Genomic DNA, 45,666 nt, shown 5'->3' on the forward strand with positions numbered 1-45,666 from the left:
CACCCGATACGACCGGTGCCCGGAAACCTTCTTCTCAGCCATCATGCTCGCCGCAACGGTCTTCTTCTGGCTATGATCCAGAACGAGTCCTGAGCCTAGATACCCTCTTCGGCAACCTCCAGCCTCTGTAGCCATACCCGCAAGCCAGCTTCGATCCTTGCTTCGATATCAGCCGAGCGGAGATCATGCCGCAGCGCCAGCTGTCCGACCAGTTCCGTGAGCCGCGGGTTTGCAGGGCCATAGATTGCCCAGTCATCAAGCGCCTGACGGTCCGGATGGCTGGCCATGGCCCTATCTCCCTTGCGATACCCCGGATGCGACAAGGCTCGGGTTATCTTGCGCGACAAGGGCGATACCGCACCACCCCTGCCACCAGCTACACCTCCAGCACAAACGCCGGATCGAACCCCGCCTCTTCGCCCGGGTAGCCGCGCTGATTGGTGACGAAGCGGATCGGCCCGTGATCGCCCTGGCCGGTCCAGGCGTCGCCCTCGTGGCTGTGCCCCCAGATCCAGCTGTGTATGTCGTGGGCCTTGGTCTCGTCCCACAGGTTGTTGGCGAACCCGGCGCTGAGCGCGCGATCCTGGTCGCGGCCGATCTCGCGGGCGGGGTGAATGAGCTGCCGCACCGGCAGGTGGTGCGTCATGACGACGGTGGGGCCGGGATGTGGTTGCGCCAGGGCATCGAACACCGCAGCCTTCTGTTCCGCATGCAGCACCAGCATGTCGGCCTTGGTGAAAAGCCGGCCGGGTGCGGTGCGAATGGCATGGTAGTCGTTGAGCAAGCGCGGGACGACAGTCCGCGCCAGAGCTTCCAGCCCGGGATAGAGCTTGAAGTCGGTCCACAGCGTCGCGCCGACGATCCGCACCCCGGCGATCTGGGTCGAGGCCCCGTGCAGAACACGGATGTCGAGCCCTTCGGCATGCAGGGTGGCAATCTGCCGCGCTTCCTCGGCGAGAAGCTCCGACCAGATCGAGCCATAGGCCTCATGGTTGCCCCAGATGACCACAACCGGACAGCCGTACTTGCGCGCCGCCGCAGCCGGGATGTCCAGGTGACGACCGCGCGTGTGCGTGTCGCCTGCGATCAGAACCCCATCCACCGGCGCGGACAGATCCGGCAGGTCAAAGCCGTCCCAGAATTCATCGTGAAGATCGCTCCAGACCAGAAACCGCGCCATACCGCCCGTTCACACAGAAAGTCCCGGGGCGATACCGTAGTCCGCCAGCGCGGACAGCACCACATCGACCCGGGTGATCCCCAATTCCTCGGCCTTGCGCATGATCTCGACCTGCACGCTCATCGGGACATGCAGTTCCATCACCGACTCGAAGTCGCTGTCCGGATTTGCCCGCAGGAACTCCAGCCAAGTGGTCATGCTCTGGATCCGATCCGCCACCGCGCTCATAGCTTGATGTCCGAGGCCTGGGGCACGGTGTTCAGCTTCTCGTCGATTTGGCGCTTAAAGCTGTCTGTCTGCACCTGTGCCTGCAAGGCACAGATATTGTCGTGGTCGATGCCCATGACGACTTCCTTTCAATGTTACGGGCGGACTACGCCGTCGGCGCGCTTCGGGGGCAGCGGCGATATGGTCTATCGTGGCCAAGAAACATTCGTTCAGTCAGGATCGGCTGTAGCGTCCGGGCGATCAGTAGCCACATGGCGATGTCGCGAGGCAGAGCCTCGAACCCTTGGGATTTGCGCTCCCCGACGCTAGGGCAGATCGAGGTGGGCTTCGGGGCGCCGACCGATTTTTGCTTTGCGGTCCTCATCTATACCAACCTTCCGGCATGCGGGGGATCACGTAGCGCAAGAACAGACCGACACCACCTGAGAACAGCATGAAAGGCGAAAGGAGCAGAAAGCCGATCAGCCCGTCGAACCAGGTTGTCGAGTAGTCTGACGCCACCCATGTGCCAAAGACCATGCCTGCAACGATAAAAAATGCCGCCATTCCCAGCATGAAGGTCGACGCCCGCCGCCAGCTCTCGACCGAACGGCCCCACACGCCCCGGACCGCCCCGCAGGCAGGGCAGATAGAAGCCTCGGCGTGGATTTCTGTCATGCAATGCGGACATTGCGATGGCATGGCGGCCTCCTCGATGCCGAATGTATCTTAAAACAGGTAGAGTTAAAAGCGTCGGTGCACAATAGCATTGTGCATGAAGGCCACCCCCAGAAGCCCCCTGCGAGACATCGTGGCGCGGAACATGCGCAGGCTTCGGGCTGAGCGCGGCTGGTCGCAGGAGCATCTGGCGCACGAGTGTGGGTTAAACCGGACCTATCTCAGCGCAGTCGAAAGGTCGGAACAGAACATTTCCATCGACAACCTCTATCGGGTCGCGCAAGGGCTGGGTGTCGAGGGCTGGATGTTGCTCAAGGGGGACTGATCCCGGATGTCACGGGATGCTGCCGCCTCCGTTGAATCTTGTGGCGGCGACTGTTCGATCATCATGGCTTTAGGGTGCCGATCTTCTGCTGGCCCGACCAGTTCCCCATGCTCGTCCAAGATCACGAACACGGCTTTGGACGGGTCGAGGAATCTTCGCTGTTCGATTTTATCAAGTAGCCGCAGGGCAAGCGAGGGCGGCATATAGGCTTCAAACCGTAAGCGACCGCTTGTCCCCAGCAATCATGCCGACGAAGCGCGGCGCTGCGTCCGAGCAGTCGCTTTCGGTGACACCACATAGAAAGGGAAAATCCGAGCGGCGAGCACTGATCGCCTCATCGATCTGACCGGTTAAGGCGCTGATCAGCCTTCAAGTCTGGGAGTTCCGCACCAAGGCGATCCGTCCAGAAAACTCAGCCAGAAGAGCTCACGCCCCCGCCCGAGGAGCCGCCTTTTGGAACAAAAGGCAAGACTTTGTGAAACTTCACAGCGGGAAATTGGTCGGAGCGAGAGGATTCGAACCTCCGACCCCCTGCTCCCGAAGCAGGTGCGCTACCAGGCTGCGCTACGCTCCGACCGTGGGCGCGGGATTAGACGGTTGCCGCAGAAGATGCAAGGGGGAACGCAAGCGCGCGGGAGAAAGCTCTCCCGCGCGCGGCGAAATCAGAGGCTTGCGTCCAGGGCGGCGAGGATGGCGTCGCCCATCTGGCCGGTCGTGACCGGGGTGCCGCCCTCGGGGCCCATCAGATCGGCGGTGCGCACGCCGTCGGCCAGCACCTTCTCGACCGCTTTCTCGACACGTGTCGCCTCGTCGCCGAGGTCGAAGGAATAGCGCAGCGCCATCGCGAACGACAGGATGCAGGCGATCGGGTTGGCCTTGCCTTGCCCGGCGATGTCGGGGGCCGAGCCGTGAACGGGCTCATAGAGTGCCTTCGGACGGCCGTTCGCCATCGGCGCGCCGAGCGAGGCCGAGGGCAGCATGCCGAGCGAGCCGGTCAGCATCGCCGCCGCATCCGACAGCAGGTCGCCGAACAGGTTGTCGGTCACGATCACATCGAACTGTTTCGGCCAGCGGCAAAGCTGCATCGCGCCGGCGTCGGCATACATATGCGACAGCTGAACATCCGGGTAATCGCGGTCGTGAACTTCCTGCACCACCTCGCGCCAGAGGATGCCGGATTCCATCACATTGGCCTTCTCCATCGAGCAGACCTTGTTCGAGCGGCGCCGCGCCAGTTCAAACGCCGATTTCGCCACGCGGGCGATCTCGGATTCGGTGTAACGCTGGGTGTTGATGCCGACGCGCTCGTTGCCCTCTTTGAAGATGCCACGCGGCTCGCCGAAATAGACGCCGCTGGTCAGCTCACGCACGATCACGATATCCAGCCCGGCCACCACCTCGCGCTTGAGCGAGGAGAAATCCGCCAGCGCGTCGAAGCACTGCGCCGGGCGCAGGTTCGAGAACAGGTCCATCTCCTTGCGCAGGCGCAGCAGGCCGCGCTCGGGCTTCACGCTGAAATCCAGCTTGTCGTATTTCGGGCCGCCGACCGCGCCGAGCAGAACGGCGTCCACCGCCTGCGCCTTCGCCATGGTGGCGTCGGTCAGCGGTGTGCCGTGGGCGTCATAAGCGCAGCCGCCGACCAGATCCTCGGAGACATCGAAGGCAATGCCGCGCTTGTCGCCCATCCAGGCGATGACTTTCCTGACCTCGGCCATGACTTCGGGGCCGATGCCGTCGCCGGCGAGGATCAGAATGGAGGGGTTGGCCATCGGGGCGCTCCGTTTCAGGGGGATCGCGCGCGGGCTAGCCCAAGGCCGCCCCGCGGTCAAGCGGCGGACCTATTCCGCCGCCAGTTTCCCGGCCTGAACCGGAATGTAATTGAGGACCGGCGCCAGCCAGCGCTCGGCCTCTTCCACCGGCATCGCCTTGCGCTGCGCGTAATCCTCGACCTGATCGCGCTCGACCCGGGCCACGCCGAAATAATAGCTGGCGGGATGGCCGATATAGATGCCCGAGACCGAAGAGCCCGGCCACATCGCCATGCTTTCCGTCAGTTGCACCCCGGCGGCTTTTTCGGCGTCGAGCAAGCGGAAGAGGGTGATCTTCTCGGTATGGTCGGGCTGGGCCGGATAGCCCGGGGCCGGGCGGATGCCGGAGTAGGGCTCGCCGATCAGTTCCTGCGGGGTGAAAGTCTCATCCGGCGCATAGCCCCAGAACTCGCGGCGCACCCGCATATGCAGCATCTCGGCCATGGCCTCGGCGTAGCGGTCGGCAAGCGCCTTCACCATGATCGCGCCGTAATCATCGTTCGCGCGCTCAAAACGGGCGGCGATCTCGCTTTCCTCGGGCCCGGCGGTGACGACGAAACCGCCGACATAATCCGGAATGCCCTCGGGCGCGACGAAATCCGACAGCGCCACGTTCGGGCGGCCGTCGCGCTTGGTGGTCTGCTGGCGGAGCGTGTGCAGCATGGCCAGCGACTCAGCGCGATTTTCGCCGGTATAGAGACGGATATCGTCACCCACCGCATTGGCCGGCCAGAAGCCGAGCACGGCGCGCGGGCGGAACCAGTTCTCGGAGATGATGCGCGAGAGCATCTCCTGCGCGTCGGCGTAAAGCTGGCGCGCGGCCTCGCCCTGCTTTTCGTCCTCCAGGATGCGGGGGTAGACGCCTTTCAACTCCCAGGTCTGGAAGAAGGGGGTCCAGTCGATGAAACCGGCGATTTCCGCCAGATCCCAGTCCCCGATCACCTTGGCGCCGGTGAACCGCGGGGCGGGGACGCTGTAGCCCGCCCAGTCGATCTTCATCGCATTGGCGCGGGCGGCGGCCAGCGGCAGCCGCTTTTTCGCCAGTTCGGCGCGTTCGTGACGCTCGGACACTTCGACATATTCGGCGCGGATGCCGTCGATGTAGCCGTCTTTCTGCGTCGGGCTGAGCAACTGGCTGACCACGCCCACCGCGCGGCTGGCGTCCAGCACATAGACCGCCTGGCCGCGCAGATAGCGCGGCGCGATCTTCACCGCGGTATGCACTTTCGAGGTGGTCGCCCCGCCGATCAGGAGCGGAATGTCGAACCCCTCGCGCTCCATCTCGGACGCCAGATGGACCATCTCGTCGAGGCTGGGCGTGATCAGACCGGAGAGGCCGATCACATCCACCTGCTCTTCGCGCGCGACATCAAGGATCTTCTGCGGCGGCACCATGACACCCAGGTCGATGATCTCGTAATTGTTGCAAGCCAGCACGACGCCGACGATGTTCTTGCCGATGTCGTGCACGTCGCCCTTCACCGTGGCCATCAGCACCTTGCCCGCGGTTTCGCGACCAGTGCCGCCGCCAGCGGCCTTTTCGGCCTCCATATGCGGCAGCAGCACCGCGACCGCCTGTTTCATCACCCGCGCCGATTTCACCACCTGCGGCAGGAACATCTTGCCGGCGCCGAACAGGTCGCCAACCACGTTCATCCCGGCCATCAGCGGGCCCTCGATCACATGCAGCGGGCGTTCCGCGGCCAGCCGCGCGGCCTCGGTATCCTCCTCGATGAATTCGGTGATGCCGTTCACCAGCGCATGTTCGAGCCGCTTTTCCACCGGCCAGTCGCGCCAGGCAAGGTCACGGACCTTTTCCTCTTTCGGCCCGCCGCGGAACTTTTCGGCAATCTCCAGCATCCGCTCGGTCGCGTCGGGGCGGCGGTTGAGGACCACATCCTCGCAGCGCTCGCGCAGGTCCGGGTCGATCTGGTCATAGACCACAAGCTGCCCGGCGTTGACGATGCCCATATCCATCCCGGCCTGGATGGCATGGTAGAGAAAGACCGCGTGCATCGCCTCGCGCACCGGCTCGTTGCCGCGGAAGGAAAACGACAGGTTCGAGACCCCGCCCGAGATATGGCAATGCGGCAGGTTCTGGCGGATCCAGCGGGTGGCCTCGATGAAATCGACGCCGTAGTTGTTGTGTTCCTCGATCCCCGTCGCCACCGCGAAGATGTTCGGATCGAAAATGATGTCCTCGGGCGGGAAACCGATTTCCTCGGTCAGGATGCGGTAGGCGCGGGAGCAGATCCCGGTCTTGCGCTGAAAGGTGTCGGCCTGGCCGGTCTCGTCGAAGGCCATGACCACGACGGCCGCACCATAGGCGAGGCAGAGGCCGGCATGGTGGCGGAACTGCTCCTCGCCTTCCTTCAGGCTGATCGAGTTGACGATCGGTTTGCCCTGGACGCATTGCAGCCCGGCCTCGATCACCTCCCATTTGGAACTGTCGATCATCACCGGCACCCGGGCGATGTCGGGCTCGGAAGCGACCAGGTTCAGGAACTCGACCATAGCGGCTTTCGAGTCGATCAGCCCCTCGTCCATGTTGATGTCGATGACCTGGGCGCCGTTTTCCACCTGGTCGCGCGCCACGTCCAGCGCGGCGGCATAGTCGCGGTTGGTGATCAGCTTGCGGAATTTCGCGCTGCCGGTGACGTTGGTCCGCTCGCCCACGTTGACGAAGGGAATGTCGGGGGTCAGTACAAAGGGCTCCAGCCCAGAAAGGCGCAGGTATCGGCTCATTTCCGAACCTCGCGCGGCTTGTGACGGGTGACGGATTCAGCGATGGCGCGGATATGGTCGGGCGTGGTGCCGCAGCAGCCGCCGACCACATTGACCAGCCCGTCGCGGGCGAAATCCTCCACCTGACGGGCGGTGTCCTCCGGCCCTTCGTCATACTGGCCGAAAGCGTTCGGCAGGCCCGCGTTCGGATAGGCGCAGGTGAAGGTCTCGGCCACAGCGGAAAGTTCGGCGATATGCGGGCGCATCGCGCTGGCGCCGAGCGCGCAGTTCAATCCGACGGTGAAGGGGCGGCAATGGCGCACCGAATGCCAGAAGGCAGTCGGCGTCTGACCCGAGAGCGTGCGGCCCGAGGCGTCGGTGATCGTGCCCGAGATCATGACCGGCAGGCGCTGGCCGCGTTCGGCGAAGGCTTCAAAACAGGCGAAGATTGCCGCCTTGGCGTTCAGCGTGTCGAAAATCGTCTCGATCAGGATGATGTCGGCGCCGCCCTCGATCAGCCCGCGCACCTGCTGACCATAGGCGCGGCGCAGATCCTCAAAGCTGACGGCACGGTAGCCGGGATTGTTCACATCCGGGCTGAGGCTGGCTGTGCGGTTGGTCGGCCCCACCGCGCCCGCCACATAGCGCGGCCTGCCGTCGATCGCGGTTGCCCGGTCCAGCGCGCGGCGCACGATCCGCGCGCCCTCGGCGTTCAGATCATGAACCGCCGCCTCCAGCCCGTAATCGGCCTGAGCGATGGTGGTGGCCGAAAAGGTGTTGGTCTCGACGATATCCGCCCCGGCCATCGCATAGTTGAAATGGATGTCTTCGATGGCCTGGGGCTGGGTCAGGATCAGAAGATCGTTGTTGCCCTTTTGCGGATGATCGGAGTGGTGACGGCAGACATGGCCGGAGCCCTGGCCCCGGTAATCCTCCTCGCCAAGGCCAAGCTGCTGAATTTGCGTACCCATCGCGCCGTCGAGGATCAGGATTCGCTCTCGCGCAGCCTGTTCAAGTCGGGCGAGGGCCGGTGAGGCCGGGAGAGTGAAAATCTGCATGGTTCCGCCGAAGTCTGAATGCGCGGACCCTATGGCGGATTTTACCTGGTGTGAAATTCATAATTCTGGAGAGGATTATGAATTTTATAGAATATCATTGGATCACGAATTCCGCGTGCAGCGCCCCGGCGGCGTGGATGCTTTTCAGGATGTCGATCATGTCATGCGGCTGCACGCCAAGCGCGTTCAGCCCCGCCACCACCTCGGACAGATTTGTGCCGCCCGCCACCTCGGCAAGGCCACTGCCTTCGGTCGCGATCTCGGCCGAGCTGCGCGGCACGACGACGGTTTCGCCCTCGGAAAACGGGTTGGGCTGCACCACGACGGGACGCTCCTCGACCCTGAGCGTCAGATTGCCCTGGGCCACCGCCACGCGGCTGATGCGGACATCGGCGCCGATCACGATGGTGCCCGAACGCTGATCCACCACCACCCGGGCGCGGGTTTCCGGATCGACCCGCAGGGATTCGATCCTGGCGATAGCATGGGCGGGAGAGCCGCCGCCGATCCGGCTCAGGTCCAGCGCGATTGTGCCACCGTCCAGCATCGCGGCCGACCTTCCGCCGAATTCCCGGTTGATCGCCTGTTCGATCCGCGCCGCCGTGGTGAAATCCGCCGTTTTCAACGCCAGCCGCAGCACCGACACCTGGGTGAAATCAAAGGTGACCTCACGCTCTACCCGCGCGCCCGAGGGAATGGTGCCCGCTGTCGGCACGCCCTGGACCACCCGTGCGGCCTTGCCCTCGGCCGAGATGCCGCCAGCGATGATCGTTCCCTGCGCAACCGCATAGATCTGCCCGTCGGCGCCGTTCAGGGGCGTCATCACCAGCGTGCCGCCGAGCAAGCTTTTGGCATCGCCGATGGCCGAGACGGTGACATCGATCCGCGCGCCCGCACGGGCGAAGGGAGGCAGCGTCGCAGTGACGAAAACCGCGGCCACGTTTTTCGGCCTGTAATCCTCGCCCGCGACGTTGACACCCAGCCGTTCCAGCAGGTTGGCCATGATCTCTTCGGTGAAAGGCGAATTGCGAATCCCGTCGCCGGTGCCGTTCAGCCCCACCACAAGGCCATAGCCGACCAGGTCATTGCCACGCACGCCGTCGATTTCGACAAGATCCTTGATGCGCACCGGCTCGGCCCCGACCGGAGGACCGGCAAGCCAGAGGAAGGCCAGCGCCAGAAAAAGGCGGATCACCGCAGATACTCCGTCAGGCTGAGGCGCGAGAGCCGTGCGGTTATGGTGTAGAAAGCATCCAGCCGGCTTTCCAGATCCTCAAGCCGCACGGTGGCCTCGTAGGGATCGGCCTCGATCAGCGCGGTTCGCGCAAGCGTAAGCGCAGACTTCTCAGCCGAATTACGGGCCTGGGCGCGGGAAAGCTGCTCTTCGGTGGTGCCGATGCGGCCGGCAAGAACCGCCCGCGCATCCGAGGACGACTGAAGATCGACCCCCGCGCCCAAGGCAAAGGCCGCCCGTGCCGCGTGATCGCCTGCAAGCAACCCGCGGTCGAGCAGCGCCACTTTGGCAAAACCGGCGAGGGTTTCCCGGATCGCGGGATCAAGCGCGGTGAAGGGCAGGGATGCCGTCTCGCCTGCCGCGACCGCGATCCCCCCCACGGGCGCACCGCCCGTATAAAGCGCCTCATAGCCGGCGCCAGCGAACCAGGAATCGACGGCCGCGGAAATATCTTCGGGCGTCGCTACTCCGGCGATTGCGGTTTCCAGCGCGCCGAGAATGCTTTGCGCATCGGGCAGCGGTGCAACGGCGGAATTTACCCCGCCGAAGACCGGACGTTCAGAAACCCGGGTGTTGAGCGCCGCGATGACGGTCTCGAAATCCCGCATCCCGCTGGATGTCACCGCAGCCAGTTGCGGGGCGCTGAGACCGCTGGCCGTGCTCAGAAGATTGCTCCCAAGCTGCTCTGCCGCCTGCGAGATCATCGCCAGTGCGCTTTGCATCGCGCTGGCGGTCAGCGTCAGTTCGCTGGTCGCGGCCGTATAGCCGGAGATCCGGGCCAGCGCATGATCGGTCGCGGCCAGCCGGCCGAAATCGCCCCGCAGCGTGGCGCCGGTATCGGCCTGTTTGCCGGTAGCCATCTCCTGCGTGGTCGCCTGAAGTTTCGCCCGCAGATCGGCGCCCTGACGCACCAGCGCCGGGGTCAGGAACGGGTTCGAGCTGATACGGTCCATCTTACAATCCCAGCAATGTCCTGATCATTTCATCCACGGCCTGAATGACTTTCGCATTGGCCGCAAAATTCTTCTCGATTACCAGAAGCGCCTGCATTTCCTCATCGATATTCACGCCCGCAGCGGATTCCAGATCGCCGAGCGCGGCATAACGGGCTGAGGTGAACGACTGTTCTGTATCCGCAGAAATCCGGTGCGAGGACACACGCGAAAGGATATCCGCAGCCAGCCCGGGCAGAGTGCGGCTGCCCGGCATCAGTGCCGAGCCGGTGGAGCGCGACTGGTTCAGCGCGCCGGACAATGCGGTCAGAAGCGTATTGTTGCCCGCAGGACCTGGCCCCGTCGCACCGATGCCGTCGCGCAGCCTGGAGAGGTCGCCCCCCTGCAACGGGTCGGGTGCAGCATTCAGCCGGATGCGCGAGGCAAGGCCGGTTTCCAGCGCCGGATCGAAGGCAAGCCCGCCATCGGTAAACAGGCCGGGTTCGCCGGTCGCAAGGCTCGGGTCCACAGCCGGATCACCGAACCGCTCGATCAGATCGCGCGCCATGGTGTCGAGCAGCGCCTGGCCCTCGACCGCCAGCCCGTCGCGCACCGCAAAAAGCGCACCAAGCTCGCCACCCTGGATCAGACTGGCCGGACCCGTGGTCGCCATCGGCTTGCCGTTGATCGTCAGTCCGTAGAGACCGCCGCTGCCGATGGTCATTTCCGGCACGATAGTATGCACCGCGGTGAAGCCGATCTCGACCGCCGAACTGTCCAGCAAAACCGCGCCGCCCGTAGTGACCAGCGCGATCTGATTGCCCTCGCGCGGGATTTCCTTCAGCGGAACGATCGCGGCGATACCGTCGATGATCTGCTGACGCTGGTCCATCAGCGCCGCCGTTTCACGCCCCGAGAAACTGTAGGAAGCGATGACGGAATTCAGCTCCTGCACCTGTTTCAGCCCGGTGTTCAGCCTTTCGACCGCGCTTGCGATGTTCTGATCGGCCCGCAGTCGCTCGGCCTGGATCGCATCGCTGGCAAAGTTCAGCCCCTCGGCCAAAGCCCGCGCGGCGGTGACCGCCGCACTCAGCCGCGCCTCGGATTCCGGGCGGCTGGCGGCTTCGAGCAGGGCCTGGTCCAGCGCGTGAACGCGCGAGACCAGCGAGCCCGCAGCCTCGGTGTCGCCAAGGATATTTTCCAGCCGGGACAAAAAACCCGCCCGGACCGCACTGTCGCCGGCCGCGGCCTGGGCGCTTCGGCGGTCGTTGATCAGATAAAGGTCGCTGTGGCGCGTGATGCCCACCACCCGGACGCCCTGGCCCTGGCCGCCCAGGCTGAGCGCAGAGAGCGAAACCGAGCGTCTGGCATAGCCCGGGGTGGTGGCATTGGCCACGTTTGACGAGATCGCCTCGGCCTGCCGCGAGGTCGCGGAAATGCCGGTCAGCGCGCTGTTGAGGGCCGAGGTGATGCTCATGGCGGTTTACCGTTTGATGTTGGTGGTTTCCTGAAGCATCTCGTCCACGGTCTGGATGACCTTGGCGTTCGAGGAATAGGCCCGCTGGGTCTGGATCAGCGAGGTCAGTTCCGCCGCCACATCGGTGGTGGAGCCTTCGCGCGCATAGCCCTCGATCGAGCCGGTCGGCCCGTCGCCCGCATCCCAGAGGAAGAACGAGCCCGACTGCGGCGAGACCTGGTAGGTCTGGTTGTGCAGCGAGACGAGGCCGTTCGGGTTGGGCACATCCACCAGCGGGATCTGATACAGCACACGGGTGAAACCGGTGTCGTAGGTGGCGGTGATATAGCCGTTGGCGTTCACCTCGACCGTGGTCAGATTGCCCACCGGCGAGCCGTCTTTGGTGATCTGCACCGGAGCGAATTCGTCCGACAACTGGGTCAGCCCGTTGGGATCGCCGACCCGGCCGATCGCCACGTTCATCGGCCCGCCCGCGACCATCAGCGGCAGAGTGCCGGTGGCGGAATCATAGGCGGGCCAGGGCGGGGTGGCGCTCGCGGCGGTTACCGTCGCCAGCGTTCCGCCCGCCGCGCGGGAATCGTCAAAGGTCAGGACATATTCGCCGATCACCGCATTGTTGCTGGCCGAATCGCGGATCACCATCGTCCAGGTGTTGGAATTGGGCGAGCCCGCGGCCGGGACCGTGGGCGTGAAGCTGAAATCGAGCGATTCCGAGGTGCCGAGATTGCCGAAATACTCCACCGCATAGGGCAGGGCATCGCCGCCCGCACTGGGCTCGGTCGCGGTGGCGGGCAGGTTCACGCCCAGAGTCATCTGCGTGGTCGGATCGCCCGAGGTCTGGTTGGCATTGATCACCACCGGAACGAGGCCGGTGATCGTGTCGCGCGGAAAGACCGGAATCGTGCCGTCCGATGTGGCCGGCCAGCCCATCAGCACAAGGCCGGAATCGGTTTTCAGCACCCCGTTCGCATCGGTGCGGAACGAGCCGGTCGTGGTCATCAGAAGGGCACGATCACCGGCGCCGGCGCCAAGCATGACCTCGGGCAGCACCGGCAGCATGCCGCGCCCCGATACCGCAAGATCGAGCGGATGCGAGGTGCCGACAAGGCCGCCCCGCTCTTCGATCAGGCGGACGGTCGAGGCCCGCACGCCGCCCGCGGAATAGACGCCCGAGCCGCGCGAATTGGTGATGACCATGCTGGAAAATTCCGCATGAGCCCGTTTGTAACCATAAGTGCCTGAGTTCGCGATATTGTCCGAGATGGTGGCCAGCCGGGTGGCATTGGCGTTCAGCCCGGCCACACCCGCGGCAAGCGCAGAGGAAATCGTCATCAATCGCACCTTTCTGCTGCATGACTTTGATGCAGACTGAAGGCAGGATCCTAAATTTCCGCTAATTCCTCAGATTTTTCTCATCACCTGTCGCGGCGCAAAAGCACGATCTCGATCCGGTTGTTGCGCTTTGCCGCCGGATCGGCCACGGCGGGCTTGCGGTCGGCAAAACCGCCGATCCGCTGAAACCGCGGCGCCTGGATACCAGCCTCTTCCAGCAGTTGCCGCATGGCGCGGGCGCGGTCCGACGAAAGCTCCCACGACGGATTATCGGCCAGGGTCACCGGGTAAGTCTGGACAAAACCGTTCACGGCGATCTTGTTGGTGGCCAGATTCAGCGCCTCGGCCAGCACCGATGCCAGTGCAAGAGTGGCCGGCGTCGGATCGGCGCTCTGGCCCTGGAACAACACCGCATCGTCAAGATCGAACAATTCGATCACCAGACCCTCGTCGGTGACGCGGGTCACGACATGGCGCAGAAGCTGCTCCATCGTCCGGCTTTCTCCGCCCTGGGCGAACAGCTCTTTCTCGACGGTTTTCAGAATCTCGGCCTCGGCGCTGGCCTCACCGGAGCCGCCGCGACTATCCGAGATTCCGCCGGTTCCGTTCTGCGCGCTCTGTTCCTCGGTGAACATGGATTCCCCCCCCAGCGAATCCTCTCCCCCGCCCGAGACCCGGTTGATCGGGATCGTCGGATTGAAATAATCCGACAACCCTTTGCGCTGCTTTTCCGTCGTCGCATTCAGCAGCCACATCAACAGAAAGAACGCCATCATGGCGGTCACGAAATCGGCATAAGCCACTTTCCAGGCGCCGCCGTGATGACCGCCGCCCGAGACCTTTTTCTTCCGTTTGATGATGACCGGCTGAGCATTGCCTTGCCCGGCCATTTCAACACCCCTTTCACTCACCCGGAGCCAGTCTGGCAGGGCGCGGTGAACAGCCGCTTAAAGGCTTGGGTTTTAAGGAAAAGGCGCGAAACCGCCGTAATTCGCGGCGCTCAGACCCGTTTCAGCCAGATCGCGCCGGGGCCCAGCTTTTCCACAAAAGCGGCATGGGCGGCGGCCTCGGCGTCAGAGAGACGCAACGGCAGCGGCGCCGGGCGCGGGCGGGGACGCCAGTCCTGTTCCGCACCCTGCGCGGCGCCACGGCCGCCGCCGGAGGGCGCCAGCACCAGATCAGGCTGACGGCCGCCGATCAGCTCCAGATAGACCTCGGCGAGGATTTCGCTGTCGAGCAGCGCGCCGTGTTTCTCGCGCCGGGAATTGTCCACCCCGAAACGGCGGCAAAGCGCATCGAGCGAAGCGGGCGAGCCCGGAAAACGCTGCCGCGCGATGGCCAGGGTATCAATGGCCCGCTCCCAGGGGATGACCCCAAGACCCATCCGCTTCAGCTCGAAATTCAGGAATTTCATATCGAAGGCGGCGTTGTGAATCACCAGTTTCGCATCGCCGACGAAATCGACGAAATCCTGGCCGATGCGCGCGAAAACCGGCTTGTCGCGCAGGAAATCATCGCCGAGGCCGTGGACCTCGAAAGCCTCCTGCGGCATCGCCCGTTCGGGGTTGATATACTGGTGATATGTGCGCCCGGTGGGCAGGTGGTTGAACAGCTCGACCCCGCCGATCTCGACGATCCGGTCGCCGGTTTCGGGATCGAAGCCGGTGGTCTCGGTATCCAGAACGATCTCACGCATGCGCTGCCCCCCGCTCCGCCCTGATATGGGCGATCAGCGCCTGAACATAAGCGCGGGTGCTCTCAATGGACAGGGTTTCCACGATATGATCGGCGCGGGCGCGTTTCTCTCGGTCGGGCATCTGACGCGACAGAATCAGCGCAAGCTGCGTCTCGGTCATGCCGGGGCGGGCGAGGACGCGGGCGCGCTGGATCCCGGGCGGCGCGGTCACCAGCAGGGTGGCGTCGCATTCGGCCTCGGTCCCTTTCTCGAACAAGAGCGGGATATCGAGGACCAGGATGTCGGAGCTGGCCGAGGCCAGAAAGGCCGCCCGATCCTTTGCCACCAGCGGATGGACAAGGGATTCCAGCACCCCCAGCCGGGACGGATCGATGGCCAGCGCGGCCTTGAGTGCTTCACGTGAAACACTGCCATCCGCAACGGCAGCCGGGAAATGCGGCGCCAGCAGATCCGCCGCCGCGCCGCCGGGGGCATAAAGCCGGTGCACAGCCGCATCGGCATCCCAGACCGGGATCCCCTCAGCCACGAACAGCGCGGCGGTGGTCGATTTTCCCATCCCGACCGAGCCGGTAAGCCCAAGACGAAACGCCGTCATGCGGAGAGCACCGCCTGACGGGTTTCCTCATCCACCACCGGACGTTTGCCGAACCAGCGCTCGAACCCCGGCACCGCCTGGTGCAGCAGCATCCCGAGCCCGTCGACCACGGTGCAGCCGCGATCCTCGGCCTCGATCAGAAGCTGGGTCTTGAGCGGCGCATAGACGATATCGGTCACGAGGCAGCGCTGATCCAGGCGGTCAAGGTTGATCACCAGATCCGGCTTGCCGGTCATGCCGAGCGAGGTCGTGTTCACCAGCGTCGCGCAGCCTTCGATCATCTGGCCGACATGGGTCCAGTCGTGCACCACCACCTTGGCGCCGAAATCCGAGCGCATCCCTTCGGCCCGCGGGCGGGTGCGGTTGACGATGCGGATCTCGGGCGCGCCGACCTCGACCAGCGCGGCGACAACCGCACGCGCCGCACCGCCGGCGCCCAGCACCGCGGCGGGCCCGGCGGTCGGATCCCAATGCGGCGCGTTCTGGCGCAGATTGGCGATGAAGCCCGAACCGTCGGTGTTGTCGGCATGGATCTTGCCGTCCTTGCGGAAGATCAGCGTGTTCGCCGCCCCGATCAGCGCGGCGCGGTCGGTGATGATATCGGCAATCGACAGGATCGCCTCTTTATGCGGCAGGGTGATGTTCACCCCGACAAATCCCATCTGGGGCAGAGTGCGCAGCACGTGCTCCAGATCCTGCGGCGCCACATCCATCGGAATATAATGCCCCGGCAGGCCATAGCGTTTCAGCCAGTATCCATGCAGCGCCGGGCTTCGGCTGTGGGCGATCGGATGGCCAATCACCCCGGCAAGCGGAATTTTCGCAAGTTCGGTCATGCCGGGATGATCCCCCGAAGCGAGAGCCAGGACAAGAGCGGCAAAAGCGGCATGCCGAGAATTGTGAAATGGTCGCCCTGAAGCGCGGAAAACAGCCGGACGCCCTCTTCCTCCAGCCGGTATCCGCCGACCGAATGGCGGATCTTTTCCCAGTTTCGCGGGATATAGCTGTCGAGATAAGCCTCCGAGAAGTCGCGCATCGTCAGCCGCGCCTCGGAGACATGACGCCAGACCGGCTTGCCCTCTTCATAAACCACCGCGGCCGACAAGAGCCGGTGTGTCTTGCCCCGCAGGGCCAGCAGATTTTCCCGCGCCTCCTCCGGGGTTTCGGGCTTGGCGAAGATCCTGCGGTTCAACTCCAGGATCTGATCGCAGCCGATCACCAGCGCATCAGGGCGCTTCTCCGCGATCTTGCGCGCTTTCACCTCGGCCAGGGTATCGGCCATGTCGCGGGGCGAGGCGCCTTCGGCCTCCAGCGCGCGGCGAATCGATTCCTCATCAACCCGCGCGGGCAGGGACTCAAAGCTCAGACCGGCGGCCTCCAGCATGGCGATCCGCGTCGCCGAGGTCGAAGCGAGCACAAGGGGCGGCAAAAGGCGGGCAGCTTTCTCGGGGGTCATTCTGTGGAAAATCCGGTTTCGTTCCTGCGGTTCCGGTCAGGATGAACCGGGGCAGAATGGGGAAGAACATCTGAACCGGCGCCTGGCGCGAAAGCCGCTCCGATCTTATCCCAAGGACCATGACATTTTCCACGGCTTTGGGACAGAGCAGGTTATCATCCCCCTGTCCAAAACAATCCCGATCAAAGTTGCCCATAATAATGCTTTGATTTACAATGATTATTATCCGTTTTCAGATTTTCTTCTCTCTTTACCCACAGCCTTTCCACAACCGGCTGACCCCGGGAAAACCCATGGGGAAAAGCCGAAATCCCGATATCCCCTGCCCCAACATCATCATCATCTTTTCTCTTTCTTTATGAATATAAGATGAAGGCTGACCCGTTTTCCGCCTGACCCCCGGCGGCGTTGACTTTGAGATGCAAAGCCCCTATCTGCCTTGCCAGCAAAGCCGTCCGGCCGATGCGCCTCCCGATTTCAAGCCAGATCCGGCCCGCGTGAGTGTCACGCGCCGTCCGCAGGTATTCTCCATGACCGAACGTCTGAATCTCTCCGATCTCAAAGCCAAGACCCCGGCCGATCTTCTGGCCATGGCCGAGGAATGGGAGATCGAGAACGCCCCTTCGATGCGCAAGGGCGAGATGATGTTCCAGATCCTCAAGGAACATGCCGAAGAGGGCTACGAGATCGGCGGCGATGGCGTGCTCGAAGTGCTCCAGGACGGTTTCGGCTTCCTGCGCAGCCCCGAGGCGAACTATCTGCCAGGCCCCGACGATATCTATGTCTCGCCCGAGATGATCCGGCAGTTCAGCCTGCGCACCGGCGATTCCATCGAGGGCGTGATCAAGGCTCCGCTGGAAACCGAGCGCTATTTCAGCCTGGTGAAAGCGACGAAGATCAATTTCGACGATCCCGAACGCGCCAAGCACAAGGTGCATTTCGACAACCTGACGCCGCTTTACCCTGATGAGCGGCTGAAGATGGAGATCGAGGATCCGACGATCCGCGATCGCTCGGCCCGGATCATCGATTTGGTGGCGCCGATCGGCAAAGGCCAGCGCGCGCTGATCGTGGCGCCGCCGCGTACCGGTAAAACGGTGCTGCTTCAGAACATCGCCCGTTCGGTCGCGGCGAACCACCCGGAATGCTATCTGATCGTTCTGCTGATCGACGAGCGGCCCGAGGAAGTCACCGACATGCAGCGCAGCGTGAAGGGCGAGGTCGTGTCCTCGACCTTCGACGAACCGGCGACCCGGCACGTCGCGGTGGCAGAGATGGTGATCGAAAAGGCCAAGCGGCTGGTTGAACACAAGCGCGACGTGGTGATCCTGCTTGATTCGATCACCCGTCTCGGCCGGGCCTTCAACACCGTGGTGCCGTCCTCGGGCAAGGTGCTGACCGGCGGCGTCGATGCCAACGCGCTGCAACGCCCGAAACGGTTCTTTGGGGCTGCGCGGAACATCGAAGAGGGCGGCTCGCTGACCATCATCGCCACCGCGCTGATCGACACCGGCTCGCGGATGGATGAGGTGATCTTCGAGGAGTTCAAGGGCACCGGCAACTCCGAGATCGTGCTCGACCGCAAGGTCGCCGACAAGCGGGTGTTCCCGGCGATGGACATCCTCAAATCCGGCACGAGGAAAGAGGATCTTCTGGTCGAGAAATCCGACCTGTCGAAGACCTATGTTCTGCGTCGGATCCTGAACCCGATGGGCACCACCGATGCAATCGAGTTCCTGCTTGGCAAGCTGAAGCAGACCAAGACCAATGCGGAATTCTTCGATTCCATGAACACCTGAGTCTTGCGCCAGCGGGGTTGCGATGGCGGATACGATCTATGCCAGCGCGACGGCCCGCGGCAGAGCGGGCGTCGCGATCATCAGAATTTCCGGCCCGGCGGCGCATGAGATCTGCGCCGCCTTTTGCGGTTCGGTGCCGCGCGTGCGGCAGGCGGCTTTGCGCAATATCTCGTGGCAGGGCGAGGTATTGGATCAATCTTTGGTGCTTGTTTTCGAGGAAGGCGCTAGTTTCACCGGCGAGAAGGTTGTGGAGTTCCAGCTTCACGGAGGTATTGCCGTCGTTTCGGCAGTGCTGCGGGCTATCGGAGAAACCGGCCTCGCGCGGCTGGCCGAACCTGGCGAATTCACGCGCCGCGCGCTGGAAAACGGCATGCTGGATCTGACCCAGGTCGAAGGTCTCGCGGATCTGATCGATGCCGAAACCGAGGCGCAGCGCAAACAGGCATTGCGGACGCTTTCAGGTGAGATCGGCAAGCGGGTGGAGATCTGGCGCGGTCGTCTGATCCGTGCCGCCGCGCTGATCGAGGCCACCATCGACTTTGCCGATGAGGATGTGCCGGTCGATGTCACGCCCGAAGTTCGTGCGATCCTGTTGGAATTGCTGGCAGAACTGGAACGGGAAGCCGCCGCGGTGAATGCGGCGGAGCGTATCCGCGAAGGGTTTGAGGTGGCAATCGTCGGCGCACCGAATGCCGGGAAATCCACACTGCTGAACCGTCTGGCCGGGCGTGAAGCGGCCATCACCTCGGAAATTGCCGGGACCACGCGCGATGTGATCGAGGTGCGGATGGACCTCGACGGGCTGGCCGTGACCCTGTTGGACACTGCCGGGCTGCGCGAAAGCCAGGATCTGGTGGAGCAGGAGGGCATCCGCCGCGCCGTGCAACGCGCGCAAATGGCGGATCTGCGGATTTTTCTTGGTGAACCAGAGGGTTATCTGGCTCCGTCGGAAGGTGACCTTCTGGTTTCGCCCAAGGCTGACCTTTCGGCTCAAGGTGATGGTCTGGCGGTTTCAGGCCGCACCGGGCAGGGGGTAGATGTGCTTTTGCGCGAGATTTCGCACCGCCTCTCGGAAAAAGTTGCCGGAGCTGGTATTCTGGTGCGGGAACGCCATCGTCTTGCGCTTGAACAGGGTGTCGCTGCGATTCGCCGGGTTCTTGGGATGATGAATGCTGATTTCCTGCCGGAAATCGTTGCCGAAGAACTCCGCGAGGCGATTCGGGCGCTGGATGTGCTGGTGGGCAGGGTGGATGTGGACGAATTGCTGGGGGAAATCTTCGCCAGCTTCTGTATCGGGAAGTGAGGATGTTTCACGTGAAACATTTCGATGTGATTGTGGTGGGCGGTGGCCATGCCGGGGCAGAGGCCGCAGCAGCCTCGGCCCGGATGGGCGCGATGACGGCGCTGGTCACCATGCGGGCCGCGACGATTGGTATCATGTCCTGCAATCCGGCGATAGGTGGTCTAGGCAAGGGTCATCTGGTGCGCGAAGTTGATGCGATGGATGGGATCATGGGCCGCGCCGGGGATATGGCGGGGATCCAGTATCGTCTGCTGAACCGGCGCAAGGGGCCGGCGGTGCAGGGGCCGCGCACTCAGGCGGACCGTCGACTTTATCGCGATGCGGTGCAGGGATTGCTTGCGGCCGAGCCCCAGCTCACGATCCTGGAAGGAGAGGCGGCGGCTTTGCTCCTCGACAGCGGTCGTATCGCGGGCATCGCACTGGCCGACGGGTCAGAGATCCACGCGCAGGCGGTGGTTCTGACCACCGGAACCTTTCTGAACGGGCTTATCCATGTCGGCGATAAGAGCCTCCCGGGTGGCCGGGTTGGCGACAATGCCTCGGTGCGGCTGGCACAGCAGATCCGCGATCTCGGGCTGACCACCGGACGGCTGAAAACCGGCACGCCACCGCGGCTTGATGGACGGACCATCGACTGGAACCGGCTGGAGATGCAGCCGGCGGACGAAGATCCTGTGGTTCTGTCCTTCCTTCACCACAAGCCCCTGGTGCGGCAGATTTCCTGTGGGATCACCCATACCTCGGCCGCGACGCATGAGATCATCCGCGACAACCTGTCACGCAGCGCGATGTATGGCGGGCATATCGACGGCGTAGGGCCGCGCTATTGCCCCTCCATCGAGGATAAGGTGGTCCGGTTCGCCGACAAGGACAGCCATCAGGTCTTCCTTGAGCCCGAAGGGCTGGACGATCCCACTGTCTATCCGAACGGCATATCGACCTCGCTACCCGCCGAGGTGCAGGAAGCCTACGTCCGCACCATTGCCGGACTTGAGCAGGCGGTGATCACCCAGCCCGGATATGCCATAGAATATGATTACCTCGACCCGCGGGGCCTGCGCGCGACGCTGGAAAGCCGGGCGGTCCAGGGTCTGTATCTTGCGGGTCAGATCAACGGCACCACAGGATATGAGGAGGCTGCCGCTCAGGGCATGGTCGCCGGGCTGAATGCCGCGGCGACCATGCGTGACGCGGATCCCGTCAGTTTCTCGCGCAGCGACAGCTATATCGGGGTGATGATCGACGATCTGATCACCCGCGGGGTGACCGAGCCCTACCGGATGTTCACCTCGCGCGCGGAATACCGGCTCTCGCTAAGGGCCGATAACGCCGACCAGCGGCTGACGCCAAAGGGCATTGCCCTCGGTTGTGTGCGTGAAGAGCGGATCCGCGCGTTCGGCGAGAAGACAAAGGCGCTGGAAAGCGTTACCAGCCTGTTGAAATCGCAGAAGTTCACTCCAAAGGAGCTGGCGCAGGCCGGAATCCTGGTCAGCCAGGATGGGGCGCGCCGCTCGGCCTGGGATCTGCTGGCGATGCCGGATTACGATCCGGCGGTGATTGATTCGCTCGTGCCGGCGCTGGTGGATCATCCGGACACCGTGCGCCGTCAGGCCGAAATAGAGGCACTTTATGCGCAATATGCCGATCGTCAGGCCGCCGATGCCGAGGATCTGCGCAAGCACGAGGCGATGCTGATTCCGGCCGATTTCGATTACGCCGCGCTGTCTGGTCTGTCGGCCGAACTGTCCGGCAAGCTCAGCCGGGTCCGGCCCGAGAATATCCAGCGCGCGCGGCAGATCGAGGGGATGACTCCGGCCGCAGTGATGCTGCTGATCGCGGCTTTGCGCAAACCGCAATCGCGTAAACTGGCGGGCTGAGCGGTGGATCAGGCGCTTTGGACGGAACTGCGCGCGAGCGGGGCCGCGCTGGAAAAGCTGCGTCTTTTCGCGGCTTTGGCCGAGAAATGGACCCGGAGCATCAACCTGATCTCGCGCGCGACGGTGGCGGATCTCTGGTCGCGACATATCGAGGATTCTGCGCGGATTCTGACGCTGGCTCCTCCCGCGCCCGCGATCTGGGCCGATTTTGGTGCGGGTGGCGGATTTCCCGGCCTTGTCGTTGCGGTGTTGCTTCAGGATCGCGGGCTTCGGACCCGGATTGTTCTGGTGGAATCGGATCAGCGCAAGGCGACGTTTTTGCGCGAGGCGGCGCGACAGCTTGGCCTTCCGACCGTAATCTGCGCCGAACGCGCCGAGGCGATTACGCCGCTTGGGGCAGATGTAGTGTCGGCCCGGGCATTAGCCCCCCTAAATATGCTTTGCGAGATTATGGAACGCCATGGAACGCCCGACGGCATGGCGTTGTTTCCCAAGGGCGAAACCTGGCAGGAAGAAGTGGATGTGGCGCGGAAAAACTGGTTCTTCGATCTGGAGGCGGCGTGCGATCCGGGCCATAAAGGGTCAGCCATCCTGAAACTGAGGAATCTGCGCCGTGCCAGCCGCGATGCCCTTGCCTGATGTTCCGCCGTTGCCCGCCCATGTGATCGCCATCGCGAATCAGAAAGGCGGTGTGGGCAAGACCACGACCGCCATCAACCTTGCGGCCGCGCTGGCCGAGCGGAACTTACGGGTTTTGCTGGTGGATCTGGATCCGCAGGGCAATGCCTCGACCGGGCTCGGGGTGGCGACGGGTGACCGCAAGCTGACGACCTATGATCTGATCCTGTCCGAGACGCATCCGGAGACGATCATCCGCAAGACCTCGGTGCCCAATCTCTGGATCAGCCCGGCGAATTCGGATCTGGCCTCGGCCGATATCGACCTGGTGTCGAATGAGAAGCGCAGTTTTCTGCTGCATGACGCGCTGCGCCACCCCGAAATCGACGCCATGGCCTTCGATGTGGTGCTGATCGACTGCCCGCCTTCGCTCTCGCTGCTGACGGTGAACGCGCTGGTGGCGGCGCATGCGGTCCTGGTGCCGCTTCAGGCCGAGTTTTTTGCGCTGGAAGGGCTGTCGCAACTGCTGTTGACGGTGCGGGATGTGCGGCGCTCGGCCAATCCGAACCTGCGGATCGAGGGTGTGTTGCTGACGATGTATGACGGGCGCAACAATCTGGCGCAGCAGGTCGAGACCGATGCGCGGGAAAACCTTGGCGATATGGTGTTTCGCACCATCATTCCGCGCAATGTGCGGCTGTCCGAGGCGCCCTCGCATGCGATGCCGGTGACGGAATACGATTCGACCTCGCGCGGGGCCGAGGCCTATCGTGCGCTGGCGGAAGAAATTGCCGCGAAACTGCGGCGTTCGTAACGAAAACAAGAGGCGGAGCATGGAACGCAAAGGGCTTGGGCGGGGTTTGTCGGCGCTGATGTCGGATGTGAATCTGCGCCCGGAAAGCGAAGGACCACGGCGGGCGGATTCCAGGCTGCCGGTGGCGAAGCTGCGCGCCAACCCTTTGCAGCCGCGTAAGGATTTCGATCAGGCGGGGCTTGAGGCGCTGGCCGATTCTCTGCGGCAGAAGGGTGTGATCCAGCCCCTTGTGGTGCGACCCAAAGGCGATTTCTATGAAATCGTGGCGGGTGAGCGGCGCTGGCGGGCGGCGCAGATCGCGCAGCTGCACGAGGTTCCGGTGGTGATCCGCGATCTCGACGATACCGAAGTGCTGGAAGTCGCGATCATCGAGAACATCCAGCGTGAGGATCTGAACGCGATCGAAGAGGCGCTGGGACTGCGGCAGCTGATCGATCGCTTCGGCCATACCCAGGAGAAGATCGCCGAGGCGCTGTCGAAAAGCCGCAGCCATGTGGCCAATCTGCTGCGTCTGCTGAACTTGCCTGATAAGGTGCAGCTGATGGTGCGGGAGGGCGCGCTCTCGGCCGGCCATGCGCGGGCGTTGATCAACGCGCCGGATTCGCTGTCTCTGGCGCGGTCGGTGGCGGCGCGGGGTCTTTCGGTGCGTGAGACCGAAAAACTGGTGAAAGAGGCCGGCGATCCGAAGCCGGTCAGGGAAGAGCGGACCTCCAGGGGGGCGGAAAAGGACGCCGATACCCGCGCGCTGGAAGGCGATCTGACCGCGCAACTCGGGATGTCGGTGCGAATCGATCATCGCGATCCCGGCGGAAGTCTGGTGATCAGCTACCGAGACCTCGAAGAGCTGGATCTGTTGTGCCAGCTGCTGTCCTCGGGGCCGACGGGCCTGGCGCGGGATTAAGCGCCCGAAAGTTCCAGCACCAGGCGGTTGAGCAGCAACCGGCCCGCTGGCGTTGCCGCGAGCCGGTCGTTTTCGATGCGAATCATCCCGGATTCGGTCAGTTCCCGCATCGCTTTCGGGGGGGCGCCGTTCAGGGCGGTATAGCGGGCAAGCGACATGCCTTCGGTCAGCCGCATCGACATCATCATATATTCAACGGCCTGAGAGGCGCGGGGAATCACCTCGCGCGGCAGTTCGCCCTTGCCCTGGCGGACCGCTTCCAACCAGAGTTCGGGGGAGCGATGGGTGCTGGTGGCATATCTTATGCCATCGAGCGTCAGCCGACCGTGCGCCCCGGGACCGATGCCGAGGTAATCGCCCATTCGCCAATAGACGAGGTTGTGCCGTGATTCGGCGCCTTCACGCGCGTAATTGGAGACTTCATAATCGTGAAGCCCATATTCGGCGCAGATTCCCGCGGTCAGTTCATACATATCGGCGGCCAGGTCCTCGTCCGGCAGCCCTGCCAGCTTTCCGGCGTCGAAAAGTCGGGCGAAGGCAGTGCCCTCTTCAATGGTCAGTTGATAAAGCGAGATGTGATCCGGCCCGCGGGTGAGCACTGATCGCAACTCTTCCTCCCAGGCGGGCAGGTCCTGATCCTGACGGGCATAGATCAGATCGCAAGACGTGCGCTCAAAGATGCTGCGGGCCAGATCCAGCGCGGCAAGCCCCTCGGCGGCGCTGTGCTGGCGACCCAGGCGTCGCAGGTCCAGATCGTTCAGCGCCTGAAGGCCCAGCGAAACCCGGTTGACCCCCGCTTGGCGATAGCCGGTGAAACGTGCGGCCTCGACCGAAGTCGGGTTGGCCTCCAGCGTTACCTCCAGATCATTGGCGAGCCGCCAGTGCCGCGCGATCCGGTCGAGGATCGCGCCGGTCACCGCGGGGTCCATCAGCGAAGGTGTGCCGCCGCCAAAGAACACCGAGCGCAGGATCCGACCCCCGGTTTCAGCGGCGGCGCGGTCCAGCTCGGCCAGATAGGCCCGCCGCCATTCATCCTGGTCGATGCGCTGGCGCACATGGCTGTTGAAATCGCAATAGGGGCATTTCGCCTTGCAGAACGGCCAGTGGATGTAGAGGGCGAAGCCGCCCTCTTGCCAGTCCTCGGGCGCGGAGTGTTTCACGTGAAACATTTCTCCATCATCGCGGCCACCGCCCGGGCACGATGGCTGATCGCATTCTTCTGCGTGGCGGGCATTTCCGCGAAGGTGAGGCTATGGCCGTCGGGCTGGAACATCGGATCGTAGCCGTGACCCTCGGCGCCGCGGCGGGGCCAGACCAGCACGCCGGGGCAGGCGCCCTCGACATATTCATCATGCCCGTCGGGCCAGGCCAGCACCAGGGTGCAACGGAATTGTGCAGCACGGGGCAGGGGCGCCTGACGCTCTTCCAGCAAAGCCCATGTCTTTTCCATCGCCATGCCAAAATCGCGCCCCTGAGGGGTCTGCGCCCAATCGGCGGTATAGACGCCGGGTGCCCCGTCGAGCGCATCGACCGTCAGGCCGGAATCGTCCGCCAGAGCGGGCAGGCCGCTGGCCAGGGCCGCATGATGCGCCTTTATCCGGCAGTTGCCGAGGAAAGTGTCCTCGGTTTCCTCGGGTTCCGAAAGCCCGAGTTCCCCGGCCGACAGGCAGGTGATGCCCAGAGGCGCCAGCAGCGCGGCGAATTCCTCCAGCTTGCCCTTGTTGTGTGTGGCAACGACCAGCCGGTCGCCGGAGAATTTGCGTGTCATCCGATTGCCTCTTTCTGCGCGGCGATCAGAGCGGCGGTGCCCTGAAGCCCCAGCCCCATCAGAGTCGCCAGATCTTCGGTCGAGAAGGGGGCACCCTCGGCCGAGGCCTGGATCTCGACCAGTTTCCCTTTGCCGGTGATGACGAAATTGCCGTCCGTTCCGGCGGCGGAATCTTCATCGTAATCAAGATCCAGGACAGGCTGGCCCGCATATATACCACATGAGACAGCGGCGACGTGATCCAGTAGCGGATCGCCCGTCACCAACCCCTTCGCCATCAGCCGGTTCATTGCGATCCGCAGCGCCACCCAACCGCCGGTGATCGCCGCGCAACGGGTGCCGCCATCGGCCTGAATCACGTCGCAATCCACGGTGATCTGGCGCTCGCCAAGTGCCTGTCGGTCCACCACGGCGCGCAGGCTGCGCCCGATAAGTCGTTGAATCTCTTGCGTTCTGCCCGATTGCTTGCCCGATGCGGCCTCACGGCGCGAGCGGGTATGGGTCGAGCGCGGCAGCATACCATATTCGGCGGTGACCCAGCCCATGCCCGAGTTCCGCAGGAATGGCGGCGGTTTGTCCTCGATCGAGGCGGTGCACAGCACATGGGTGTTGCCGATGCGGATCAGGCACGACCCCTCGGCGTGAAGCGACACGCCGGTTTCGATCGAAACCGTGCGGAGCTGGTCGAGTGCTCTTCCCGAGGGGCGCATATTCTGTCCTTTCGCTGGATTCAGGCCAGATATGCGAGGGCTGGCCCGCGATGCAACCCCGATCGACGGGGGCGGATTGACGACCGGGCGCATTGCACCTTTATTCAGGGGGAAAGGCGCGGGTTGCGAACCAGATGGCAGACAGGACACAACTTCTTGCGGAAATGAGCGAGCGGTCGCGCGAGGTGTTCCGCCGCGTGGTCGAAGGGTATCTGGCCACCGGCGGGCCGGTCGGCTCGCGCACGCTGACGCGGGGGTTCAGCGAACAGGTTTCGGCGGCGACGATCCGCAATGTGATGCAGGATCTGGAGTTTCTCGGACTGCTGGACAGTCCGCATGTTTCGGCCGGGCGGGTGCCGACCCAGCAGGGGCTGCGGCTGTTCGTCGACGGTTTCATGGAGATGGGCACCGTCGATGCCGCCGACCGCGAGCGGATCGATGCCTCGCTGGGGCCGGGCGATCAGGATGTGGGATCGTTGCTGGACCATATCTCCTCGGCTTTGTCGGTGCTGACCCGGGGCGCGAGCATTGTTCTGGCGCCGAAACACGAAACCGCGCCGATCAAGCATATCGAATTCGTCTCGCTCTCGGCCGACCGGGCGCTGGTGGTGCTGGTTTTTGCCGATGGGCAGGTGGAAAACCGGCTGTTCCAGCCGCCGCCGGGGCAGACGCCCTCCTCGATGCGCGAGGCGGCGAATTTCCTGAATGCGATGATCGAGGGCCGGACGCTCAGCGATCTGCGGCTGCGGATAAGGGCCGAGATCGAAAGGCGCCGGCAAGAGATCGACAGTCTCGCGCGCGATCTGGTGGAAAGCGGTCTGGCGGTTTGGGAAAACGCGGGCCTGTCGTCCGAGCGGCTGATCGTGCGGGGCCGGGCGAATCTGCTTGAGGCGGCGGGCGTCGAGGATGTCGACCGCATCCGCATCCTGTTCGACGATCTGGAGCGCAAGCGCGATATCGCCGAATTTCTGGAACTCACCGAGGAAGGCGATGGGGTGCGCATCTTCATCGGCTCGGAAAACAAACTCTTTTCACTTTCGGGTTCAAGTCTGGTCGTTTCTCCCTATATGAACGCCGAGCGAAAGATTATCGGTGCCATCGGCGTGATCGGGCCCACGCGGCTGAATTATGGGCGGGTGGTGCCGATCGTCGATTATACGGCGCAGCTTGTGGGGCGGATGGTTTCCGACCGCGGGCGAGGCTGAAACCAGAAGGACGAGGAGTAATCATGGCGCAGGAAAATCACGCTGCCCAGGATGCTGACGAGAATATGGATCTGCCGGACCTGGAAGAGATTATCGGCGATACGGATTTCGAGCTGCTGAGGACCGAGCGCGACGAATATCGCGACAAGTTCATGCGCGCGCTGGCCGACGCCGAGAACTCGCGCAAACGGGCCGAGCGCGACCGGCGTGAGGCCGAGCAATATGGCAGCACGCGGCTGGCGCGCGACCTGCTGCCGGTTTACGACAACCTCAATCGGGCGCTGGCGGCGATTCCCGAGGAGAGCCGGCTGGCCTCGGCCGCGCTGATCGAGGGGGTGGAGCTGACGCTGCGCGAGCTGACCAATGTGATGCAAAAGCACGGGATGAAGCCGATCACCCCGGCGGTGGGCGAGGTGTTCGATCCGCAGGCGCATGAGGCGATGTTCGAGGCGCCGGTGCCGGGAACGAAAGCCGGGCAGATCATCCAGGTGATGACCGAAGGATTCATGCTGCACGACCGGCTGTTGCGTCCAGCCCAGGTTGGGGTGTCCTCGACCCCGGGCTGAGGGCGCGAGCGGGGGTTTTGCACCCCCCATGCCGCCGGTTTCTCGAACCGGTGGCGAACCCGACGGCATACCCCGCAGGGTATTTGGGTCAGGATGAAGATCAGTCCAGCAGGGCTTTGAGATCGTAGATCAGGCTGAGGGCCCCGATCGGCGTGAGCTGGTCGGGGCTTATCTCTTTCAGTTTCGCCTCTACCGCGCTTTCTTTCGCGGGCCTCGCCGGGGGCGGCGGGGGGGCGGCGCGGAACAGCGGCAGGTCGTCGATCATCGCGGCGGGTTTGTTGCCCTCGCGGTCGCCTTGTTCCAGGGCTTCGAGCACGACGCGGGCGCGTTCGATCACCGCGGGGGGGAGGCCCGCGAGCCGGGCGACCTGGACGCCGTAGCTGCGGTCGGCGGCGCCGCGGCGGACCTCGTGCAGGAAGATCACTTCGCCCTCCCATTCGCGCACGGTGACGGTGGCGTTCTCGACCCCGGCGAGTGTGCCGGCGAGGCGGGTCATCTCGTGGTAATGGGTGGCGAACAGCGCGCGGCAGCGGTTGGTATCGTGCAGATGTTCCAGCGTGGCCCAGGCGATGGAGAGCCCGTCCCAGGTGGCGGTGCCGCGGCCTATCTCGTCGAGGATGACAAGCGCGCGGTCGTCGGCCTGGTTCAGGATGGCGGCGGTTTCGACCATTTCCACCATGAAGGTCGAGCGGCCGCGCGCCAGATCGTCCGAGGCGCCGACCCGGCTGAACAACTGGCTGACGAGGCCGATATGGGCCGATGCCGCGGGAACGAAGCTGCCGGCCTGGGCGAGCAGCGCGATCAGCGCGTTCTGGCGCAGGAAGGTGGATTTCCCGGCCATGTTCGGGCCGGTCAGCAGCCAGATCGCGGGGGAATCGCCGGTGGTCAGGTCGCAGTCGTTGGCGACGAAGCTCTGCCCGCCCTGGCGTGCGAGGGCGCGTTCCACCACCGGGTGGCGGCCCGAGGTGACGGTGAAGGCGCGGCTGTTGTCGACCTTCGGCTCGGCCCAGTCGGCCGAGGCGGCGAGATCGGCGAAACCGGCGGTCAGATCGATCTCGGCCAAAGCGCGGGCGGCCTGGCCGATGGGGGCGGCGGCGTCGAGAATGGCGCGTTTCAGGCCGTCATAGTGACGTTTCTCGATCTCCAGCACCCGGTTGGCCGCGTTCAGGATCCGGGACTCCAGATCCGACAGGGCCACGGTGGTGAAGCGGACCTGGCCCGCCGTGGTTTGGCGATGGATGAACAGATCGGGCTGGGCGCGCAGCTTATCTTCGTGGGTGGCGGTGACCTCGATGAAATAGCCCAGCACGTTGTTGTGCCTGATCTTCAGCGAGGCGACGCCGGTATGTTCGGCATATTGCGCCTGCATCTTGCCGATGATGCCGCGGCCCTCGTCGCGCAATTGCCGGGTTTCATCCAGTTCTGCGTCGAACCCGGTTGCGATGAAACCGCCCTCGCGCGCGAGCAAGGGCGGCTCGGCGACCAGAGCGTTGTCGAGCAGATCGACCAAGGCTTCGTGGCCGGTCAGGCGCTGAGCGGCCTCACGCAGCAAGGCGGGCGGGTCGGTCAGCTTGTCATGCAGCGTCAGCGCCTGGGTCAGACCGGCGCGGATCGCGGCAAGATCGCGCGGTCCGCCGCGGTCCAGCGCAAGGCGCGACAGCGCGCGGTCGATATCGGGCACCCGACGCAGATCCTCGCGCAGATCTTCGCGCAGGCGGCTTTTTTCCACCAGATAGCGCAGGGATTCGTGGCGGGAATGGATCACCGCCAGGTCGCGCGAAGGCGATGACAGCCGCCGTTCCAGCAGCCGCGCGCCGGCGGCGGTGACGCTGCGGTCGATGGCGGCGAGCAGCGAGCCCTCACGCCCGCCCGACAGCGCCTGGGTGATTTCCAGGTTCCGGCGGGTCGCGGCGTCGATCTGCATCGTGCGCCCGGCAGCCTCTTTCACCGGCGGGCGTAAGAGCGGCAGGTTGCCCCGCTGGGTCAGGTCGAGATAGTCGATCAGCCCGCCCATGGCGGAAAGCTCGGCCCGGGTGAAGCTGCCGTAGCCTTCCAGCGAACTCACATTCCACAAAGCGCAGAGGCGCTTTTCGGCCCCGGCGGAATCGAAGGACGCCCGCGACAAAGGCGTGGCGGCGCCGCCGGTCTCTTGCGCCATGACCTCGATTTCGCGCTCGCCGCCATCTGCGAGCAGCAGCTCGCGGGGCGAGAGCCGCGCCAGTTCCGGGCCGAGCCTGGCGCGCGGGCAGGGCATCACCCGGAACTCGCCGGTGGAGATATCGGTCCAGGCCAGCGCGCCTTCGTCACGCACCTCGGCGAAGGCGGCGAGGAAATTGTGCCGCCGCGCCTCAAGCAGCGAATCCTCGGTCAGGGTGCCGGGCGTGACCAGCCGCACCACATCGCGCTTCACCACCGATTTCGCGCCGCGCTTCTTTGCTTCGGCCGGGTCTTCAAGCTGTTCGGCGATGGCGACGCGAAAGCCCTTGCGGATCAGCGTCAGCAGATAGCTTTCGGCGGCATGATAGGGCACGCCGCACATCGGGATCGGCTCTCCCTTGTGAAAGCCGCGTTTCGTCAGCGCGATGTCCAGCGCCTCGGAGGCGGCCAGAGCGTCGTCGAAGAACATCTCGTAGAAATCGCCCATCCGGTAGAACAGAAGCGCGCCGGGGTTCTGCGCCCTGATTTCCAGATATTGCGCCATCATCGGCGTGACGGTTTCGTCTGACATGCTGCCCCCTTGTGCCGCGCTGACCCTACAAAAGCGCGCGGCTGGCGAAAAGCCTTGCAAACGGGCTTTTCATACGGGGGGGCAAGGGTCTATGACCCGCGCACCCAGAACAGGATGGCTCCCTGATGACCCGCTCCAAGACCACGCCCGAAGAGGCGCTTGCCTATCATTTCGAGCCGCGCCCCGGCAAATACGAGATCACCGCCTCGAAACCGATGGCGACGCAGCGCGATCTGTCGCTGGCCTATTCGCCCGGCGTGGCGGTTCCGGTCCAGGCCATCGCCGCCAATCCTGAAACCGCTTACGACTACACGGTCAAAGGGAACATGGTCGCCGTGGTGTCGAATGGCACCTCGATCCTGGGGCTGGGCAATCTGGGCGCGCTGGCGTCGAAGCCGGTGATGGAAGGCAAGGCGGTGCTGTTCAAGCGCTTTGCCGATGTGAACGCCATCGACATCGAACTCGATACCGAGGATGCCGACGAGATCATCAAGGCGGTGAAGCTGATGGCGCCGACCTTCGGGGGGATCAACCTCGAAGACATCAAGGCGCCCGAGTGTTTCATCATCGAGCAGCGGCTGAAAGAGATCTGCGACATTCCGGTGTTCCATGACGATCAGCATGGCACGGCGGTGATCTGCGCGGCGGGGCTGATCAACGCGCTGGAGATTTCCGGCAAGAACATCGCCGATGTGAAGATCGTGCTGAACGGGGCCGGAGCGGCGGGGATCGCCTGCCTGGAACTGGTCAAGTCGATGGGCGCGCGGCATGAGAACTGCATCATGTGCGACACCAAGGGCGTGATTTACCAGGGCCGCACCGAGGGCATGAACCAGTGGAAATCGGCCCATGCGGTGGTGACCGCGGCGCGGACGCTGGAAGAGGCGATGGTCGGGGCGGATGTGTTCCTGGGCGTCTCGGCCAAGGGCGCGGTGACGCCGGCGATGGTCGCCAGTATGGTGGAAAATCCGGTGATCTTCGCCATGGCGAATCCCGACCCGGAGATCACCCCGGAAGAAGCCCATGCCGTGCGCGCCGATGCCATCGTGGCGACGGGCCGCTCGGACTATCCGAACCAGGTGAACAACGTCCTCGGTTTTCCCTATCTGTTCCGCGGCGCGCTGGACATCCATGCCCGCGCGATCAACGACGAGATGAAGATCGCCTGCGCGCAGGCGCTGGCTAAGCTCGCGCGTGAGGATGTGCCGGACGAGGTGGCCATGGCCTACGGCCGCAAGCTGTCCTTCGGGCGCGACTATATCATCCCGACGCCGTTCGATCCGCGGCTGATCTACACGATTCCGCCCGCGGTGGCGAAAGCGGGTATGGATACCGGCGCGGCGCGGCGCCCGATCATCGACATGCGGGCCTATGAGGCCAGCCTGAAGGCGCGGATGGACCCGACGGCGAGCATTCTGCAAGGGCTGCACGCCCGCGCCCGCCAGGCCCAGGCCCGGATGATCTTTGCCGAGGGCGACGATCCGCGGGTGTTGCGCGCGGCGGTGGCCTGGCAGCGCTCGGGGCTGGGGAAATCCCTGGTGGTGGGCCGCGAGTCCGATGTGAAGGAAAAGCTGGAGGCCGCGGGCCTCGGCGATGCGGTGCGCGAGCTGGAGGTGGTGAACGCCGCCAATGCCCGCCATCTCGATGCCTACAAGGATTTCCTCTACAAACGCTTGCAGCGCGAAGGGCACGACCGCCAGGATATTCACCGCCTGGCCGCGCGCGACCGCCATGTCTTTGCGGCGCTGATGCTGGCGCATGGCCATGGCGACGGCTTGGTGACGGGCGCGACCCGCAAATCCGCCCATGTGCTGTCGCTGATCAACAACGTGTTCGACGCCCGGGCCGAGCATGGCGCGGTGGGGGTGACGGGCCTTTTGCACAAGGGCCGGATCGTCTTCATCACCGATACGCTGGTGCATGAATGGCCGGACGAAGAGGATCTTGCCACCATCGCCATCCGTGCCGCAGGCGTGGCGCGCAACATGGGGGTAGAGCCGCGGGTGGCCTTCGTCAGCTTCTCGACCTTTGGTTATCCGGTGTCGGAGCGCGCGACCAAGATGCACAAGGCGGCCTCGGTTCTGGACCGGATCGGCGTCGATTTCGAATATGACGGCGAGATGGCGGTGGATGTGGCGCTGAACCCCGATCAGATGGCGGCCTATCCATTCTGCCGCCTGACCGGCCCGGCGAATATCCTGGTGGTGCCAGCGCGGCACTCGGCTTCGATCTCGGTCAAGCTGATGCAGGAAATGGCGGGGGCGACGGTGATCGGGCCGATCCTTTCGGGCGTGAAGAAGCCGATCCAGATCTGTTCGACCTCGGCCACGGTGAACGACATTCTGAACATGGCGGTGATGGCGGCCTGCAAGGTGGGATGATGAGCGGCGCCGAGGCCCTGACACTGGCCTTGCCCGGGATGCTGCGCCGCCAGCGCAAGGCGCAGCTCTGGGTGGCGGTGATCTTCGCCACGCTGGTCACGCTGCTCTATCAGGCGACCGGCGGCTGGCAAGAGTTCAGCGCCTTCATCCTTTTCCTGCCGCCGCTGGCCTTGCTGCTGGCGCGGACGGTCTCGGGCTGGCTGCGCCGCGAACAGCGCCGCCAGGCTCTGCCGATCCTCGCCGGGGCTTTCGGGCTGAACTATGCGCCCGACAACAAGGATTTCTTCCCCGGCCTGCCTGCGGGTCTGCTGCCCGCGGGCAACCGGACGCAGGCGGATCATGTGCTGGAGGGCGAGTTCGCCGGGGCGCCCTTCCGTTTCGCGGCGGTGCGGGTCTCGCATATGGCGCCGTCGGGCGATGCCAGCCACAGCCCGGGCCTTCTGTTCAGAGGGTTCGTGCTGGAGTTGCTCAGCCTGGGGCTGCCGCCGAAGCTGCTGATCGCCGACCATCTGCGCACCAGGCCCGGCCAGTTCGTCGGCCCGGTGCTGAGCACCGAAGGCCTGACGTTGCGCGCGGAGATGAATTCGGATGGCATGGATTACGGGCTCTGGGCCGCGCCTGAGGCCGATCTGCCCGGTGCGCGGGATTTGCTGGAAAACGTCACCAGGCTGGCGGAAACCGAGGGGTTGCAGCTCTATTCGCTGCGGGCTGAGGGTAGCGCGTGGTATCTGACCCTGCGCCACGCGCCCGAGGTGTTCCGGTTCAGCGGCATCCTCGCCGGCAAAGCGCGGCTGCTGGCGGATGTGCGGGGCGCGTCGGACGAGATCGCGCTGGCCTTCCGTCTTGCCGCGGGTCTCCTCAGGGCAGAGCAGGGGCTGGCCGCGCCCGCTCTGCCCAAGTGATCAGCCCTTTTTCGCCACGCGGGCGTTGCGGGTGGCGATCAGACGCAGGCGCAGTGCGTTCAGCCGGATAAAGCCCGCCGCGTCCTTCTGGTCGTAGGCCCCGGCGTCTTCCTCGAAGGTGACGTGCTTTTCGCTATACAGCGAATGATCCGACCAGCGCGCCACGGTGCGGGCCATACCCTTGTAGAGTTTCAGCTTCACCGTGCCGGAGACATGCTCCTGGGTCTTGTCGATCAGGGCTTGCAGCGCCTCGCGCTCGGGCGAGAACCAGAAGCCGTTGTAGATCAGTTCGGCATAGCGCGGCATGATCGAATCCTTCAGATGGCCCGCGCCGGAATCGAGCGTGATCTGTTCGATGCCGCGATGCGCCTCCAAAAGGATCGTGCCGCCGGGGGTCTCGTAGACGCCGCGCGATTTCATGCCGACGAAGCGGTTTTCCACGAAATCGAGAATGCCGATCCCGTGTTTCGCGCCCAGTTCATTGAGCCGGGTCAGAATGGTGGCGGGCGAGAGCGCCTCGCCGTCGATCGCCACCGCATCGCCCTTCTCGAAGGTCACTTCGATGAATTCCGGCGTGTCGGGCGCGTCCTCGACCGCGGTGATCCGCTCGCAGACGTAATCCGGGGCTTCGACGGCCGGGTCTTCCAGCACGCGGCCTTCCGAGGAGGTATGCAGCAGGTTCGCATCCACCGAGAACGGCGCCTCGCCGCGCTTGTTCTTCGCGACCGGGATCTGGTTCTGCTCGGCGAATTCCAGCAGCCGGGTGCGCGAGGTCAGATCCCATTCCCGCCAGGGCGCGATGACCTGGAGGCCGGGTTCCAGCGCGGCGACGCCCAGCTCGAACCGCACCTGGTCGTTGCCTTTGCCGGTGGCGCCATGGGCGACCGCATCGGCGCCGGTCTGATGCGCGATCTGAGCCAGGTGTTTCGCGATCAGCGGCCGGGCGATCGAGGTGCCCAGCAGATACAGCCCCTCATAGACCGCATTGGCGCGGAACATCGGGAAGACGAAATCCTTCACGAATTCCTCGCGCAGGTCGAGGATGTGGATGTTCTCTTCCCTGATCCCCAGCATCAGCGCCTTTTGGCGCGCGGGCTCCAGCTCCTCTCCCTGGCCGAGATCGGCGGTGAAGGTCACCACCTCGCAGCCGTATTCGGTTTGCAGCCATTTGAGGATGATGGACGTGTCGAGGCCGCCCGAATAGGCAAGCACGACTTTGCTGGGCTTTTTCATCGGGAAACGCTCCGTCGGGGTTTCGCGCGGGGTTAGCCGGAAACGCCTGCAAGAGCAAGCTGGCCGGGCGCGTTCGCATCTTGCGAAGCGGCGGGCTTTGCGCCAGGGCTTTCGCATGAAGGATTTCATCAACGATGCCGAAGCCGCCACGCGCGCCCTGCGCCAGCTGTTCCCCGCAACGCCCTTGCAGCGGAACGAACATCTGTCCGCGCGCTATGGTGCCGACATCTGGCTCAAGCGCGAGGATCTGACGCCGGTGCGCAGCTACAAGCTGCGCGGCGCCTTCAACGCGATGCGCAAGGTGCGCGAGGCTCAGCCCGGGCAGACGAATTTCGTCTGCGCCAGCGCGGGCAACCACGCCCAGGGCATGGCCTTCGCCTGCCGCCATTTCGGGGTGAAGGGCACGATCTTCATGCCGGTGACCACGCCGCAGCAGAAGATCGACAAGACCCGCACCTTCGGCGGCGAGAATGTCGTGATCGAACTGACCGGCGATTATTTCGACCAGACGCTCGCCGCGGCCCAGACCTGGTGCGCAGCGCAAGGGGCGCATTTCCTTGCGCCCTTCGACGATGAGGACGTGATCGAGGGTCAGGCCAGCGTAGGGGTTGAGCTGCTGGAGCAACTCGGCCGGATGCCGGATCTGGTGGTGCTGCCGGTAGGGGGCGGCGGGCTCTCGGCCGGGGTGACCAGCTATCTGCGCGAGGCCTCGTTCCAGACCCAGTTCCGTTTCGTGGAGCCCCTGGGTGGCGCCTGCCTGCATGAGGCGTTTCGCCTCGGCCATCCGGAAAAGCTGTCGCGGATCAACAGTTTCGTCGATGGCGCGGCTGTGGCGAAGCTGGGCGAGCAGACCTGGCAGCGGCTGAAAGACTTCTCGCCCGACCAGGTGCTGCTGGCGCCCGAGGACCGGGTCTGCATCACCATGCTGGAGATGCTGAACGTCGAGGGGATCGTGCTGGAACCCGCCGGGGCGCTGTCGGTCGATGTGCTGCCCGAACTGGCGGATCTGATCCGCGGCAAGACGGTGGTCTGCGTCACCTCGGGCGGGAATTTCGACTTTGAGCGGCTGCCCGAGGTGAAAGAGCGCGCCCAGCGTTACGCAGGGCTGAAGAAATATTTCATCCTGCGGATGCCGCAGCGTCCGGGCGCCCTGCGCGAGTTCCTGTCGATGCTGGGCCCCGACGACGACATCAGCCGCTTTGAGTATATGAAGAAATCGGCGCGCAATTTCGGCTCGATCCTGATCGGGATCGAGACGAAACGGCCCGGCGAATTCGCCGCTTTCACCGCGCGGATGGATGCGGCAGGCTTCACCTATCGCGACATCACCGACGACGAGGCTTTGGCCGAGTTCCTGATCTGACGACTAGCTGGACAACGCCTTGTGCAGCGCCTGTTTCGAGGCCTGGTAAAGCGCGGCCAGCTCTTTGCCGTCGGCTGCCGCGCGTTGCTCGGCCTGATGGCAGAAGGCCGCGAAGGCCGCCAGGCCCAGGTTCAGCGCACTGCCCTTGAGGAAATGCAGGTCGGCCGCCGGATCCGCCGCATGGCCGGCCCGGAGGCGGGTGACGACCTGATCGGTCTCGTCGAGAAAGATCGCCACCACCTCGCCAAGATCCCCGGCGCCGATCTCGTCGCGCAACTCGGCCAGTCTGCGGGTGTCGATCAGCGGCTTGCCCGCCTGTTTGCCGTCCATCCAATCCTCATTCGTCTGAAGGACCGCAGTATCGCAGCCAAAAGTTTAACAATGGCTGAGCGCCTTTGTCCCGCGGCTCTTCACCTCGGTTTAACCCTTGGTGGACAAGAAAGGGGCAGGGCAGATCCGGGCAGGCCGTGCAGCAGAGTTCCGTCATACTGGAAAAATCGGATCCGGCGCGGGCCGGGGATCACGCGGCTTCGGTCCTGGTGGTGGACGACAGCCGCGCGCAAAGGCAGCTCACGGCGGTTTGCCTGCGGCGCTGGGGCTACCGGGTGATCGAGGCGGGCTCGGCCGAAGAGGCGCTGGAGATCTGCGCCGCCCATCCGGTGGATATCGTGATATCCGACTGGATGATGCCGGGGATGAGCGGGGTCGATTTCTGCCGCGCCTTCCGCGAACTGCCGCGCGAGAATTACGGCTATTTCATTCTTCTTACGTCGAAATCCGAGAAGTCCGAGATCGCCCGCGGGCTGGAGGCGGGGGCCGACGATTTCCTCTCGAAGCCGGTCAGCGCGGGCGAGTTGCGCGCCCGGCTGCGGGCGGGCCAGCGCATCCAGGACATGCAGGTCGAACTGGTCGAGAAGAACCGCGTGGTGGCCCGGACGCTGGTGGAATTGCAGCGGCTTTACGACACGCTGGACCGCGATCTGATCGAGGCGCGCAAGCTGCAACAGACGCTCCTGCGCGAGCGGCACCGCGATTTCGGCCGGGCCTCGGCCTCGATGATGATTCGCGCCTCGGGCCATGTCGGGGGCGATCTGGTCGGCTGTCTGCGGCTGGACGAGCGGCGGGTGGGGGTCTGGTCGGTCGATGTGTCCGGGCATGGCGTGGCCTCGGCGATGATGACGGCGCGGCTGGCGGGCTATCTTTCCGCCGGTTCGCCCGAGCAGAACATCGCCTTTACCACCAATGCGGACGGGCGGCGCCAGATCCGTGCGCCGGCCGATCTGATGGCGGCCTTCAACCGTCTGATGCTGGAGGATCTGCGGGTCGAGCAGTATTTCACCATGGTCTGGGCCGAGCTTGATCTGAAGACCGGCAGGCTGCGGCTGGCGCAGGCGGGGCATCCGCATCCGGTGATCCTGCGGGCAGGCGGCGGGATCGAGATCGTCGGCAAGGGCGGGTTGCCGGTCGGGCTGATCCCGGGCGCGGGTTATGAGGACACGGCGCTGCGGCTGTATCCCGGCGACCGGCTGTTCCTGATGTCGGACGGGATCACCGAATGCCCCGGCGCCGGAGGGGGTGAGCTGGGCGAACAGGGTGCCGGCGAACTGTTGCAGGGCCTTGCGCATCTGCCCTCGCCCGATCTGCTGGAGGCCATGGTCGCGGAACTGGCGCTGTTCGCGGGGACGGACCGCTTCCCCGACGATGTTTCCGGGCTGATCCTGGATTATTGCGGGGCGGTGCCGTCAGGCTGACTGCGCCAGCAGTTCCTCGTGCCGGGCGACAAAGGCGGCGCGAACCAGGGCGGGCGGGCGCAGCCGGATTTCCAGCCCACGGCTGAGGACCGGGTCGGGGCGGCCGAAGAAGCGGTTGGCCTCGGCTTCCGCGAAGCCAGCGATCTGCACCGCTTCCAGCCAGGCCGAGATGTTGTCGGCGGCCTTGATCTGGCGTTTGATCGCAGCGGGCAGGGTGGCGGGCAGGCCGAAACGCAGATGGATGGCGGCGGAAAGCCGCGCATCCAGTTCGCCGTAAGACGGCCCCACCGCGGCCTTCACCGGGCTGATCATGTCGCCGATCACATATTCCGGGGCGTCGTGCAGCAGCGCCGCCAGCTGCCAGCGGGCCGCGATCCCGGGATTGGCGCGGCTGAAGATCTGTTCGACCAGCAGCGAATGTTCGGCCACCGAATAGGGCCAGTCGCCCATGGTCTGCCCGTTCCAGCGCGCGACAAAGGCCAGACCATGCGCGATATCGCCGATCTCGATATCGACCGGGGTCGGGTCCAGCAGGTCCAGCCTGCGCCCCGAAAGCATCCGCTGCCAGGCCCGCGCCTTCCGTGCCGTCATCGTCACTCTCCGCTGTGGGCCGCTTGCCGGGCCCGATGGTTGCCCGCTTTGCCCGCGGATGCTAAGGGGCGTCAACCAGTTTCAGGAGCGCAGGATGGCCACGGACCATATCGTCAAAGACCTCGGGCTTGCGGAGTTCGGCCGCAAGGAGCTGACCATCGCCGAAACCGAGATGCCCGGTCTGATGGCCTGCCGCGAGGAATTCGGCCCGTCGCAGCCGCTGAAAGGCGCCCGGATCGCCGGTTCGCTTCATATGACGATCCAGACCGGCGTGCTGATCGAGACGCTGAAGGCGCTTGGCGCCGATGTGCGCTGGGCCTCGTGCAACATCTTCTCGACCCAGGACCACGCCGCGGCCGCCATCGCCGCCAGCGGCACCCCGGTCTTTGCCGTCAAGGGCGAGAGCCTTGAGGAATACTGGGACTACACCGACCGGATTTTCCGCTTCGGCGGTGAAGACGGCACCTGCAACATGATCCTCGACGACGGCGGCGACGCCACGCTCTACATCCTGCTCGGCGCCCGCGTCGAAGCCGGCGAGACCGGGCTGATCGAAAATCCCGGCTCGGAAGAGGAAATCTGCCTGTTCAACCAGATCAGGAAGCGCCTGGCCGCCAACCCCGGCTGGTTCACCAGGCAGCGCGCCGAGATCCGCGGCGTGTCCGAGGAAACCACCACCGGCGTGCATCGCCTCTATGAGCTGCACAAGAAGGGCCAGCTTCCCTTCCCGGCGATCAACGTGAACGACTCGGTCACCAAGTCGAAATTCGACAACAAATACGGCTGCAAAGAAAGCCTCGTGGACGGTATTCGCCGCGCCACCGATACGATGATGGCCGGTAAGGTCGCCGTGGTCTGCGGCTATGGCGACGTGGGCAAGGGCTCGGCCGCCTCGCTTGCCGGCGCGGGCGCGCGGGTGAAAGTGACCGAAGTCGATCCGATCTGCGCGCTCCAGGCGGCGATGGACGGGTTCGAGGTGGTCACCCTGGAGGATGCGGTGGAAAGCGCCGACATCTTCATCACCACCACCGGCAACAAGGACGTGATCCGGCTGGAGCATATGCACCGGATGAAGGACATGGCCATCGTCGGCAACATCGGCCATTTCGACAACGAGATCCAGGTGGCCAGCCTGAAGAACCACAAATGGACCAATATCAAGGACCAGGTGGACATGATCGAGATGCCCTCGGGCGCGCGGATCATCCTGCTCTCGGAAGGCCGCCTGCTGAACCTGGGCAATGCGACCGGCCACCCCAGTTTCGTGATGTCGGCGTCGTTCACCAACCAGACGCTGGCGCAGATCGAGCTGTGGACGAAGGGCCAGGACTACCAGCCCGGCGTCTACATCCTGCCCAAGGCGCTGGACGAAAAGGTCGCCCGGCTGCATCTGAAGAAGATCGGCGTCAGGCTGACCGAACTGCGCCCCGAACAGGCCGACTACATCGGCGTGAAGGTCGAAGGCCCCTACAAGGCGGAACATTACCGCTACTGAGCGGCCTCCTGCCGTCTTCGCGCCCCGCCGTTCTGCGGCGGGGCGTTATTTTTTCCCCATTGCCGTTTGGGTCCGACCGCCTAAACTCGCCCCGGCCCTGAACCGGCCGTCGTTGGTTCCGGGCAATAATAATCAGGGACAACGAGTGAGAGGACGAGATGGGTAAGCGGGACGAACTGATCGCAAAATATGCCGAAGATCTGAAAACCAAATGCGGGGTGACCCCGGATATGGATCTGCTGACCAAAGTCACCATCGGCTGCGGCCCGACGATCTACGACAATGACGCACAGACCGTTGCGGCCAGCGACAGCAGCGAGCTGGAGCGCGTGAAGAAGAATTTTCTCATCAAAAAACTGGGCCTCGCCGATGGCGCGGCACTTGACGAAGGCATCAAAGCCGCCATCGAGACCTATGGCAAATCCGAGCGCAACAAGTTTCGCGCCGTCTTCTACTATCTGCTGGTGAAGCATTTCGGCAAGGAAGCCGTTTACGGCTGACCTGCGCATGTGCGGGTTCCGGTTGATTGCCTTTTCCCGAAAGCCGCGTCATGTTGGCGCGGCTTTTTGCTTTTCCGGTCTGTCATGTCTGCCGATACTCATCCTCTGCCCGCCGCCGAATCCACGGTGGTGCCCGTCGTCCTTGCGGTTTCGATGGGGCATTTCCTCAACGATCTGATGCAGAGCCTGATTCCGGCCTCGTATCCGCTGCTTCAGGGAAATCTGGCGCTGTCCTTCACCCAGATCGGGCTGATCACGCTGGTGTTCCAGGGCACGGGGTCGATCCTGCAACCGCTGATCGGGCTGTATACCGACCGCCGGCCGCTGCCCTACGCGCTGGCGGCGGGGATGGCGGCGACCGGGGCGGGGCTGATCGCGCTGGCGCATGCCGGCAGTTTCGCCATGGTGCTGGTCTCGGTCGCGCTGGTCGGGCTGGGCTCGGCGATCTTCCACCCGGAATCCTCGCGGATCGCGCGTTTGGCGGCGGGGATGCGGCCGGGCTTTGCGCAAAGCCTGTTCCAGGTCGGCGGCAATGCGGGAACCGCGCTCGGCCCGCTGGCGGCTGCCTATATCGTGATGAGCCGAGGCCAGCTTTCGATTCAGCTTTTCGCCGGGGTGGCGCTGCTGGGAATGCTGCTGCTGACCATCGTCGGGCGCTGGTATGTGCAGGTGGGCGCCGACCGGCTGAGCGCGCGCCGCTCGCGTCTGCGCCAGGCGGTGCCGCTGCCGGCTGTGGTGGTGCGGCGGGGCATGATCCTGCTGATCGTGTTGATGATGTCGAAATTCATCTATTCGGTCAGTTTCTCCAGCTATTACACCTTCTATCTGATGGAGCGGTTCCGCCTGACGCCCGAGCAGTCGCAGATCTGCCTGTTCATCTTCCTTGCGGCGGTGGCGGCGGGCACGATCATCGGCGGCCCGATCGGTGACCGCATCGGCAGGCGGAAGGTGATCCTGTGGTCGATCTTCGGCATCCTGCCGCTGACCCTGATGCTGCCCTGGCTGCCGCTGGTGCCGAATGTGATCGTGGCCTCGGTCGCCGGGCTGATGCTGGCCTCGGCCTTTCCGGCGATGGTGGTCTATGCCCAGGATCTGATGCCGCAGAACACCGGCATGGTGGCGGGGCTGTTGTTCGGGCTGGCCTTCGGCACCGCGGCCTTCGGCGCGGCGGCGCTTGGCGTGCTGGCCGATCACTGGGGCATCGTCGCGGTCTACAAGATCTGCGCCTTCCTGCCGGCAATCGGCGTCGTGGCGATCTTCCTGCCCAACCCGCGGGTGACGCATTGAATTTGCGCTAAATCCGCCGCGCTTCGGCTTTGAGCCGGCGCGCGCCCTGCGCTATGGTTCAGATGACAGGGCAGAAGCCCGGGACCCTATTCATACACATGCGGTGCTCAGGGGAGCGTGTGGGGTGAAGGAGGGTCCCGTAGGGGTGCGGGGCCCTCCTGTCTTTTCAGGGCTCGACGCCGCCCATGCGGCAGACGATTTCCCATTCCTCGGGGCTGACCGGCTGGACCGAAAGCCGGGTGTTGTTCACCAGCACCATATTCTCCAGTCCGGGTGTGACCTTGGCCTCGTCCAGTGTGACCGGGCGTTTCAGGGGCTTCACCGCCTTGATCCAGACGCAATCCCAGCGGGGGTCGTCGGTGGTGGAATCGGGGGTGCTCTCGCGGCAGACCTCGACGATGCCCACCACTTCCTTGCCGATGTTGGAATGGTAGAAGAAACCGCGGTCGCCGATCTTCATCGCCCGCATGTTGTTGCGCGCCTGGTAGTTGCGCACGCCATGCCATTCCTCGCCCTCGTCGCCTTTGGCGACCTGCTGGTCCCAGGACCAGGCGTCGGGTTCGGATTTGAACAGCCAGTAATTCATCCGATCACCTTCTTCCATTCGCGGATCTCGACGCGCTCGAACAGGCCGGCTTTGGCATAGGGATCGTTCGCGGCCCAGTCCTGCGCCTGTTGCAGGCTGTCGACCGTCAGCACCACGAGGCTGCCGGTCATATTGCCCGCTTCGTCCAGAAACGGCCCTGCCATTTCGACGAGGCCCGTTTCGGCGATATAAGCGAGATGTGCCTCGCGATTGGCCTTCCTGGTCTCGATATGGCCGGGTTTGTCGATGCAGATCAGCGCTGCGCGCATGGGTTCACTCCTGTTTCAGGGGCCGCGACATCAGTTCCCTGACCGCATCGCCCAAGTTTATCTCATGGTTCACCAGCCGCGCCACCATGGCGGTGACCGGCATATCCACCCCGCGCGCTTCTGCCAGCCGCACCGCGGCCCGGGCCGTGGCCACGCCCTCGACCGTGGCGACCGGCGCCGCGCGGCCCTGGCCAAGCGCCATCCCGTGCGAGAAGTTGCGCGACTGCGCCGAGGTGCAGGTCAGGATCAGATCGCCCAGACCCGAAAGGCCCGCCAGCGTCTCGGGCCGGGCGCCCAGACTGGCGGCGAGCCGCCCCATTTCCGCATAGCCCCGGGTGATCAGCGCGGCCCGCGCGCTGTCGCCCAGCCCCGCGCCCATCACCAGCCCGGCCGCGATGGCGATCACGTTCTTCAGCGCGCCGCCGAGTTGCGCGCCCACCACGTCGTCGGTCCGGTAAAGCCGCAGGCTGGCGGTCGAGAGCAGATGTTGCTGCGTCTCGGCCCGTTCGCCGTCGCAGGCCAGCGTCAGCGCGGTGGGCAGGCCGCGGGCGATGTCGGCGGCAAAGCTGGGGCCGGTCAGCACCGCGCGCGCGCCTTTGGCTCCGGCCTCGGCCATCACCTCGGCGGGGCCTTGCAGCGTGGTGAGGTCGATCCCTTTGGAACAGGCGACCAGATCGGCGGAGAGGATTTCGGGCGTGGAGGCAAGAAATCCGCGCATCGCCTGCATCGGCATGGCGAGCAGCACGGCGCCGGATTCCGCCAGATCAGTGACGTTATCGCGGATCTCTACCCCCTCGGGCAGGATGATGCCGGGCAACTTCGGCGCGCTGCGGCTGAGGCGCATCGCCTCGCGCGCGGCGGCGTCACGGGCCCAGAGCCGGACCTGGCGGCCGTCAGTGGCCAGTGCCACGGCAAGCGCGGTCCCGAATGCGCCTGCGCCTGCGATCCCGATCATGCTTTCGCCCCCCTCTTGCCCGAGCCGATCAGCGGCGCGGCGGCCTCGTCCAGCGGCCAGCGTGAGCGGGCGGGCATATCGGCGTTGGCCGGGGCGCCCGAGAGGTGCCGCTCGATCCCCGCCCAGGCGATCATCGCGCCATTGTCGGTGCAAAGCCGCAGCGGAGGTGCCAGGAAACGCGCGCCGCTTTCCGCTGCAACAGTCTCTAACCTTGCCCGCAGCACGGTGTTCGCCGCAACGCCCCCCGCCACCGCCAGCACCGGGGCGGGGAACATCCCAAGCGCCCGGCGGGTCTTTTCCGCCAACACATCCGCCACCGCCGCCTGGAACCCGGCGCAGAGGTCGCGGCGGTCCTGCACCGTCAGCCCGCCCTGCGCCGCGATCAACTCGTCGCGCGCGCGCAGAACGGCGGTTTTCAGCCCTGAGAAGGACAGATCGCAGCCCGGCCGGTCCAGGAGCGGGCGCGGAAAGCGGAAGCGGTGCGGATCGCCGCCCCCGGCCTCGCGCTCCACATGCGGCCCGCCCGGTTGCGGCAAGGCCAGCAGTTTGGCGATCTTGTCGAAGGCCTCGCCCGGCGCGTCGTCGATGGTGGAGCCGAGACGGCGGAACGTCTCCGGCCCCTCGACCGCCAGGAACTGGCAATGCCCGCCGGAAACCAGCAGCATCAGGTAAGGATAATCCACCGCATCGGTCAGCCGCGGCGTCAGCGCATGACCGGCCAGATGGTTCACCGCCACCAGCGGCAGGCCGGTCGCAACTGCAAGCCCGCGCGCCAGCATCATCCCTGAGAGCAGCCCGCCGATCAGCCCCGGCCCGGCGGTGACGGCGATCCCGTCCAGATCCGCCAGCCGCAGCCCGGCCTGGTCCAGCGCGGCGCTCACCGCATGGTCCAGCCGCTCGGCATGGGCGCGGGCGGCGATCTCGGGCACCACGCCGCCGAACGGGGCGTGCAGGCTGGCCTGGCCCTCGACCACCGAGGACAGGATTTCCGCCCGGCCCGCGGCATCGCGCCGCACCACGGCGGCGGCGGTGTCGTCGCAGCTGGATTCTATGCCCAGAAAGGTTGTCACATCCGTCGCCTGCTTGTGGCCCCCCGCCCGTCGCAGGTAGCATCCGCCCCGGTCCCAGACAATGCCGGATGCCGGAACGTGACACAGACGCCCCTTCTGAACACCCGGCCCGAGCCTCAGGCCAGCCGCTTCGCCCGCGATCTGGCCGGGGCGTTCGGCTCTGCGGTCCGGGTGGTGGCAAGCCCGCTGATGCGGACCGAGTTCCTGCCGCTGCCTCTTCCCGAAGGGCCGTTTACCGCGCTGGTGCTGACCTCGGAAACCGGGGCCGGGTGTTCAGAAGGGGCGTCTGTGT

General features: G+C 64.8%; 43 protein-coding genes, 1 tRNA gene and 1 pseudogene. 17 read left to right on the forward strand and 28 right to left on the reverse strand.

Going from position 1 to position 45,666, the window contains the following annotated elements; genetic code table 11:
* Window positions 1-95: 95 nt before the first annotated feature.
* The 4 genes from XINFAN_RS03295 to XINFAN_RS03315 form a co-directional block, all read right to left on the reverse strand.
* A complete protein-coding gene (locus XINFAN_RS03295) occupies window positions 96-287 on the reverse strand; it encodes a hypothetical protein (RefSeq protein WP_124085076.1) in 192 nt (63 codons plus the stop codon).
* Window positions 288-376: 89 nt separating this feature from the next.
* Window positions 377-1,180 (reverse strand): metallophosphoesterase, encoded by an 804-nt coding sequence (locus XINFAN_RS03300; RefSeq protein ID WP_124085077.1) that lies wholly within the window; start codon window positions 1,178-1,180, stop codon window positions 377-379.
* A 9-nt stretch (window positions 1,181-1,189) separates the two neighbouring features.
* Window positions 1,190-1,378, reverse strand: coding sequence for a hypothetical protein (locus tag XINFAN_RS03305; RefSeq protein WP_124085078.1), 189 nt, complete (start codon window positions 1,376-1,378; stop codon window positions 1,190-1,192).
* Between the two features lie 390 nt (window positions 1,379-1,768).
* Window positions 1,769-2,089 carry a zinc ribbon domain-containing protein gene (locus XINFAN_RS03315; RefSeq protein ID WP_124085080.1) on the reverse strand — a complete coding sequence of 107 codons (321 nt, stop codon included), beginning with the start codon at window positions 2,087-2,089 and terminating at the stop codon, window positions 1,769-1,771.
* Window positions 2,090-2,162: 73 nt separating this feature from the next.
* Between XINFAN_RS03315 and XINFAN_RS03320 the strand changes: the two genes are divergently transcribed.
* Window positions 2,163-2,390 carry a helix-turn-helix domain-containing protein gene (locus XINFAN_RS03320; protein WP_124085081.1) on the forward strand — a complete coding sequence of 76 codons (228 nt, stop codon included), beginning with the start codon at window positions 2,163-2,165 and terminating at the stop codon, window positions 2,388-2,390.
* A 497-nt stretch (window positions 2,391-2,887) separates the two neighbouring features.
* Here XINFAN_RS03320 and XINFAN_RS03330 read toward each other — a convergent pair.
* The 13 genes from XINFAN_RS03330 to XINFAN_RS03390 all read right to left on the reverse strand — a co-directional run bounded on the left by XINFAN_RS03330 (window position 2,888) and on the right by XINFAN_RS03390 (window position 16,702).
* Window positions 2,888-2,964: transfer RNA gene (locus XINFAN_RS03330), tRNA-Pro, on the reverse strand.
* 88 nt (window positions 2,965-3,052) lie between these two features.
* The gene (gene leuB, locus XINFAN_RS03335; RefSeq protein ID WP_124085083.1) at window positions 3,053-4,159 is read right to left on the reverse strand and encodes a 3-isopropylmalate dehydrogenase; all 1,107 of its coding nucleotides are present in this window, start codon (window positions 4,157-4,159) and stop codon (window positions 3,053-3,055) included.
* Window positions 4,160-4,228: 69 nt separating this feature from the next.
* Complete coding sequence (gene metH / locus XINFAN_RS03340) at window positions 4,229-6,943, reverse strand: methionine synthase (RefSeq protein WP_124085084.1); 2,715 nt, start codon at window positions 6,941-6,943, stop codon at window positions 4,229-4,231.
* Complete coding sequence (locus XINFAN_RS03345; protein ID WP_124085085.1) at window positions 6,940-7,980, reverse strand: homocysteine S-methyltransferase family protein; 1,041 nt, start codon at window positions 7,978-7,980, stop codon at window positions 6,940-6,942. Before XINFAN_RS03345 ends, metH begins: the two co-directional genes overlap by 4 nt.
* 94 nt (window positions 7,981-8,074) lie before the next feature.
* Window positions 8,075-9,172 carry a flagellar basal body P-ring protein FlgI gene (locus XINFAN_RS03350; RefSeq protein ID WP_435530842.1) on the reverse strand — a complete coding sequence of 366 codons (1,098 nt, stop codon included), beginning with the start codon at window positions 9,170-9,172 and terminating at the stop codon, window positions 8,075-8,077.
* The gene (locus XINFAN_RS03355) at window positions 9,172-10,167 is read right to left on the reverse strand and encodes a flagellin family protein (RefSeq protein WP_124085087.1); all 996 of its coding nucleotides are present in this window, start codon (window positions 10,165-10,167) and stop codon (window positions 9,172-9,174) included. Before XINFAN_RS03355 ends, XINFAN_RS03350 begins: the two co-directional genes overlap by 1 nt.
* Window position 10,168: 1 nt before the next feature.
* Window positions 10,169-11,623 (reverse strand): flagellar hook-associated protein FlgK, encoded by a 1,455-nt coding sequence (gene flgK, locus XINFAN_RS03360; protein ID WP_124085088.1) that lies wholly within the window; start codon window positions 11,621-11,623, stop codon window positions 10,169-10,171.
* A gap of 6 nt (window positions 11,624-11,629) precedes the next feature.
* Entirely contained in the window at window positions 11,630-12,955 is a 1,326-nt protein-coding gene (locus tag XINFAN_RS03365) for a flagellar hook protein FlgE (protein ID WP_124085089.1), read from the reverse strand.
* Window positions 12,956-13,038: 83 nt separating this feature from the next.
* The gene (locus XINFAN_RS03370; protein WP_124085090.1) at window positions 13,039-13,845 is read right to left on the reverse strand and encodes a flagellar motor protein MotB; all 807 of its coding nucleotides are present in this window, start codon (window positions 13,843-13,845) and stop codon (window positions 13,039-13,041) included.
* Window positions 13,846-13,955: 110 nt separating this feature from the next.
* On the reverse strand, window positions 13,956-14,651 hold the full coding sequence (gene dnaQ, locus XINFAN_RS03375; protein WP_124085091.1) for a DNA polymerase III subunit epsilon: 696 nt from the start codon (window positions 14,649-14,651) through the stop codon (window positions 13,956-13,958).
* Window positions 14,644-15,246 carry a dephospho-CoA kinase gene (gene coaE, locus XINFAN_RS03380; protein WP_124085092.1) on the reverse strand — a complete coding sequence of 201 codons (603 nt, stop codon included), beginning with the start codon at window positions 15,244-15,246 and terminating at the stop codon, window positions 14,644-14,646. Before coaE ends, dnaQ begins: the two co-directional genes overlap by 8 nt.
* Entirely contained in the window at window positions 15,243-16,082 is an 840-nt protein-coding gene (locus tag XINFAN_RS03385) for a shikimate dehydrogenase (protein ID WP_124085093.1), read from the reverse strand. Before XINFAN_RS03385 ends, coaE begins: the two co-directional genes overlap by 4 nt.
* The gene (locus tag XINFAN_RS03390; protein ID WP_124085094.1) at window positions 16,079-16,702 is read right to left on the reverse strand and encodes a Maf family protein; all 624 of its coding nucleotides are present in this window, start codon (window positions 16,700-16,702) and stop codon (window positions 16,079-16,081) included. The genes XINFAN_RS03385 and XINFAN_RS03390 overlap by 4 nt, the downstream gene beginning before the upstream one ends.
* A gap of 530 nt (window positions 16,703-17,232) precedes the next feature.
* Between XINFAN_RS03390 and rho the strand changes: the two genes are divergently transcribed.
* The 6 genes from rho to XINFAN_RS03420 are packed head-to-tail and all read left to right on the forward strand — an operon-like array spanning window position 17,233 to window position 24,014.
* Window positions 17,233-18,501 carry a transcription termination factor Rho gene (gene rho, locus XINFAN_RS03395; protein ID WP_124085095.1) on the forward strand — a complete coding sequence of 423 codons (1,269 nt, stop codon included), beginning with the start codon at window positions 17,233-17,235 and terminating at the stop codon, window positions 18,499-18,501.
* A 22-nt stretch (window positions 18,502-18,523) separates the two neighbouring features.
* Window positions 18,524-19,804 (forward strand): tRNA uridine-5-carboxymethylaminomethyl(34) synthesis GTPase MnmE, encoded by a 1,281-nt coding sequence (mnmE, locus tag XINFAN_RS03400; RefSeq protein ID WP_124085096.1) that lies wholly within the window; start codon window positions 18,524-18,526, stop codon window positions 19,802-19,804.
* 11 nt (window positions 19,805-19,815) lie between these two features.
* On the forward strand, window positions 19,816-21,681 hold the full coding sequence (mnmG, locus tag XINFAN_RS03405) for a tRNA uridine-5-carboxymethylaminomethyl(34) synthesis enzyme MnmG (RefSeq protein ID WP_199286351.1): 1,866 nt from the start codon (window positions 19,816-19,818) through the stop codon (window positions 21,679-21,681).
* Window positions 21,682-21,684: 3 nt separating this feature from the next.
* Window positions 21,685-22,320, forward strand: a complete 636-nt coding sequence (locus XINFAN_RS03410; protein WP_124085098.1) for a 16S rRNA (guanine(527)-N(7))-methyltransferase RsmG — start codon at window positions 21,685-21,687, stop codon at window positions 22,318-22,320.
* A complete protein-coding gene (locus XINFAN_RS03415; protein ID WP_124085116.1) occupies window positions 22,307-23,113 on the forward strand; it encodes a ParA family protein in 807 nt (268 codons plus the stop codon). The genes XINFAN_RS03410 and XINFAN_RS03415 overlap by 14 nt, the downstream gene beginning before the upstream one ends.
* A 19-nt stretch (window positions 23,114-23,132) precedes the next feature.
* Window positions 23,133-24,014: a ParB/RepB/Spo0J family partition protein gene (locus XINFAN_RS03420; protein ID WP_124085099.1), complete on the forward strand. Its 882-nt coding sequence runs from the start codon at window positions 23,133-23,135 to the stop codon at window positions 24,012-24,014.
* On the opposite strand, the gene hemW is transcribed toward XINFAN_RS03420, so the two are convergent.
* From hemW to rph, 3 genes are read right to left on the reverse strand one after another with little or no spacing between them, the layout of a single operon-like run.
* Complete coding sequence (gene hemW / locus XINFAN_RS03425) at window positions 24,011-25,174, reverse strand: radical SAM family heme chaperone HemW (RefSeq protein WP_233352109.1); 1,164 nt, start codon at window positions 25,172-25,174, stop codon at window positions 24,011-24,013. The genes XINFAN_RS03420 and hemW overlap by 4 nt on opposite strands.
* A complete protein-coding gene (gene rdgB / locus XINFAN_RS03430) occupies window positions 25,171-25,782 on the reverse strand; it encodes an RdgB/HAM1 family non-canonical purine NTP pyrophosphatase (RefSeq protein WP_124085101.1) in 612 nt (203 codons plus the stop codon). The genes hemW and rdgB overlap by 4 nt, the downstream gene beginning before the upstream one ends.
* On the reverse strand, window positions 25,779-26,492 hold the full coding sequence (rph, locus tag XINFAN_RS03435; protein WP_124085102.1) for a ribonuclease PH: 714 nt from the start codon (window positions 26,490-26,492) through the stop codon (window positions 25,779-25,781). Before rph ends, rdgB begins: the two co-directional genes overlap by 4 nt.
* Window positions 26,493-26,626: 134 nt before the next feature.
* Here rph and hrcA point away from each other — a divergent pair, with 134 nt between their 5' ends.
* Entirely contained in the window at window positions 26,627-27,697 is a 1,071-nt protein-coding gene (hrcA, locus tag XINFAN_RS03440) for a heat-inducible transcriptional repressor HrcA (protein ID WP_124085103.1), read from the forward strand.
* A gap of 65 nt (window positions 27,698-27,762) precedes the next feature.
* Complete coding sequence (locus XINFAN_RS03445; RefSeq protein WP_124085117.1) at window positions 27,763-28,263, forward strand: nucleotide exchange factor GrpE; 501 nt, start codon at window positions 27,763-27,765, stop codon at window positions 28,261-28,263.
* A 100-nt stretch (window positions 28,264-28,363) separates the two neighbouring features.
* On the opposite strand, the gene mutS is transcribed toward XINFAN_RS03445, so the two are convergent.
* Window positions 28,364-30,991 (reverse strand): DNA mismatch repair protein MutS, encoded by a 2,628-nt coding sequence (gene mutS, locus XINFAN_RS03450; RefSeq protein WP_124085104.1) that lies wholly within the window; start codon window positions 30,989-30,991, stop codon window positions 28,364-28,366.
* Window positions 30,992-31,116: 125 nt separating this feature from the next.
* Here mutS and XINFAN_RS03455 point away from each other — a divergent pair, with 125 nt between their 5' ends.
* Together XINFAN_RS03455 and XINFAN_RS03460 are read left to right on the forward strand one after the other, a co-directional pair.
* Window positions 31,117-33,372 (forward strand): NADP-dependent malic enzyme, encoded by a 2,256-nt coding sequence (locus XINFAN_RS03455; protein WP_124085105.1) that lies wholly within the window; start codon window positions 31,117-31,119, stop codon window positions 33,370-33,372.
* A complete protein-coding gene (locus tag XINFAN_RS03460; RefSeq protein WP_124085106.1) occupies window positions 33,372-34,274 on the forward strand; it encodes a hypothetical protein in 903 nt (300 codons plus the stop codon). Before XINFAN_RS03455 ends, XINFAN_RS03460 begins: the two co-directional genes overlap by 1 nt.
* On the opposite strand, the gene XINFAN_RS03465 is transcribed toward XINFAN_RS03460, so the two are convergent.
* Window positions 34,275-35,507, reverse strand: a complete 1,233-nt coding sequence (locus tag XINFAN_RS03465; protein WP_124085107.1) for an argininosuccinate synthase — start codon at window positions 35,505-35,507, stop codon at window positions 34,275-34,277.
* Window positions 35,508-35,622: 115 nt separating this feature from the next.
* Here XINFAN_RS03465 and ilvA point away from each other — a divergent pair, with 115 nt between their 5' ends.
* A complete protein-coding gene (ilvA, locus tag XINFAN_RS03470; protein WP_124085108.1) occupies window positions 35,623-36,870 on the forward strand; it encodes a threonine ammonia-lyase IlvA in 1,248 nt (415 codons plus the stop codon).
* Between the two features lie 3 nt (window positions 36,871-36,873).
* On the opposite strand, the gene XINFAN_RS03475 is transcribed toward ilvA, so the two are convergent.
* Window positions 36,874-37,200, reverse strand: coding sequence for an Hpt domain-containing protein (locus XINFAN_RS03475; RefSeq protein ID WP_233352110.1), 327 nt, complete (start codon window positions 37,198-37,200; stop codon window positions 36,874-36,876).
* Between the two features lie 137 nt (window positions 37,201-37,337).
* On the opposite strand from XINFAN_RS03475, the gene XINFAN_RS03480 reads away from it, so the two are divergent.
* Window positions 37,338-38,621 carry a PP2C family protein-serine/threonine phosphatase gene (locus XINFAN_RS03480; RefSeq protein ID WP_435530841.1) on the forward strand — a complete coding sequence of 428 codons (1,284 nt, stop codon included), beginning with the start codon at window positions 37,338-37,340 and terminating at the stop codon, window positions 38,619-38,621.
* Here the strand turns inward: XINFAN_RS03480 and XINFAN_RS03485 are convergent.
* The gene (locus XINFAN_RS03485) at window positions 38,613-39,212 is read right to left on the reverse strand and encodes an HD domain-containing protein (RefSeq protein ID WP_124085109.1); all 600 of its coding nucleotides are present in this window, start codon (window positions 39,210-39,212) and stop codon (window positions 38,613-38,615) included. The two genes, XINFAN_RS03480 and XINFAN_RS03485, sit on opposite strands and share 9 nt — an antisense overlap.
* A 94-nt stretch (window positions 39,213-39,306) precedes the next feature.
* Here XINFAN_RS03485 and ahcY point away from each other — a divergent pair, with 94 nt between their 5' ends.
* The 3 genes from ahcY (at window position 39,307) to XINFAN_RS03500 (ending at window position 42,494) form a co-directional block, all read left to right on the forward strand.
* Window positions 39,307-40,707: an adenosylhomocysteinase gene (gene ahcY / locus XINFAN_RS03490; protein ID WP_124085110.1), complete on the forward strand. Its 1,401-nt coding sequence runs from the start codon at window positions 39,307-39,309 to the stop codon at window positions 40,705-40,707.
* 158 nt (window positions 40,708-40,865) lie between these two features.
* On the forward strand, window positions 40,866-41,207 hold the full coding sequence (locus XINFAN_RS03495) for a DUF2853 family protein (protein ID WP_124085111.1): 342 nt from the start codon (window positions 40,866-40,868) through the stop codon (window positions 41,205-41,207).
* 84 nt (window positions 41,208-41,291) lie between these two features.
* On the forward strand, window positions 41,292-42,494 hold the full coding sequence (locus XINFAN_RS03500) for an MFS transporter (protein WP_124085112.1): 1,203 nt from the start codon (window positions 41,292-41,294) through the stop codon (window positions 42,492-42,494).
* A gap of 166 nt (window positions 42,495-42,660) precedes the next feature.
* On the opposite strand, the gene XINFAN_RS03505 is transcribed toward XINFAN_RS03500, so the two are convergent.
* The 4 genes from XINFAN_RS03505 to tsaD are packed head-to-tail and all read right to left on the reverse strand — an operon-like array spanning window position 42,661 to window position 45,374.
* Window positions 42,661-43,080 (reverse strand): EVE domain-containing protein, encoded by a 420-nt coding sequence (locus XINFAN_RS03505; protein WP_124085120.1) that lies wholly within the window; start codon window positions 43,078-43,080, stop codon window positions 42,661-42,663.
* Window positions 43,077-43,349: a YciI family protein gene (locus XINFAN_RS03510; protein ID WP_124085113.1), complete on the reverse strand. Its 273-nt coding sequence runs from the start codon at window positions 43,347-43,349 to the stop codon at window positions 43,077-43,079. The genes XINFAN_RS03505 and XINFAN_RS03510 overlap by 4 nt, the downstream gene beginning before the upstream one ends.
* Window positions 43,350-43,353: 4 nt before the next feature.
* Window positions 43,354-44,304, reverse strand: coding sequence for an NAD(P)H-dependent glycerol-3-phosphate dehydrogenase (locus tag XINFAN_RS03515; protein ID WP_124085114.1), 951 nt, complete (start codon window positions 44,302-44,304; stop codon window positions 43,354-43,356).
* Window positions 44,301-45,374, reverse strand: coding sequence for a tRNA (adenosine(37)-N6)-threonylcarbamoyltransferase complex transferase subunit TsaD (tsaD, locus tag XINFAN_RS03520; protein WP_124085115.1), 1,074 nt, complete (start codon window positions 45,372-45,374; stop codon window positions 44,301-44,303). Before tsaD ends, XINFAN_RS03515 begins: the two co-directional genes overlap by 4 nt.
* A gap of 78 nt (window positions 45,375-45,452) precedes the next feature.
* Between tsaD and XINFAN_RS03525 the strand changes: the two are divergent.
* Window positions 45,453-45,666: pseudogene (locus XINFAN_RS03525) on the forward strand (hypothetical protein); the annotation flags it as partial.

Source organism: Pseudogemmobacter humi, from assembly GCF_900609055.1.
In the GTDB taxonomy this organism is placed as follows: Bacteria; Pseudomonadota; Alphaproteobacteria; order Rhodobacterales; family Rhodobacteraceae; genus Pseudogemmobacter; species Pseudogemmobacter humi.

Coding starts and splice junctions, on each gene's coding strand:
- XINFAN_RS03295 (WP_124085076.1), bottom strand. CDS start 287: ATGGCCAGCCATCCGGACCGTCAGGCGCTTGATGACTGGGCAATCTAT.
- XINFAN_RS03300 (WP_124085077.1), bottom strand. CDS start 1,180: ATGGCGCGGTTTCTGGTCTGGAGCGATCTTCACGATGAATTCTGGGAC.
- XINFAN_RS03305 (WP_124085078.1), bottom strand. CDS start 1,378: ATGACCACTTGGCTGGAGTTCCTGCGGGCAAATCCGGACAGCGACTTC.
- XINFAN_RS03315 (WP_124085080.1), bottom strand. CDS start 2,089: ATGCCATCGCAATGTCCGCATTGCATGACAGAAATCCACGCCGAGGCT.
- XINFAN_RS03320 (WP_124085081.1), top strand. CDS start 2,163: ATGAAGGCCACCCCCAGAAGCCCCCTGCGAGACATCGTGGCGCGGAAC.
- leuB (WP_124085083.1), bottom strand. CDS start 4,159: ATGGCCAACCCCTCCATTCTGATCCTCGCCGGCGACGGCATCGGCCCC.
- metH (WP_124085084.1), bottom strand. CDS start 6,943: ATGAGCCGATACCTGCGCCTTTCTGGGCTGGAGCCCTTTGTACTGACC.
- XINFAN_RS03345 (WP_124085085.1), bottom strand. CDS start 7,980: ATGCAGATTTTCACTCTCCCGGCCTCACCGGCCCTCGCCCGACTTGAA.
- XINFAN_RS03355 (WP_124085087.1), bottom strand. CDS start 10,167: ATGGACCGTATCAGCTCGAACCCGTTCCTGACCCCGGCGCTGGTGCGT.
- flgK (WP_124085088.1), bottom strand. CDS start 11,623: ATGAGCATCACCTCGGCCCTCAACAGCGCGCTGACCGGCATTTCCGCG.
- XINFAN_RS03365 (WP_124085089.1), bottom strand. CDS start 12,955: ATGACGATTTCCTCTGCGCTTGCCGCGGGTGTGGCCGGGCTGAACGCC.
- XINFAN_RS03370 (WP_124085090.1), bottom strand. CDS start 13,845: ATGGCCGGGCAAGGCAATGCTCAGCCGGTCATCATCAAACGGAAGAAA.
- dnaQ (WP_124085091.1), bottom strand. CDS start 14,651: ATGCGTGAGATCGTTCTGGATACCGAGACCACCGGCTTCGATCCCGAA.
- coaE (WP_124085092.1), bottom strand. CDS start 15,246: ATGACGGCGTTTCGTCTTGGGCTTACCGGCTCGGTCGGGATGGGAAAA.
- XINFAN_RS03385 (WP_124085093.1), bottom strand. CDS start 16,082: ATGACCGAACTTGCGAAAATTCCGCTTGCCGGGGTGATTGGCCATCCG.
- XINFAN_RS03390 (WP_124085094.1), bottom strand. CDS start 16,702: ATGACCCCCGAGAAAGCTGCCCGCCTTTTGCCGCCCCTTGTGCTCGCT.
- rho (WP_124085095.1), top strand. CDS start 17,233: ATGACCGAACGTCTGAATCTCTCCGATCTCAAAGCCAAGACCCCGGCC.
- mnmE (WP_124085096.1), top strand. CDS start 18,524: ATGGCGGATACGATCTATGCCAGCGCGACGGCCCGCGGCAGAGCGGGC.
- XINFAN_RS03415 (WP_124085116.1), top strand. CDS start 22,307: ATGCCCTTGCCTGATGTTCCGCCGTTGCCCGCCCATGTGATCGCCATC.
- XINFAN_RS03420 (WP_124085099.1), top strand. CDS start 23,133: ATGGAACGCAAAGGGCTTGGGCGGGGTTTGTCGGCGCTGATGTCGGAT.
- rdgB (WP_124085101.1), bottom strand. CDS start 25,782: ATGACACGCAAATTCTCCGGCGACCGGCTGGTCGTTGCCACACACAAC.
- rph (WP_124085102.1), bottom strand. CDS start 26,492: ATGCGCCCCTCGGGAAGAGCACTCGACCAGCTCCGCACGGTTTCGATC.
- hrcA (WP_124085103.1), top strand. CDS start 26,627: ATGGCAGACAGGACACAACTTCTTGCGGAAATGAGCGAGCGGTCGCGC.
- XINFAN_RS03445 (WP_124085117.1), top strand. CDS start 27,763: ATGGATCTGCCGGACCTGGAAGAGATTATCGGCGATACGGATTTCGAG.
- mutS (WP_124085104.1), bottom strand. CDS start 30,991: ATGTCAGACGAAACCGTCACGCCGATGATGGCGCAATATCTGGAAATC.
- XINFAN_RS03455 (WP_124085105.1), top strand. CDS start 31,117: ATGACCCGCTCCAAGACCACGCCCGAAGAGGCGCTTGCCTATCATTTC.
- XINFAN_RS03460 (WP_124085106.1), top strand. CDS start 33,372: ATGAGCGGCGCCGAGGCCCTGACACTGGCCTTGCCCGGGATGCTGCGC.
- XINFAN_RS03465 (WP_124085107.1), bottom strand. CDS start 35,507: ATGAAAAAGCCCAGCAAAGTCGTGCTTGCCTATTCGGGCGGCCTCGAC.
- ilvA (WP_124085108.1), top strand. CDS start 35,623: ATGAAGGATTTCATCAACGATGCCGAAGCCGCCACGCGCGCCCTGCGC.
- XINFAN_RS03475 (WP_233352110.1), bottom strand. CDS start 37,200: ATGGACGGCAAACAGGCGGGCAAGCCGCTGATCGACACCCGCAGACTG.
- XINFAN_RS03485 (WP_124085109.1), bottom strand. CDS start 39,212: ATGACGGCACGGAAGGCGCGGGCCTGGCAGCGGATGCTTTCGGGGCGC.
- ahcY (WP_124085110.1), top strand. CDS start 39,307: ATGGCCACGGACCATATCGTCAAAGACCTCGGGCTTGCGGAGTTCGGC.
- XINFAN_RS03495 (WP_124085111.1), top strand. CDS start 40,866: ATGGGTAAGCGGGACGAACTGATCGCAAAATATGCCGAAGATCTGAAA.
- XINFAN_RS03500 (WP_124085112.1), top strand. CDS start 41,292: ATGTCTGCCGATACTCATCCTCTGCCCGCCGCCGAATCCACGGTGGTG.
- XINFAN_RS03505 (WP_124085120.1), bottom strand. CDS start 43,080: ATGAATTACTGGCTGTTCAAATCCGAACCCGACGCCTGGTCCTGGGAC.
- XINFAN_RS03510 (WP_124085113.1), bottom strand. CDS start 43,349: ATGCGCGCAGCGCTGATCTGCATCGACAAACCCGGCCATATCGAGACC.
- XINFAN_RS03515 (WP_124085114.1), bottom strand. CDS start 44,304: ATGATCGGGATCGCAGGCGCAGGCGCATTCGGGACCGCGCTTGCCGTG.